The sequence below is a fragment of the Paucibacter sp. XJ19-41 genome, assembly GCF_028462495.1.
GTDB lineage: Bacteria > Pseudomonadota > Gammaproteobacteria > Burkholderiales > Burkholderiaceae_C > Roseateles_E.
The window spans coordinates 1-57,671 of sequence record NZ_JAQOWX010000019.1; the positions used below are offsets into that span (position 1 = coordinate 1).

General features: G+C 66.8%; 46 protein-coding genes and 1 pseudogene (1 of these 47 running past the window's edge). 20 read left to right on the forward strand and 27 right to left on the reverse strand.

Annotated features, from left to right (window positions below; translation table 11 throughout):
- Window positions 1–393, forward strand: a 393-nt coding sequence (locus tag PO768_RS07115; protein WP_272645503.1) for a hypothetical protein, incomplete at its 5' end; no start/stop codon positions are given.
- A 503-nt stretch (window positions 394–896) separates the two neighbouring features.
- Here the strand turns inward: PO768_RS07115 and PO768_RS07120 are convergent.
- From PO768_RS07120 to hrpA, 3 genes are all read right to left on the reverse strand, one after another.
- Window positions 897–3,323 carry a serine/threonine protein kinase gene (locus tag PO768_RS07120; RefSeq protein ID WP_272645504.1) on the reverse strand — a complete coding sequence of 809 codons (2,427 nt, stop codon included), beginning with the start codon at window positions 3,321–3,323 and terminating at the stop codon, window positions 897–899.
- A gap of 37 nt (window positions 3,324–3,360) precedes the next feature.
- Window positions 3,361–5,244, reverse strand: a complete 1,884-nt coding sequence (locus tag PO768_RS07125; RefSeq protein WP_272645505.1) for a serine/threonine protein kinase — start codon at window positions 5,242–5,244, stop codon at window positions 3,361–3,363.
- Window positions 5,245–5,360: 116 nt separating this feature from the next.
- The gene (gene hrpA, locus PO768_RS07130) at window positions 5,361–9,164 is read right to left on the reverse strand and encodes an ATP-dependent RNA helicase HrpA (protein ID WP_442953196.1); all 3,804 of its coding nucleotides are present in this window, start codon (window positions 9,162–9,164) and stop codon (window positions 5,361–5,363) included.
- A 118-nt stretch (window positions 9,165–9,282) separates the two neighbouring features.
- On the opposite strand from hrpA, the gene argA reads away from it, so the two are divergent.
- The 10 genes and pseudogenes from argA to hemH all read left to right on the forward strand — a co-directional run bounded on the left by argA (window position 9,283) and on the right by hemH (window position 21,575).
- Complete coding sequence (gene argA / locus PO768_RS07135) at window positions 9,283–10,623, forward strand: amino-acid N-acetyltransferase (protein WP_266005877.1); 1,341 nt, start codon at window positions 9,283–9,285, stop codon at window positions 10,621–10,623.
- A 41-nt stretch (window positions 10,624–10,664) separates the two neighbouring features.
- The gene (locus tag PO768_RS07140) at window positions 10,665–10,937 is read left to right on the forward strand and encodes an oxidative damage protection protein (protein ID WP_137941807.1); all 273 of its coding nucleotides are present in this window, start codon (window positions 10,665–10,667) and stop codon (window positions 10,935–10,937) included.
- 73 nt (window positions 10,938–11,010) lie between these two features.
- Entirely contained in the window at window positions 11,011–12,057 is a 1,047-nt protein-coding gene (locus tag PO768_RS07145; RefSeq protein ID WP_442953197.1) for a Fe(3+) ABC transporter substrate-binding protein, read from the forward strand.
- Between the two features lie 202 nt (window positions 12,058–12,259).
- Window positions 12,260–12,556 (forward strand): H-NS histone family protein, encoded by a 297-nt coding sequence (locus PO768_RS07150; RefSeq protein ID WP_272645506.1) that lies wholly within the window; start codon window positions 12,260–12,262, stop codon window positions 12,554–12,556.
- Between the two features lie 205 nt (window positions 12,557–12,761).
- Window positions 12,762–14,780 carry a putative bifunctional diguanylate cyclase/phosphodiesterase gene (locus PO768_RS07155; RefSeq protein WP_272645507.1) on the forward strand — a complete coding sequence of 673 codons (2,019 nt, stop codon included), beginning with the start codon at window positions 12,762–12,764 and terminating at the stop codon, window positions 14,778–14,780.
- Window positions 14,781–14,790: 10 nt separating this feature from the next.
- Window positions 14,791–16,449 (forward strand): annotated as a pseudogene (gene dnaG, locus PO768_RS07160) (DNA primase); the annotation flags it as partial.
- 50 nt (window positions 16,450–16,499) lie between these two features.
- A complete protein-coding gene (locus PO768_RS07165; protein ID WP_272645509.1) occupies window positions 16,500–16,832 on the forward strand; it encodes a hypothetical protein in 333 nt (110 codons plus the stop codon).
- A gap of 320 nt (window positions 16,833–17,152) precedes the next feature.
- Window positions 17,153–19,345: an RNA polymerase sigma factor RpoD gene (gene rpoD, locus PO768_RS07170; RefSeq protein WP_137941803.1), complete on the forward strand. Its 2,193-nt coding sequence runs from the start codon at window positions 17,153–17,155 to the stop codon at window positions 19,343–19,345.
- Window positions 19,346–19,502: 157 nt separating this feature from the next.
- A complete protein-coding gene (locus PO768_RS07175; RefSeq protein WP_137941802.1) occupies window positions 19,503–20,471 on the forward strand; it encodes an adenylate/guanylate cyclase domain-containing protein in 969 nt (322 codons plus the stop codon).
- Window positions 20,472–20,483: 12 nt separating this feature from the next.
- Complete coding sequence (gene hemH, locus PO768_RS07180; protein WP_272645510.1) at window positions 20,484–21,575, forward strand: ferrochelatase; 1,092 nt, start codon at window positions 20,484–20,486, stop codon at window positions 21,573–21,575.
- On the opposite strand, the gene PO768_RS07185 is transcribed toward hemH, so the two are convergent.
- From PO768_RS07185 to PO768_RS07200, 4 genes are all read right to left on the reverse strand, one after another.
- Complete coding sequence (locus PO768_RS07185; RefSeq protein WP_272645511.1) at window positions 21,528–24,302, reverse strand: PEP-CTERM sorting domain-containing protein; 2,775 nt, start codon at window positions 24,300–24,302, stop codon at window positions 21,528–21,530. The genes hemH and PO768_RS07185 overlap by 48 nt on opposite strands.
- A gap of 100 nt (window positions 24,303–24,402) precedes the next feature.
- A complete protein-coding gene (locus PO768_RS07190) occupies window positions 24,403–25,890 on the reverse strand; it encodes a tripartite tricarboxylate transporter permease (protein ID WP_272645512.1) in 1,488 nt (495 codons plus the stop codon).
- A 10-nt stretch (window positions 25,891–25,900) separates the two neighbouring features.
- Entirely contained in the window at window positions 25,901–26,416 is a 516-nt protein-coding gene (locus PO768_RS07195; protein ID WP_272645513.1) for a tripartite tricarboxylate transporter TctB family protein, read from the reverse strand.
- Between the two features lie 68 nt (window positions 26,417–26,484).
- The gene (locus PO768_RS07200; RefSeq protein ID WP_137941797.1) at window positions 26,485–27,444 is read right to left on the reverse strand and encodes a Bug family tripartite tricarboxylate transporter substrate binding protein; all 960 of its coding nucleotides are present in this window, start codon (window positions 27,442–27,444) and stop codon (window positions 26,485–26,487) included.
- Window positions 27,445–27,548: 104 nt separating this feature from the next.
- Here PO768_RS07200 and PO768_RS07205 point away from each other — a divergent pair, with 104 nt between their 5' ends.
- From PO768_RS07205 to dnaJ, 6 genes are all read left to right on the forward strand, one after another.
- Window positions 27,549–28,223, forward strand: coding sequence for a response regulator transcription factor (locus tag PO768_RS07205; protein WP_272645514.1), 675 nt, complete (start codon window positions 27,549–27,551; stop codon window positions 28,221–28,223).
- Window positions 28,220–29,632 carry a sensor histidine kinase gene (locus PO768_RS07210; protein WP_272645515.1) on the forward strand — a complete coding sequence of 471 codons (1,413 nt, stop codon included), beginning with the start codon at window positions 28,220–28,222 and terminating at the stop codon, window positions 29,630–29,632. The genes PO768_RS07205 and PO768_RS07210 overlap by 4 nt, the downstream gene beginning before the upstream one ends.
- A gap of 29 nt (window positions 29,633–29,661) precedes the next feature.
- Window positions 29,662–30,093: an RNA-binding S4 domain-containing protein gene (locus PO768_RS07215; RefSeq protein ID WP_137941794.1), complete on the forward strand. Its 432-nt coding sequence runs from the start codon at window positions 29,662–29,664 to the stop codon at window positions 30,091–30,093.
- A 90-nt stretch (window positions 30,094–30,183) separates the two neighbouring features.
- Complete coding sequence (gene grpE, locus PO768_RS07220; protein WP_272645516.1) at window positions 30,184–30,699, forward strand: nucleotide exchange factor GrpE; 516 nt, start codon at window positions 30,184–30,186, stop codon at window positions 30,697–30,699.
- Between the two features lie 117 nt (window positions 30,700–30,816).
- Window positions 30,817–32,766, forward strand: coding sequence for a molecular chaperone DnaK (dnaK, locus tag PO768_RS07225; RefSeq protein ID WP_137941792.1), 1,950 nt, complete (start codon window positions 30,817–30,819; stop codon window positions 32,764–32,766).
- A gap of 112 nt (window positions 32,767–32,878) precedes the next feature.
- Window positions 32,879–34,021 (forward strand): molecular chaperone DnaJ, encoded by a 1,143-nt coding sequence (gene dnaJ, locus PO768_RS07230; RefSeq protein ID WP_137941791.1) that lies wholly within the window; start codon window positions 32,879–32,881, stop codon window positions 34,019–34,021.
- On the opposite strand, the gene PO768_RS07235 is transcribed toward dnaJ, so the two are convergent.
- The 9 genes from PO768_RS07235 to PO768_RS07275 all read right to left on the reverse strand — a co-directional run bounded on the left by PO768_RS07235 (window position 34,022) and on the right by PO768_RS07275 (window position 42,819).
- Complete coding sequence (locus PO768_RS07235; protein WP_272645517.1) at window positions 34,022–35,125, reverse strand: PA0069 family radical SAM protein; 1,104 nt, start codon at window positions 35,123–35,125, stop codon at window positions 34,022–34,024. It lies immediately after the preceding gene.
- Between the two features lie 43 nt (window positions 35,126–35,168).
- On the reverse strand, window positions 35,169–36,590 hold the full coding sequence (dnaB, locus tag PO768_RS07240) for a replicative DNA helicase (protein WP_262969532.1): 1,422 nt from the start codon (window positions 36,588–36,590) through the stop codon (window positions 35,169–35,171).
- 158 nt (window positions 36,591–36,748) lie between these two features.
- Entirely contained in the window at window positions 36,749–37,201 is a 453-nt protein-coding gene (rplI, locus tag PO768_RS07245; RefSeq protein WP_272645518.1) for a 50S ribosomal protein L9, read from the reverse strand.
- A 13-nt stretch (window positions 37,202–37,214) separates the two neighbouring features.
- Window positions 37,215–37,505 carry a 30S ribosomal protein S18 gene (gene rpsR, locus PO768_RS07250; protein WP_137941787.1) on the reverse strand — a complete coding sequence of 97 codons (291 nt, stop codon included), beginning with the start codon at window positions 37,503–37,505 and terminating at the stop codon, window positions 37,215–37,217.
- A 17-nt stretch (window positions 37,506–37,522) separates the two neighbouring features.
- Window positions 37,523–37,837, reverse strand: coding sequence for a primosomal replication protein N (gene priB, locus PO768_RS07255; protein ID WP_272645519.1), 315 nt, complete (start codon window positions 37,835–37,837; stop codon window positions 37,523–37,525).
- Window positions 37,838–37,876: 39 nt separating this feature from the next.
- Window positions 37,877–38,242 carry a 30S ribosomal protein S6 gene (rpsF, locus tag PO768_RS07260; RefSeq protein ID WP_137941786.1) on the reverse strand — a complete coding sequence of 122 codons (366 nt, stop codon included), beginning with the start codon at window positions 38,240–38,242 and terminating at the stop codon, window positions 37,877–37,879.
- A gap of 183 nt (window positions 38,243–38,425) precedes the next feature.
- Window positions 38,426–40,522, reverse strand: a complete 2,097-nt coding sequence (locus PO768_RS07265) for a sodium:solute symporter family protein (RefSeq protein ID WP_272645520.1) — start codon at window positions 40,520–40,522, stop codon at window positions 38,426–38,428.
- A gap of 103 nt (window positions 40,523–40,625) precedes the next feature.
- Window positions 40,626–41,747 carry a fatty acid desaturase family protein gene (locus PO768_RS07270; RefSeq protein ID WP_137941784.1) on the reverse strand — a complete coding sequence of 374 codons (1,122 nt, stop codon included), beginning with the start codon at window positions 41,745–41,747 and terminating at the stop codon, window positions 40,626–40,628.
- A gap of 7 nt (window positions 41,748–41,754) precedes the next feature.
- Window positions 41,755–42,819: a ferredoxin reductase gene (locus PO768_RS07275; RefSeq protein WP_272645521.1), complete on the reverse strand. Its 1,065-nt coding sequence runs from the start codon at window positions 42,817–42,819 to the stop codon at window positions 41,755–41,757.
- A gap of 165 nt (window positions 42,820–42,984) precedes the next feature.
- On the opposite strand from PO768_RS07275, the gene fabR reads away from it, so the two are divergent.
- On the forward strand, window positions 42,985–43,662 hold the full coding sequence (gene fabR / locus PO768_RS07280) for an HTH-type transcriptional repressor FabR (protein ID WP_272645522.1): 678 nt from the start codon (window positions 42,985–42,987) through the stop codon (window positions 43,660–43,662).
- A 61-nt stretch (window positions 43,663–43,723) separates the two neighbouring features.
- Here fabR and ppsA read toward each other — a convergent pair whose 3' ends face one another.
- Window positions 43,724–46,132 (reverse strand): phosphoenolpyruvate synthase, encoded by a 2,409-nt coding sequence (gene ppsA / locus PO768_RS07285; protein WP_272645523.1) that lies wholly within the window; start codon window positions 46,130–46,132, stop codon window positions 43,724–43,726.
- A gap of 199 nt (window positions 46,133–46,331) precedes the next feature.
- Here ppsA and ppsR point away from each other — a divergent pair, with 199 nt between their 5' ends.
- Entirely contained in the window at window positions 46,332–47,153 is an 822-nt protein-coding gene (gene ppsR / locus PO768_RS07290; protein ID WP_137941780.1) for a posphoenolpyruvate synthetase regulatory kinase/phosphorylase PpsR, read from the forward strand.
- Complete coding sequence (locus PO768_RS07295) at window positions 47,153–48,031, forward strand: EamA family transporter (protein WP_272645524.1); 879 nt, start codon at window positions 47,153–47,155, stop codon at window positions 48,029–48,031. The genes ppsR and PO768_RS07295 overlap by 1 nt, the downstream gene beginning before the upstream one ends.
- Here the strand turns inward: PO768_RS07295 and PO768_RS07300 are convergent.
- The 10 genes in view from PO768_RS07300 to PO768_RS07345 are tightly spaced (at most 36 nt apart) and all read right to left on the reverse strand, a layout consistent with a single transcriptional unit that may run on beyond the window.
- Window positions 48,020–48,802: a TrmH family RNA methyltransferase gene (locus tag PO768_RS07300; protein ID WP_272645525.1), complete on the reverse strand. Its 783-nt coding sequence runs from the start codon at window positions 48,800–48,802 to the stop codon at window positions 48,020–48,022. The genes PO768_RS07295 and PO768_RS07300 overlap by 12 nt on opposite strands.
- On the reverse strand, window positions 48,799–49,413 hold the full coding sequence (gene rnhB / locus PO768_RS07305; protein ID WP_272645526.1) for a ribonuclease HII: 615 nt from the start codon (window positions 49,411–49,413) through the stop codon (window positions 48,799–48,801). Before rnhB ends, PO768_RS07300 begins: the two co-directional genes overlap by 4 nt.
- Window positions 49,406–50,545: a lipid-A-disaccharide synthase gene (lpxB, locus tag PO768_RS07310; RefSeq protein WP_272645527.1), complete on the reverse strand. Its 1,140-nt coding sequence runs from the start codon at window positions 50,543–50,545 to the stop codon at window positions 49,406–49,408. Before lpxB ends, rnhB begins: the two co-directional genes overlap by 8 nt.
- A gap of 4 nt (window positions 50,546–50,549) precedes the next feature.
- Window positions 50,550–51,338 carry an acyl-ACP--UDP-N-acetylglucosamine O-acyltransferase gene (gene lpxA, locus PO768_RS07315; protein WP_262969543.1) on the reverse strand — a complete coding sequence of 263 codons (789 nt, stop codon included), beginning with the start codon at window positions 51,336–51,338 and terminating at the stop codon, window positions 50,550–50,552.
- Between the two features lie 20 nt (window positions 51,339–51,358).
- Window positions 51,359–51,799, reverse strand: a complete 441-nt coding sequence (gene fabZ, locus PO768_RS07320) for a 3-hydroxyacyl-ACP dehydratase FabZ (RefSeq protein ID WP_137941774.1) — start codon at window positions 51,797–51,799, stop codon at window positions 51,359–51,361.
- 8 nt (window positions 51,800–51,807) lie between these two features.
- Complete coding sequence (gene lpxD / locus PO768_RS07325; protein ID WP_272645528.1) at window positions 51,808–52,854, reverse strand: UDP-3-O-(3-hydroxymyristoyl)glucosamine N-acyltransferase; 1,047 nt, start codon at window positions 52,852–52,854, stop codon at window positions 51,808–51,810.
- On the reverse strand, window positions 52,851–53,360 hold the full coding sequence (locus tag PO768_RS07330; RefSeq protein WP_272645529.1) for an OmpH family outer membrane protein: 510 nt from the start codon (window positions 53,358–53,360) through the stop codon (window positions 52,851–52,853). The genes lpxD and PO768_RS07330 overlap by 4 nt, the downstream gene beginning before the upstream one ends.
- The gene (bamA, locus tag PO768_RS07335; RefSeq protein ID WP_137941771.1) at window positions 53,360–55,636 is read right to left on the reverse strand and encodes an outer membrane protein assembly factor BamA; all 2,277 of its coding nucleotides are present in this window, start codon (window positions 55,634–55,636) and stop codon (window positions 53,360–53,362) included. Before bamA ends, PO768_RS07330 begins: the two co-directional genes overlap by 1 nt.
- 36 nt (window positions 55,637–55,672) lie before the next feature.
- Window positions 55,673–57,052, reverse strand: coding sequence for an RIP metalloprotease RseP (gene rseP, locus PO768_RS07340; protein ID WP_272645530.1), 1,380 nt, complete (start codon window positions 57,050–57,052; stop codon window positions 55,673–55,675).
- Window positions 57,049–57,671, reverse strand: the 3' portion of a protein-coding gene (locus PO768_RS07345; protein ID WP_272645531.1) for a 1-deoxy-D-xylulose-5-phosphate reductoisomerase. The gene runs 574 nt beyond the window's last position; 623 of the gene's 1,197 nt are visible here — the last part of the coding sequence; its start codon lies off the right edge, out of view; its stop codon occupies window positions 57,049–57,051. Before PO768_RS07345 ends, rseP begins: the two co-directional genes overlap by 4 nt.

Below are 57,671 nucleotides of genomic sequence, written 5' to 3' on the forward strand. Positions count from 1 at the left end.
GCTGAGTACCCCGCGCATCTCAGCCTCTCCGGGCTGTGGACTTACACCACGCGCCGGGACATCACCATCCATCCCGCCCCGCACACCACTATTGAAGGCACGATAGTAGGAAATGATGGCAGCTTTGCAAAAAGCTTGTCGCATGCGGTTTTGCCGCCCCATTTCGCCTGGCGCGAGGTGCGGCGCAGTCGGATCGATTTCGATGTGAAAGTCGCAGTATTCGATCGCGGTCTCCAAGTCCTGACCCGCGCCCCAAAGGTCCGCAAGCCGTTGGCTACCCGAAACGCAGAACTCATACTCCATTCCTATCTCCCCGCAAGCAAGCACCAGCCTGCCGCAGGCATCCTACTTGCTGTCAAAAGCATTGCCACATCGGCAAGCAGCCGACATTGATGAGACGATACGCCCATGATCGTCACGAAATGCGCTGGTTAAGTGCATGCGAGAGTGGGGGGGGGTAACTTTGGATATCAGCGATGAATCAGTGTCAATGCGGATGCGGGGAAGGCTCGGCGAGAGAATTCTTGCCCGGACATGACCAGAAACTTCGAACTGCACTGGAGAGGCGAGTCGGAGGAGTTCTGCGGCTCCGAGCCTTGGTCGAGGCCGGCGAGGCATACATCGCAAGTGGTGACGAAGCAGCATTTGCGAGAGCCACGCGAGCAGTATTCCAAAGGCCGGATGGTGTTTGAGACGACTGCAGTACTTCGCTAGATCGAGCGAGCCAACGGTCCTCCTACCTGCATGGCGTATGGCCATGCGAGACATTGATGCTGCACTCGCCGGAATTCAACAGCAAGGAACCCGCATGAACACTAGGTTTCTGAGCGTGGTCTGAAGAGTGAGGCTCTTCAATACTCCCCTCATTGCCACGTTACGCCCCACCTCTCCGGCGCTCAGCTGGCCTGCTTGAAGGCCATCACGGCCTGGTTGCGCAGCGTGCGCAGCAGGGACAGCTCCTTCTCGCCGAGATTGATGCCGCCGGGCCGGGCCTTGTCGGCATAGATCATCGCGAACGGCGCGCCCTTGACCGCCATCGGCAGGATCAGGAAGCTGGCCGCCTTCGGTGCGCCGAGGAACCAGGGCGGCAGGCGCTCGGCGATCTTGGGCACCGAGGCGTCGGCGATCAGTGTGTCGACGCCCTTCTGGCAGACCGCCGAGAACAGATCGGCCGTGACCCCGGGCGTGCTGCGCAGCGGCACGCGGAACAGCGGCGCCACCGCCTCGACCCCCTCGCCCAGGCCGAAGCGGCCGGTCAGGGTTTCGGTCTTCGGGTCACGCAGGCAGAACACCACGCGCCGGAAACCGAGGCTGCGGTAGATGGTCTCCAGAATCATGCGCAGCACTTCGTTGAGCTTGAAGTTCTCGACCATCGCATTGGTGATGTCCTGGATGCCGGCGGCCAGGGTCTCGCTGGCCTGCTCGCGCGAGACCTCGGCGTCGCTGCGCTGCAGGGTCGGCTCGGCCAGCAAGGTGGCCTGCAGCTCGTGCGGCGACAGGCTGTCATCGACGGTAGGGGTCAGCGGCGCCAGCAGACGCTGGGCCGGCGAGTTCTTGGCCAGGCTGATGCCCATGGCCTGGGCCAGCTGGGCCAGGCGCTGGCGGGCCTGATCGGCGGCCGCATCGAAGGCCTCGACCGGCACGCCCAAGGCGCGCGAGTAGCGCTGCGCCATCGCCTTGAGCTTGGCATGGGTCTCGGCCGGCTCGGTCTGCAGGATCGCGTCGGACATCTCGTTGGCCGCCCGCGCCAGCCAGCGCTGGCGCTCGGCCGGGTTGTCCTGCAGCCGCGTCGGCACATCGCCGTCGGGGCGGCGCATGCTGCGCTGCAGGCTGTCCGGCAGCCCCCATTGCTTGGCCACGCCCAGGCCCAGCTGCTCATAGCTCAGGCCCAGCACCTGGGCCGAGGCCAGCGCCTCGCTGACCGGCGCGGCGGGCCCGGCCGTGTCGCCACCGGCGCGGCGCTCGGGCCGCGTGATGCGGCGCACCTGCTGGGCCTCCTCGGGAAAGTAGAACTCGGTCAGCAAACGGCCCAGATTCTGGAACATCGCGGCGAGAAAGCTCTCCTCGTTCTCGCGCTGCACCAAGCACAGCTCGCGGGCCAGCGAGCCGGCCATCAGCGAGCGCAGGAACTCCTCGCGCAAGAGCTGGGCATGGGCCTTGTTCTCCATGCGCTCGAGCAGGATCAGCGACAGCGCCAGATTGCGGATGCCGGCAAAGCCGATCAGCGCGGCGGCACGCGAGACCGTCGAGATGCTGCCGCCGCCGGCATGGCTGAACTGGGCGGTATTGACCAGGCGCAGCAGCTTGTGGGTCAGCGCCACGTCCTTCAGGATCTCATTGGAGAGGCTGGTGATGCTCTCGTTCTCGGACAGGGTCAGGCGCTGGATGCGACCGACCGAATCGGACATGGCCGGGAAATCGGTCTTGTGGCGCATGCGACGCAGCAGGAACTCCAGCGCCGCCGTGTCGCCCGCTTCGCTGCTGGGCGCCACCGCCGGGTGCAGCCATTCGTTGAGCGCATCGTGAAAGGCCTTGGCCGTGGGCCAGCGCCGCGTCGCATCGCGCGCCAGGCCGCGCAGCACGATGGCGCGCAGCGCATCGTCGACCTCGGCATTGAGCCCCGGCGGCAGGGCCAGGTCTTGCTCGATGACGCGGCGCACCGCGCGCCAGGGATCAGGGTCGGCGTTCAGGCGCTGGCCCGACAGCAGCTCACCCAGCATCACCGCGGCCGCGAACACATCCATCTGCGGGCTCGGCGCCTCGCCGCGCGCGGCCTCGGGCGAGATATAGCCGGGTGTGCCGACGATGCCTTGCGGCTTGCCGGCGTCCGTCAGGCGGGCGGCGATGCCGAAGTCCATCACCCGCGCCCGGCCCTTGGCGTCGAGCAGGATGTTGGAGGGCTTCAGATCGCGGTGCACGACGCCGGCGGCATGGGCGGCCTGCAGGCCGTCGAGCACGCCCAGCATCAGCTCGACCGCGTCACGGGGGCGCAGCGCCGGGCCGCTGCGCAGGCGCTCGCTGAGCGTCGGGCCGGCCACATACTCGAACACCAGATAGGCCTGGCCGCCCTGCATATCGGCCTCGAACACCGGCACGATATTCGGATGCGTCAGGCGGCTGACGGCGCGGGCCTCGTGCAGCCAGGCCTCGACATTGGCCGGCGTGGCGCCGGCCAGCAAGACCTTCAGCGCCACCTCGCGGTCCAGCCGCGGGTCATGCGCCAGCCAGACCGTCGCCTGCGCGCCCTGCCCGAGCCGGCGCAAAGGGCGAAAGCGCCCCAGCGCAGGCGGCATCTGCGGTGCGGTGGGTGTGGAGGGAAGCATGGGGACCTTGTTCTAGGAATCGTGGCGAGCGGGCGAATCAGCCGCTTGGCGCGATGGGCGGCTGGGCGACCGGGTCGTCGCTTTCGGTCTTGCCTCGCAGGCGCGAGCGCAGCGGCGAGGCCTGGGGCTGCGCTGCGGCCGGCACGGCGTGGTCGGGATGATCGGGATGATCGGGGTGGGCTGTTGCGGGGGTCGCGGCTGCGGCCGGATTCAGCGCCTCGTAGACCTCGCGCAGGCCCAGGCCAAGCGCCCGCGCATAGCGCCGGGTGGCCGTCTCGACGCCGGCCTGGCGCTTTTCTTCGGGCAGGGCCAGCGCATCGACGATTTCATTGGCCAGGCTGCAGGTCAGGCGCAGCAATTCGGCATCGCTGCCGCCACCACGCACCGGCGCCTCCATGGCCTGGCGCCGCATCATGTGCAGCAGCTCGTCGCCCAGGCTCCAGTAGCGCGCCACCGCCGTGCCCAGCGCTTCGAGATCGCAGCCCAGCACCGCATAGGCGGCGGACTGCTCGCTCATGCCGACCGGCTTGGGGTTGTCGGCGGTCGGCTCGGACGGGCGCATCAGCTGGCGGATCTGCTGGGCGTCGTCGGGAAAGTGGTACTGCAGCAGCAGACGGCCGAGGTTCTGCATCACGGTGATCAGATAGACCACCTCGGCGTCGTAGCCGGCCGGGCGCAGCGCCTGCGCTACCTGGCCGGCGCGCTGCACCCGAACCATCAGACTGCGCAAGGTCGCGGCATTGGCTTCGGACAGCGGGCCGGGCCAGGGTTTGAGCGCGCGGGCCGCCTGCTGCACGCCGTTCAGGCCCAGCATCGCGATGGCACGCTGCATATTCAGGATGGCGCCGCCGCCGGCCGCTATGCCTTGCTGCTTCAGCGCGTTGTTGACACGGCGCAGCATCTCCAGGCTCAGCGCCATGTCCTGCAGCACCAGGCCGGAGAGCTCGCTGGCGTGCTGGCCTTCCATGCTGGACGATTGGGCGATGCGCTGCAAGCGCAGCGATGCGATAGGCAGGTGGCCAACGCGCTGCAGCTTGTCCATCAGCTGAGCGATTGCGCCGCCCTGGTCATTGGCCGCGCTGCGCCAGCCTTCCAACGCGCGCCAGAAGCTGCGCGCCAGATGGTAGCGGTGGCCGGCCTGGCGGTCGGTGGCGCGGTTGACGATGGCGCGCAGCGGTTCGGCAATCGGGTGCGGCGTCTCCCAGCCCAGGCGCAGCAACTCATGGCCTTGCGGCTGCATGCGCTGCATCACCAGCAGCAGATCGCTCTCGTCGAGCACCGGCCGGGCGGTCAGCATGCGGTGCATCAGCAGGCCAACGCACAGCACATCGTCCTGGGCCGCCTCGCGCACCGCGCGCCGCGTCACGGTATTGAAGTCCACAGTGGCCGGAAACACCTCCTGCGCCACCTCCAGGCCCAGCACCCGCACGTGGCCTAGGCTGTCGATCAGCATCGTCGAGGCCTGCACATCGCGGTGCGCATGGCCGGCCTCATGGGCGAAGGCCAGCCCTTCGAGGTACTGGCAGGTCCAGGCCGCCACATCCAGCGGCAGGGGCGCGTTCTGGCGTGCCAGCCGCTCATTCAGGGTCTCGCCCAGCGCGCGGTCATAGGCGATGAAAGGCCAGTGCTCGACCTGGCCGACCTCGACCACATGGGCCAGGTTCGGATGCTGGATGCGGGCGCCGGCATTGGCGGTCTTCAGCCAGTGGGCCAGTGCCTCGGGGCTGTTGGGCGCCAGCCGCGGCATGCAGATCAGCATCTCCTGCTGGCTGCGGGTGTCCAGCACCAACCACAGCATGCTGCGCGTGCTCTTGTTCAGCAGCGCGCGGAGTTCAAAACGACCAAAGCGCCGCACAGCGGCGGCGGTCTTGGCGCCAGCACCGGCGTCTGGCGGGCTGGCAGTCGGTTCAGCATTCGGCACGATGCGTGCGGACCTTGGAGTTTGATGAAACAAAGTGTGATTTGACCCAGATTGTGCGCCTGGCGATGCGGCAATAAAGCCTCGATTCACGGGGCATTCGGCGCGGGCACGACAACTCAGGTGCTCAGCTGGGCCCAGACCTTGTCAAGCCGCTTGACGCTGACCGGCTGCGGCGTGCGCAACTCCTGCGCAAACAGGCTGACGCGCAACTCCTCCAGCTGCCAGCGGAAATCCACCAGCCGGGCATCCGTCGTGCCCTTGAGCTCGGCCAGGCGGCGCAGGAAACGCTGCTCCAGCGGCTTCAGCTCGGCCAGCAGCTTGGCGTCGCGCGCCGTGTCGGCGCGCAGCTTGTCCAGCCGGGCGGTGATGGCCTTCAGATAGCGCGGCAGGTGCTGCAGCTGGGCCCAGGGCGTGGCGGTGACGAAGTGCTTGGGGCACAGGCGCTGCAGCTGGGCCGTGATGTCCTCGCCCACCTCCTTGGGCGCACGCGCGTCCTTGAGCTTGCGGCTCGCGGCCGCCAGCTCGATCAGCACCACCCCGGTCTGACGCGCCACCTCCTGCGCGATCAGGTTGAGCCGCGCGCGGCCCTCCTCGATGCGGGCCTTGAAGGCGAACTCGTCGGCCGGCAGCGGATCGGCCAGGAAGGCGCGGTCCAGCGCGACGCCGATAATCTGGTCTCGCAGCTCCTCGGCCGTGCCCAGGCTCATGAACAGCACCGACATCTTCTGCAGATCCGGGATGTTCTTCTCCAGATACTTCAGCGGCTCCTTCAGCTGCAGCGCCACCAGGCGGCGCAGGCCCAGGCGGTGCTTGGCGGCGGCGACATCGGGCTCGTCGAACACCTCGATCTCGACATGGCTGACCCGGTCGATCAGGGCCGGGAAGCCGATCAGGGTCTGGGCGCCGCGCTTGACCTCCATCAACTCGGGCAGTTCGCCAAAGGTCCAGCCGGTATAGCTCTTGCTCGCCTCGCGCACCGGCGCCGGCTTGACGATCTCGGCCCGCAGCCCCCCGGAAGCGACCGGCGTCGGCTCGGCGGCCGGCGAAGCATGCGCCGCAGGCAGCTTCAGCGCCGCCAGGGCCTGGAAGGCGCTGCGCGCCTGGCCGCCCAGCTCAGCTTTCAGCGCCGCCAGATTGCGGCCCTGGCCCAGCTGGCGGCCGTGCTCGTCGACAATGCGGAAGTTCATGAACAGGTGGGCTTGCAGCTGTTCGAGCTTGAAGTCGTTGCGCTGCACCGCGATCTGGCTGCGCTCCTTGACGGCCTTCAGCAGCACCTCGACCAGGCTGCCCTGGGCGAAGGGGTTGAGCTCGATGAACTCGGCGACGAAGTCCGGCAGCGGCACCAGGCGCGAGCGCGGCCGCTGGTGCAGGCTCTTCAGCAAGGCCGTGACCTTGGCGCCCAGCATGCCGGGCACCAGCCATTCGCAGCGTTCCTCGTTGACCTGGTTCAGCGCATAGATGGGCACGGTGACGGTGAGGCCGTCGCGCGCATCGCCGGGTTCGTGCAGATAGGTGGCGGCGCAGTCGACCCCGCCCAGGCGGATGGTCTTCGGAAAAGCGCTTCCCGTGATGCCTGCCGCCTCGTGGCGCATCAGCTCCTCACGGCTGAGCTGCAGGAGTTTCGGATTGGCCTTGGACTCGTGGCGGTACCAGCGCTCCAGCGTGGCGCCCGAGCACACCTCGGCCGGCAGCTGGGCGTCGTAGAAGGCGTAGATCAGCTCGTCGTCGACCAGCACGTCCTGGCGCCGCGATTTGTGCTCCAGCTCCTCGACCTTGGCGATCTGCTTCTGGTTGTGGGCCAGGAAGGGCAGACGGGTCTCCCATTCGCCGTTGACCAGGGCCTCGCGGATGAAGATCTCCCTCGCGGCGGCCGCATCGACCTTGCCGAAGTTCACGCGCCGGTTGCTGTAGATGACGATGCCGTACAGCGTCGCGCGCTCCAGCGCGATCACCTCGGCCGCCTTCTTCTCCCAGTGCGGTTCCATCAACTGGGTCTTGATCAGTGGCCCGGCGATGGCCGGCAGCCACGGCGGCTCGATCGCGGCGATGCCGCGGCCGAACAGCCGGGTCGTGTCCACCAGCTCGGCCGCGACAATCCAGCGGCCCGGCTTCTTGCTCAGATGCGCACCGGGGTGGCGCCAGAACTTGATGCCGCGCGCGCCCAGATACCACTCATCCTCGTCGCTCTTCAGGCCGATATTTCCCAAGAGGCCGGCCAGCATCGACAGATGCACCTGCTCATAGGTGGCCGGGCTGCCGTTCATGCGCCAGCCATGCTCGGCGACCACGGTGTGCAGCTGCGAATAGATGTCGCGCCATTCGCGCACCCGGCGCGGGCTGACGAAGTTCTCACGCAGCAGCGCTTCGTAGCGGCGGTGGCTGAGCTTGTGTTCCCCGGAGCCGCCCTTGCTCTCTTCCAGCCATTTCCACAGCTTCAAGTAGCCCAGGAACTCTGACTTCTCGTCATCGAACTTTTTGTGCTTCTCATCGGCCGCCTGCTGCGCCTCCATCGGCCGGTCGCGCACGTCCTGGCCGCTGAGCGCGCTGGCGATGATCAAGACCTCGCTGAGCGCCTCGCGGTTCCTGGCCTCCAGAATCATCCGGCCGACCCGCGGGTCCAGCGGCAGCTTGGCCAGCTCCCAACCCATAGGCGTCAGCTCGTTCAAATCATCGACCGCACCCAGCTCGCCCAGCAGCTGGTAGCCATCGGCCACGGCCTTGCGCGGCGGCGGCTCGATGAATGGGAACTCGTCGACCTGGCCCAGATGCAAGGCCTTCATGCGCAGGATCACGCCGGCCAGCGAGCTGCGCAGGATCTCCGGATCGGTGAACCTGGGCCGGGCGAGAAAGTCCTTCTCGTCGTAGAGGCGGATGCAGATGCCGTTGGAGACGCGGCCGCAGCGGCCGGCACGCTGGTTGGCGCTGGACTGGCTGATCGGCTCGATCTGCAGCTGCTCGACCTTGTTGCGGTAGCCGTAGCGCTTGACCCGGGAGAGGCCCGGATCGATCACATAGCGGATACCGGGCACCGTCAGCGAGGTCTCGGCCACATTGGTCGCCAGCACGATGCGGCGCTGGCCGTGCGGCTCGAAGACCTTGTCCTGCTCCTGCTGCGACAGCCGCGCGAACAGCGGCAGCACCTCGACACCAGGCGGGTGATGCTTGCGCAGCGCCTCGGCCGCCTCGCGGATTTCGCGCTCGCCGGGCAGGAAGACCAGGACATCGCCCCCGCCCTCGCGCCAGAGTTCATCGACGGCGTCGACGATGGCGTTGTTGACGTCGTACTCGCGCGATTCCTCGAAGGGCCGGTAGCGCTGCTCGACCGGGACCAGCCGGCCCGAGACCATCAGCACCGGCGCCGGCCCCTTGGCAGACTCGAAATGCTTGGCGAAGCGGTCGGCATCGATGGTTGCCGATGTGACGATGACCTTCAGGTCCGGCCGGCGCGGCAGCACCTCGCGCAGATAGCCGAGCAGGAAATCGATGTTCAGCGAGCGCTCGTGGGCCTCGTCGATGATGATGGTGTCGTAGGCCTTCAGCAGCGGATCGGTCTGCGTCTCGGCCAGCAGGATGCCGTCGGTCATCAGCTTGACGCTGGCGCCCGGCTGCAGCCGGTCCTGGAAGCGCACCTTGTAGCCGACGATCTCGCCCAGCGGGGTCTTCAGCTCCTCGGCGATGCGCTTGGCCACGCTGGACGCAGCGATGCGCCGCGGCTGCGTGTGGCCGATCAGCTTGCCGGTATTGGCCCGGCCACGGCCCAGCGCCAGCGCGATCTTGGGCAGCTGGGTGGTCTTGCCCGAGCCTGTCTCGCCACAAACGATGATGACCTGGTGCTCGGCAAGCGCGCGCGCGATGTCCTCGCGCCGGCTCGAGACCGGCAGCGATTCGGGGAAGCTGATGGGCGGCAGCGGGTTGGCCACGATGGGCTGAGCGGCTGCGCGAGGGGGACGGGGAGGCTTGGCGTTCACGAGGCGCGGATTATCGTTGAGTGCTGCGGCACAATCGCGGCTGCGTTCCCACCCCTGCCCCGCCGCCTCAATGAGTCTTGTCTTTCCCCACACCTTCGTGCCCTGGTTCCGCTCGGTCGCGCCCTATATTCATGCCTACCGCGGCGAGACCTTTGTGGTCGGGATGCCGGGCGAGCTGGTGGCGGCGGGCAAGCTGAACGCCTTTGTGCAGGACCTGTCCATCCTGCATGCGATGGGCATCAAGATCGTGCTGGTGCACGGCTTCCGGCCCCAGGTCAACGAGCAGCTGGCCGCCAAGGGCCAGACGCCGAAGTTCCACCAGGGCGTGCGCGTCACCGACGCGGTGGCGCTGGACTGCGCCCAGGAAGCGGCCGGCCAGCTGCGCTTCGAGATCGAGGCCGCGTTCTCGCAAGGTCTGCCGAACACGCCGATGGCCAATGCGACGGTGCGGGTGGTGTCGGGCAATTTCCTGACCGCGCGGCCGGTGGGCATCGTCGATGGCGTCGATTTCCAGCACAGCGGCCTGGTGCGCAAGGTCGATGCGGCGGCGATCCAGCGCGCCATCGACAGCGGCGCCATCGTGCTGCTGTCGCCCTTCGGTTTCTCGCCGACCGGCGAAGCCTTCAATCTGACGATGGAGGAGGTGGCGACCAGCGCCGCGATCGCGCTGCAGGCCGACAAGCTGCTGTTCATGACCGAGGTGGCCGGCGTGCGCGAGAACCCGGACGACCCGGACAGCGCCATCGACACCGAGCTGGCCCTGGCCGACGCCAAGCGCATGCTGGCCAGCCTGCCGCGCCCGACCCAGCCCACCGATGTGGCCTTCTATCTGCAGCATTGCGTCAAGGCCTGCCAGGCCGGCGTCGAGCGCAGCCACATCCTGCCGTTGGCGGTGGACGGCGCGCTCTTGCAGGAGGTCTACACCCATGACGGCATCGGCACCATGGTGGTGGACGAGAAGCTGGAAAGCCTGCGCGAGGCCAGCCCGGACGATGTCGGCGGCATCGTCGCGCTGATCGAACCCTTCGAGCGCGACGGCACCCTGGTCAAGCGCGACCGCAACGAGATCGAGCGCGATATCGAGGCCTACACGGTGATCGAGCATGACGGCGTGATCTTCGGCTGCGCCGCGCTCTACCCCTATGTCGAGGCACGCACCGCCGAGATGGCGGCGCTGACGGTCTCCAGCGAGGTGCAGGGCCAGGGCGACGGCGACCGCATCCTCAAGCGCATCGAGCAGCGCGCCAAGGCGCAAGGCCTGAGCAGCATCTTCGTGCTGACCACACGCACGATGCACTGGTTCATCAAGCGCGGCTTTTCGCCCGTCGAACCCGAGTGGCTGCCCGAAGAGCGCAAACGCAAATACAACTGGGACCGGCGCTCGCAAGTGCTGGTCAAGAAGCTGGCCTGAATCCGGGCCTCCCCTCCACACTCAAGCAAACAGAGGTTGTTATGGCACGCATGGTGCAATGTGTTTATCTGAAGAAAGAAGGCGAAGGCCTGGATTTCGCGCCCTACCCCGGCGAACTGGGCAAGCGCATCTATCAAAACGTCTGCAAGGAGGCCTGGGCGGCGTGGATGAAGCATCAGACGATGCTGGTCAACGAGAACCGCCTGAACCTGGCCGATCTGCGCGCCCGCCAATACCTGGCCCGGCAGATGGAGCAATTCTTCTTCGGCGCCGGCGCCGAAGCGGTGGCGGGCTATGTGCCGCCGACGACCTGAGATTGAGCTCAAACAAGAATTATTCTTGTTCACGGGGTAAACTCCGGGCCACCTTACTTGGCTTGGAGACCCCATGCGAATTTCCCGTCTCGTCAAATCCGCCCTCGCCGCCGGCCTGCTGACTGGCCTGGCCACGGCCGCGCTGGCTCAGGAGCAGGTGCTGAATCTGTATTCGGCCCGTCACTACCAGACCGACGAAGCGCTGTACGCGAATTTCACGAAAGCCACCGGCATCCGCATCAACCGCGTCGACACCGATGATGCCGGTCTGATCGCCCGCCTGAAAAGCGAGGGCAGCTCCAGCCCCGCCGACGTGATCCTGCTGGTCGACGCCGCACGCCTGTGGCTGGCCGAAACCGACGGCCTGTTCGCACCGGTCAAGTCGGCCGTGCTGGAGCAGCGCATTCCCGCCCATCTGCGCGCCAAGGACAGCGGCCAGGGTTCGGCCTGGTTTGGCTTGTCGACCCGCGCCCGCGTGATCGTCTACAACAAGATCAACGTCAAGAAAGAGGACGTCGATACCTACGAGGAATTGGCCGACCCGAAGAACAAGGGCAAGGTCTGCCTGCGCAGCGGCTCGCACCCCTATAACCTGTCCTTGTTCGGTGCGATGTATGAGCATATGGGAGCGGAACGCACCGAGGCCTGGCTGAAGGGCGTGGTCGACAATATGGCGCGCGCCCCCAAGGGTGGCGATACCGACCAGATCAAGGCAGCCGCCAGCGGCGAATGCCAGATCGCCGTGACCAACAGCTATTACCTGGCCCGCATGATGCGTTCGAGCAAGCCGGAAGACCGCGCGGTGGTCGAGCGCCTGGGCGTGGTTTTTCCCAATCAGCAGAGCTGGGGCACCCATATGAATATCGCCGGCGGTGCGATGGCCAAGCATGCGAAGAATCGCGACAACGCGGTCAAGTTCCTCGAGTACCTGAGTTCGCCGGAAGCGCAAATCTATTTCGCCAACGGCAATAACGAATGGCCGGTGGTGGTCGGTGTGCGCCCGGCCAATCCGGCACTCGAGGCGATGGGTGAATTCAAGAGCGAAACCATCCCGGTTTCCTCGGTGGGCGCGAATCTGCCCAAGGTGCAGCAGCTGCTGGACAAGATCGGCTTCAAGTAAAGCGCGCCGGGGTCGCCGCCCGCACGGGTTTGTGGCGGCCCCGCGTCAATATGTCGGCACCACGACAACAGCCCATTTCAACGAATATTGCGAGCGGCGCTGCATCTGCGCATAATAGGTCGCTAGAGAGTTTTGCGGGCCCATGCCTATAATCGGCGCGTCCCCCATGCTTGAACTTGAAACCTAGCGAGGATTTGCAAAGATGGCATCACTCAAAGACCTGTTGGCTCAACGGGCCGCACTCGACGAACAAATCGCCCAAACCAAGGATCGCGAACGCGCCGATGCCGTTGCCAAGGTCAAGAGTTTGATGTCTGAATATGGCCTGACGGTTGCCGATCTGAGCGTGCGAGTACCGAAGGCGGGCAAGACCTCCAAGGTGGCGGTCAAATATCGCAACCAGGCCACCGGGGAAACCTGGAGCGGCCGTGGTCTGCAGCCCAAGTGGCTGAAGGCGGCGATCGGCGGCGGCGCCAAGCTGGAAGATTTCAACGTCTGAGCCCCAGCGGCACGGCCGAGAATCTCGGCCCGCAATACCCAAGGCTGCCTTCCGGCAGCCTTTTTTGTTTTGAGGCGGGGTTTTCGAGCCATCTATTTGCGGGGGCAAACTCAAGGCCGCCGGGTCGCCGCACTGCTAGCATCTCGCGGCCCTTGCCCGGGGGTTTGCACCCGCGGCCAGAATCACTACCTCCCCGCAGGCGCCCATGCCCCAGTCGCCTCCCATTGCTGTTGCCGAAGCTTCGCCCCGCTGGTGGCAGGGCCGCGTGCCATGCGCGGCCGGTGCGGCACTGAGCATCGTGTTGCTGCTCAGCCTGCCGATGCCGTCGCGGGCCAGCGATTGGCTGCTGGGGTTGGGCCTCGCGGCCTTGGCGGTCTGTTTGTTGCTCGGCACCCTGACCGGCCTGCGGCGACGCGAAACTCGGCGCTGGCGGGCGGCGCTGGCGGCGATAGCGGTCGAACGTGCCGAGTGGCAACGCAGCGCGGAGGAGCGCCAGCGCATGAGCGTCAGCCTGTTCCAGCATCTGCACGAGGGCCTGCTGGTCACCGATGCCGAGCATCGGGTGCTGGATGCCAACCCCAGCTACTGCCGGCTGATGGACCTGTCGCGCGAGGCCCTGTGCGGCCAGATCGCCGCGCCGCTGACGTTCGAGAGCCTGCGCCGCAGCGGCCACGACCCGCAGGCCTTGCGCCAGGCGCTGCTCGGCGATGGCCACTGGCAAGGCCTGTTGCAATGCCGACGCGGCAATGGCGAGAGCTGCCACCTGCAGATCACGGTGTCGACGATTCCGGAACCGGCCGGCCCGGTGCGCTTTCATGTCGTCACGGTGTCCGACCAGACCGAGCAGCTTCGCCAGCAAGAGCTGCTGGCGCGCCAGGCCCGGTTCGACGGGCTGACCGGCCTGCCGAATCAGAACGAGTTCAAGCAGCGCATCGAGCTGGCGCTGCAGAGCAGCCGCCGCGAGGGCTTTCTGCTGTGTCTGTGCTGCCTGGATCTGGACCAGTTCAAAAACTTCAACGAGCGGCTGGGCGCGGACGGTGGGGACCAGCTGCTGAGACAGGTCGCGGCGCGGCTGCAGGCCGCCTTGCGCAGCGGCCGCGAATGGTCGGACGAGGTCGCCCGCCTGGGCGGCGATGAATTCGGCCTGCTGCTGCGCTGCCGCAGCGTGGAGGAGGCGCAGCTGGCGGTCGAGCGAGTCTTGAACGTGCTTCGCGCGCCCTACCATCTGGACGGCCACCGGCAACCCCTGGAGCTCAGCGCCAGCCTCGGCGCGACGGTCTTCCCCCAGGACCACTCGGACGGTGAAACCCTGCAGCGCCATGCCGCCCATGCGCTCTACCGCGTCAAGCGCTCGGGGCGCAATGGTTACCAGTTCTTCGATACCGAGAAACGCCTGCGCAGCGATGCCCGGGTGCTGGCCCTGGGCCGCATGCAGCAGGCACTGGACGGCAACGAGCTGCAGCTCTACTACCAACCCAAGGTCGATATGCGGGCCGGCACGGTGCTGGGCGTCGAGGCCTTGCTGCGCTGGCAGCATCCGGAGCGCGGCCTGCTCGGGCCGGCTCATTTCCTGCCGGTGGTCGAGCAGACCGGCCTGGCGGTCCAGGTCGGCGACTGGGTGATCGAGCAGGCGCTGAAGCAATCCAGCCAGTGGCTGGCCGGCGGCCTGAATCTGCGCGTCAGCGTCAACGTCGCGGCCCGCCATCTGCAGGCAGACGACTTCGCCCAGCGCCTGAAGGAATTGCTGGCCCGGCACCGCGAGCCGCTGGCCGAGCACCTGGTGCTGGAGGTCCTGGAGTCGACCGCACTGGCCGATATCGATGCCACTCAGGCCTTGATCCGGCGCTGCCGCGCCTTTGGCGTGCGTTTCGCGCTGGACGATTTCGGCACCGGCTATTCCAACCTGACCTATCTGAAGCACCTGCCGGTCGACACCCTGAAGATCGACCGCTCCTTCGTGCAGAACATGCTGATCGACGATCAGGACAAGGCCCTGGTCGAGGGCGTGATCGGGCTGGCGCGCACCTTCGGCTACAGCGTGGTGGCCGAAGGGGTCGAAACCGCCTCGCATGCGCGTTCGCTGCTGGCGATGGGCTGCGACCACGGCCAGGGCAATGGCATCGCGCTGCCGATGCCGGCCGAGCAGGTGGCGGACTGGGTGGCGCGCTTCGAGCAGAGCCCGGTGCTGGCCGGACGGCAGGAACCGGTGCCAGGGCTGCACTAGACTCTCGCCGGTGATACCACCCGGCTTTATTCAGGACCTGCTCTCCCGCGTCGACATCGTCGAGGTGGTGGGGCGCCATGTCGAGCTCAAGAAGGCCGGCATCAACCACAAGGGGCTGTGCCCCTTCCACGGCGAGAAGTCGCCCAGCTTCACCGTCAGCCCGACGCGCCAGACCTACCACTGCTTTGGCTGCGGCGTGCATGGCAATGCCATCGGTTTTCTGATGGAACACACCGGCGCCGGTTTTGTCGAGGCGGTGCAGGACCTGGCCCAGCAGACCGGCATGCAGGTGCCCGAGGACGAGCGCTCGCCCGAGGAGCGCGAGCGCGCTGCGGCACAGAAAGTCCGCCAGGCCACCCTGACCGAGGTGCTGGCGCGGGCCAGCGATCATTACCGCGCCCAGCTGAAGAAGAGCCCGCGCGCTGTTGCCTATCTGAAGGGCCGCGGCCTGACCGGCCAGATCGCCGCCCAGTTCGCGCTGGGCTATGCGCCCGAGGGCTGGCGTGCGCTGGCCAGCGCCTTCCCCAGCTATGACGACCCGCTGCTGGCCGAGTCCGGCATGGTGATCACATCCGGAGAAGAAGGCGGCGAGCAGAAGCGCTACGACCGTTTCCGCGACCGCGTGATGTTCCCGATCCGCAATGTGCAGGGCGAGACCATAGGCTTCGGCGGCCGCATCCTCGACAAGGGCGAGCCCAAGTACCTGAACTCGCCGGAAACCCCGGTCTTCAGCAAGGGCCGCGAGCTCTACGGCCTGTTCGAGGCCCGCACCGGACTGCGCCAGCGCGGCTATGCGCTGGTGGTCGAGGGCTATATGGATGTGGTGGCGCTGGCCCAGCATGGCTTCAACAATGCGGTCGCCACGCTGGGCACGGCCTGCACGGCAGAGCATGTGCAAAAGCTTTTCCGCTTCACCGAATCGGTGGTGTTCAGCTTCGACGGCGACGCCGCCGGCCGGCGCGCCGCCGGCCGCGCGCTGGAGGCCGCCCTGCCCCACGCCACCGACACCCGCTCGGTCAAGTTCCTGTTCCTGCCCACTGAGCATGACCCCGACTCCTATGTGCGCGATCTCGGCGCCGAGGCCTTCGAGCAGTGTGTGGCCGAGGCGGTGCCGCTGTCACGCCAGCTGCTGGAGACGGCGGCCGAAGGCTGCGACCTGGGCAGCGCCGAAGGCCGTGCCCGATTGCTGGCCAATGCCAAGCCGCTGTGGAATGCCCTGCCCCAAGGCCTGTTGAAGCGTCAGCTGCTGGGTGATCTGGCGCGCCGGGCACAGCTTCCGGATCAGGAGCTGATGGGCTTGTGGCAAGCCGGTGGCGGCAGCCCAGGCCCGCGCCGCAGCGAGCGCGTCTTCGATGGCCCGCCCGACGACGCCCCCCCGCCAGACTACGAGCAGCCGGCCAGCCCAGCCAAGCCGGCTCGGCGCGAGTGGAAAAAGGACTGGAAGCCGTCGGGCAAGGGCGATTGGAAGCGCCGTGGCGAGCCGGTCGACGAAACGATGGGCACGCCGCGGCGCCAGCCGATCTCGCCGACGGATCACGCGCTGCGCATGCTGCTGCTCAGCAGCGACTGGTGGGAGCGGCTGAGCCTGGATCAGCAACAGCTGCTGCATGAGTTGCCGGGCCGCCAAGGAGAGCTGGTCAGCTGGCTGGAGCGATTCCTGGTCAACCATGNGACTGGTGGGAGCGGCTGAGCCTGGATCAGCAACAGCTGCTGCATGAGTTGCCGGGCCGCCAAGGAGAGCTGGTCAGCTGGCTGGAGCGATTCCTGGTCAACCATGGCGCGGTTCCCTGGTCGGTGCTGGAGGCGACGCTGCAGGCGGAGGATGGCCCGCTGGACCAGGCCCGGCGGCTCACCAGCAGCCTGTATGGCGAGGAAGAGCCGCAGTTCGAGGATTTGCAGCATGTGCTGCGCCAGCTCCAGATCGACGCGCTCTCCAAGCAGATACAGGCCTTGATTGCCAGCAACCCGCAGGGCGAACAGCTGCGCGAGATTGCCCGCCTGCGCCAGGAAATCGATCAGCTCAAGAAGGCCATGCTGGTCAGCTCCGGTTGAAGCCCGGCAGATGTTCCGCCGATTTAGCCTATAATTAAGGGTTTTCGCGCGCGTCAAGAGTGACGGCAGCCACTTCCGGTCCCGGCCACCCATCGAAAATGGGCACCCATCGAGGTATCAAGGCCACCTTTACCGCCAAGAGCTGCAATCTCAAACGTTCACGCCAGCTTGCACGCGCCACGGTCCGCCCCCATCTTGCTCTCAAGGCAGGATGGCCGAACCGCCTGAATGCCGCCTGGGCCACGCTTTGCTTGAATGCAATGTACGGGGCCCCAGGCGGCCGCTGCATTGCTCCGCCCAACACCGACCCGAGGATTTGCATGACTGCCAAGAAGACCGCGACCAAGGCTAGCGCCACCGAGGCTGACGACATCAAGAAGCCCGCTGCCAAGGCAGCCAAGGCCGTGAAAGCCACGGCCGCCGCTGGCGCGGACGACAAGCCCAAGCGCGGTCGCAAGCCCAAGGCCGCCACCGAGACCAAGAAGGCCGCTGCAGCCGAGGTCGAGGAGGTTGATCTGTCCGACCTCGAGGCCGATCTTGAGGGCGAGCCCGAGGCCGAAGTCGAAGAGGCCGGCGAGGACAAGCCCAAAGCCAAGCCGCTGCGCATGAAGGTCAGCCGCGCCAAGGAGCGCGCGCTGATGCGGGAGTTCGGCCTGGACGAGACCGCGCTGACCGAGGAAGAAGTCGCCAAGCGTCGCCATGAGCTGAAGACCCTGATCAAGATGGGCAAGACGCGTGGTTTCCTGACCCATCAGGAAATCAACGACCACCTGCCCGAGAAGCTGGTCAGCGAGGAAATCCTCGAGGCCATCATCTCCATGCTCAATGACATGGGCATTGCGGTCTACGAGCAGGCCCCCGACGCCGCCACGCTGCTGATCTCCGGCAACACCACCAGCACCGCCACCGAAGAAGAAGCCGAAGAAGCCGCCGAGGCGGCGCTGTCGACGGTGGACTCCGAATTCGGCCGCACGACCGACCCGGTGCGCATGTATATGCGCGAGATGGGCACGGTCGAGCTGTTGACCCGTGAAGGCGAAATCGAAATCGCCAAGCGCATCGAAGGCGGCCTGCAGGCCATGATGCTGGCGATCTCGGCCTCGCCGACCACGATCGCCCACATCCTGGAGTTCTCCACCAAGATCCGCGCCGGCGAGATGACCATCTCCGAGGTGGTGGACGGCTTCGTCGCCGCCGACGAGGCCGACGACTATGTGGCCGAGGAAGACTTCGACGAGTTCGACGAGGAAGACGATGACGACGGCAATGGCGGCTCCAAGGCCCTGACCAAGAAGCTCGAGGAGCTGAAGAACGCCGCCCTGGTCAAGCTCGACTCGCTGTCGAGCAACTTCGACAAGATGCGCAAGGCCTTCGAGAAGGACGGCTACAAGTCGGCCTCCTACAACAAGGCCCAGCTGGCCATCAGCCAGGAGCTGATGACCATCCGCTTCACGGTCAAGACCATCGAGAAGCTGTGCGATCTGCTGCGCTCGCAGGTCGATGATGTGCGCCGCTACGAGCGCGAACTGCGCAAGATCGTGGTGGACAAGTGCGGCATGCCGCAGGAGCACTTCATCAAGACCTTCCCGCCCAATGCGCTGAACCTGCAGTGGGCCGAGAAGGAAGTGGCCGCCGGCAAGCCCTACTCCACCATCCTGGCGCGCAATCTGCCGCCGGTACAGGAGTTGCAGCAAAAGTTGATCGACATCCAGGCCCGGGCCGTCGTGCCCATCGAGGACCTGAAGGACATCAACAAGAAGATGAACGAGGGCGAGAAGGCCTCGCGCGACGCCAAGAAGGAAATGATCGAGGCCAATCTGCGCCTGGTGATCTCGATCGCGAAGAAGTACACCAACCGCGGCCTGCAGTTCCTGGACCTGATCCAGGAAGGCAATATCGGCCTGATGAAGGCGGTGGACAAGTTCGAATACCGCCGCGGCTACAAGTTCTCGACCTACGCGACCTGGTGGATCCGCCAGGCCATCACCCGCTCGATCGCCGACCAGGCCCGCACGATCCGCATCCCGGTGCACATGATCGAGACGATCAACAAGATGAACCGCATCTCGCGCCAGCATCTGCAGGAATTCGGCTTCGAGCCGGATGCGCCGACCCTGGCCGAGAAGATGGAGATCCCCGAGGACAAGATCCGCAAGATCATGAAGATCGCCAAGGAGCCGATCTCGATGGAAACCCCCATCGGCGACGACGACGACTCCCACCTGGGCGACTTCATCGAGGACACCAACAACACCGCACCGATCGAGGCTGCGATGCAGGCCGGTCTGCGCGATGTGGTGAAGGACATCCTCGACTCGCTGACCCCGCGCGAGGCCAAGGTGCTGCGCATGCGCTTCGGCATCGAGATGAGCACGGACCACACGCTGGAAGAAGTCGGCAAGCAGTTCGACGTCACCCGCGAGCGCATCCGGCAGATCGAGGCCAAGGCCATCCGCAAGCTCAAGCACCCGAGCCGCTCGGACAAGCTGCGCACCTACCTCGACAACCTCTGAGGCAATCCCCGCCACAGCAGCCAAGGCCGGAGTCACCCTCCGGCCTTTTTTTGCGCTCCTCGCACCGCTTGGGGATTTCTCGGCGTTTATGCGGCGATCAAGCGCAACAGGGCGCGGCTACACTGAGAATTAATTCACAGCTCCCCCGCCAGCACACATGACCCATATCCGGGAACGCACCGTTTTGTTTGCCGACTTGCGCGGCAGCACGGCGCTTTTCGAGACCCTGGGCAATGCCGAGGCGACCTCGGTGGTCACCCACACGGTCAGCCTGATCGGGCAGGCGGTCGACGAGTGCGGCGGCAATCTGATCAAGACGCTGGGAGACGGCCTGATGGCGGTCTTCGACTCGCCGCGCAATGGCGTCAAGTCGGCAATGCGCATGCACGAGCTGCTGGAGCGCGTGGTCTCGCGCGGCAAGCAGCACGGCGCGTCGCCAGGCCTGCGGGCGCTGCGCATGCAGGTGGCGCTGGCGCGCGGCGAGGTGGTGGAGATGAGCGGCGACTGCTTCGGCGATGCCGTCAATGTCGCGGCCCGGCTGCTCGACCATGCGGGCGACAACGAGACCCTGATCACCGCCGAGGTCCTGTCCGGCCTGCCCAGCGCACAGAAGCTGCGCTTTCGCAGCCTCGACCTGATCGCGGTGCGCGGCCGCGCCGAGCCGGTCCATGTCCATGTGCTGGACCAGCCGACCCAGGGCGATATGGCGGCCACCCAGTTCGGCGAGGTCATCCATGCCTCGACCGAGCCCGACGGCATCCGCCTGATCTGGCTGGACCTGGACCGCGTCTTCGACATCGACAGCATGCCCGTCATCCTCGGCCGCAGCGTGCAGGCCACCTACTGCATCACCGACGGCCGGGTCTCGCGCTCGCATGCGCGCATCGACTGGCATGGCGGCTCCTTCTCTCTCACCGACCTCAGCTACAACGGCACCTTCGTGCGCTTCGGCAGCGCCGGCGAGACCCTGAGCCTGCGCCGCGGCAGCTGCACCCTGCACGGCAGCGGCGTGATCGGCCTGGGCAGCCCGCCGGTCGACGCGCTTTCCCCCTCGGTACGTTTCGAGATCCTGCACTTCGCCGACACCGAACCCCTGGCCAGCGGCGGCCGGCGTTCGATCGGCTGACCCCCCTTCTCCATGCCCTATCGAGCCGAAGCGAGCTTCAGCCATGGCAGCGCGGCCAAGACCGCGCTGCTGTTCTGCAATCTGGGCACCCCCGATGCTCCCACCGCAGCGGCCACGCGGCGCTATCTCGCGCAGTTCCTCAGCGACCCGCGCGTGGTCGAGATCCCCAAGCTGGTCTGGCAGCTGATACTGCACGGCATCATCCTGCGGGTGCGCCCGGCCAAGTCGGCGGCCAAGTACGCCACCGTCTGGATGCCCGAGGGCTCGCCGCTGAAGGTCTGGACCGAGCGCCAGGCCAAGCTGCTGCAGGGCTATCTCGGCGAGCGCGGCCACCGCATCAGCGTTCGCTACGCGATGCGCTACGGCGCGCCGGCGATTGCCGATGTGCTCAGCGAACTGCGCAGCGAGGGCGTGAGCCGCGTGCTGGTGCTGCCAGCCTATCCGCAGTATTGCGCGGCGACCACGGCCAGCGTGATCGACGATGTGGCGCGCTGGTCGCTGCAAACCCGTCATCTGCCCGAGCTGCGCTTCATCAACCGCTACCACGACGACCCCGGCTATATCCAGGCCCTGGCCGCCAGCGTCAAAGCCCATTGGGCCGCCAACGGCCGGCCCGAGCTGCTGATGATGAGCTTTCACGGCATGCCGGCCCGCACCCTGGCCCTGGGCGACCCATACCACTGCGAATGCCTGAAGACCGGTCGTCTGCTGGCCGAGGCGCTGGGCCTGAGCCAGGAGCAGTACCTGGTCACCTTCCAGAGCCGGTTCGGCAAGGCCCGATGGCTGGAGCCTTATACCGAGCCGACCCTGAAGGCGCGTGCCGCAGCCGGACTCAAGAAGGTGGACCTGATCTGCCCGGGTTTCAGTGCCGATTGCCTGGAGACGCTGGAAGAAATCGCCCAAGAGGCAAGAGATGCCTTCCTGAGCGCCGGCGGCCACGACTTCGCCTACATCCCCTGCCTCAACGACAGCCCGGCCGGCATGTCCATGCTGGCCGACCTGGCCGAGCGGCATCTGCAGGGCTGGCCGACCCGGCAGCCGGCCGACGCCGACGTGCTAGCCCGGCAGCGTGAGGCCGCGCTGGCGGCGGGTGCCAAGGACTAGGCCCAGCAGCCCCAGCAGCAGCATGACCCAGGTCTGCGGCTCGGGCACCGGCTGCGCGCTGAAGGCAGCCCCGTCGGCCGTGCTGAAGCTGAAGTTGCTGATCACATAGGCATCGGCCTGGGCGCTGAACTGCACGCCCGCAAAGCTCTGATCGGCCAGCGCCACCATGCCGCCGGCGCCATCGCTGCGGCCGAGGAAGGTGTCGATGTCGAAGCGGCCGCTGCTCTGGAAGGCGGCGGGATTGGTCGCGCCGAGAAAGCGGAATTCGACCGCCATCGCACCCAGCGTCACCGCACCGCCGAACACCACCACATCGGTCAGGTAGCCGCCCGTGCCGTCATCCTCGACCTCGAGAATCATGCGGCTGCCGGACATCGCGCTGAAGTCGCCGTTCAGATTCAGCGTGCCCGGCGAGTTGCCGGGGCAGAAGATGCCGTGGTTGACGACATTGCCGCTGATGCTGCCGGTGCCGCACAGAAAGCCCTTGCTGCCGATCACGATGTCCTGGGCCGTCAGCGTGCTGTCGATCAGCACCATGGTGGCGGTGCCGCCGTCGGCATCGCCGGTGGCGGTCTTGTTTCGCCCTACTCCGACCCAGCCGGCCGTGACGCTGGAGCCCTCGGAGACGATCAAGGTGCCATCGCTGCCGGCGAAGCGGCCGAGATAGAGATTGCCGCCCGCATTGTCCAGCTCGCTGGCGCCGCGCATGCGCATGAAGCCGCTGCCTTCGCGGCCTATGGTCACGGCACCCAGGCCGGGCTGGGCCTCGACAACAATGCGGGAAGCGCCCGCCAGGGCCAGGCTGCCCTCGCCGCCGGGGAAGGCCCCGCTGCCGCCCAGGCTCAGACCCGCGCCGGCGCTGCCCATATTGCTCAGCGTCACCAGGCTGCCCTTGTCGACCGAGGCCACGCCGATGCCGGCGCCGGTGCCGACGGTCAGGAAGCCACCGGACAGATTGCCGGCGGTCTGCTGCCCCGACAATAGCAATTGCCCGCCATCGAGCTTCAGCACACCGACCCCGCCGCTGCGCCCCACACCCAGCCCGATCGCGCTGACCAGAGCCTGGTTGTTGATGCTCAGCTGGCCGCTGCTCTGCGGGCCGATGCCGACGCCGATGAAAGTGTCCGTGCCGCTCAGCCGGATCTCCGAGCCGGCGCCGCTGACCGTGGCGATGCCGTGGCCACCCGGCGTGTTGTCATTGAAGCCGCCGATGATCAGCGAGGTGCTGCGGCGGTCAGCCGGGGTCGAGACCGCCCCGCCCTGCAGCAGCAGCTTGCCGCCATCGCTGATATTCAGGGTGCCGCTGCCGTCGCGCCCCACCCGCATCACCGGATTCGGCGCCTCGCCCGGCCCGCCGCCGGGCAGCACCGAGATCGATTCCATCAGCAGCAGCGAGCCCGGCCCGTGGATGTTCAGCGTGCCGGCCGAATTGGCATCGCGACCCAGATTCAGGGTCAGGCCCGGCAGGCCCTGCGCGGCCAGTAGATGGATGCGGCCGCCCGCCCCCACCGTGACCTGGCCATAGCCGCCGTTGCGGCCGATGTCCAGGCCGGCAAGCGCCGCCGAGCCATTGGCGGCCGCCGAGGCCTTGCCGTCGACCAGCAGCTCGGAGCCTGCCCCCTGGACGCTCAACTGGCCCAGCGCCCCATCACGGCCGACACCGACATAGAACATGCCGCTGGCCCGGCCACCCGCCTCGATGACAAGGTTGCCGCTGCCGGAAGCGCCGCTGCGGCCGATGTTCAACACGCCCGCATCGCCGGTGAACAGGATGTTGGAGCCGGCGCCGCTGACGATCATGTCGCTGCGCCCGCCACCGGTGCTCAGCCCGACCGAGCTGAACAGGCCGTCGCGCCCCTCGACCAGCAACTGGCCGCCGTTGCGGATGGCCACCGAGGCCCAGGCGTTGCGATGCGTGCCCAGCGCGAAGAAGCCCCCGGTGTTCTCCAGGGTGCCGCCGCTGATGCGCCAGACCGAGCCGGCGCCGTCGATCAGCGCGTCGGCAAAGCTGCGCTCGCTGCCCAGCGGGCTGCTGCCGCCCGGCCCCACGCCCAGCGTGGCGCTGTCGGTCAGCAGCGATGCACCGTCCAGCACCTTGACCGTGCCACTGCTGCTGGCGCCCGGCGTGCCGAAGGTGAAGTTGTCGATCGGCGGTCGGAACACCGCCAACCCGCCGACGATGAAGCCGCGCAGAAACGAGGCCGAAGAGCCCACACCGGTGACCGTGAAACGGCCGGTGGAGCCGGCGGCATTGCCGATGAAACTGTTGCAGAAGTGGTTCACACCCAGGCAGGCGTTGGCGTTGGCACGGCCGTCCAGCACGGCACCGCCGGAGATGGTCATCGCGCCCAGGCCCCAGGCACCGACCTCGAAGCGGTTGAGCACGCTGTCGGAAAAACCGTCGCCGGTCAGCTCGATACGGCTGCCTGCTCCGTCCAAATAGGCCCAGCCGCTGCCGTCCCCGTTGCCGCCAGGACCCAGCAGCAGACTGCCGGTGCGCAGCAGGCTGCCACCGCCGACATCGAGGCGGCCGTAGGCACTGCTGCCCACATAAAGCCCGTTATTGCCCAGATCCGTGTCACCGGGGCCTATGGGCAGATTGAGCGGGCCGGTGGAGACGGTTCCGAGGGTCGTGATGTCGGCCCGAAGCGGCGCCTGCACCCCCAGGACCAGGAGGGCTGCGACCGCCAGGGGCCGCAGGGTGGAGGGAACACGGCAATGCTGCATGACCGGACCTCAGGCGCCGTGAAGCGACGCTCACGGCAGCCGAGTATCCGCTCGGGCGGCCACAATGCATCCCTCAATCGTTCGAGGCCTGAAGCCGGAATCAGGGACGGCGGCTCCAGCGCAGCAGTCGCGGCAGCACCAGGATCAGGGCCACCAGGATCAGCAGGCCCAGCGACATCGGCCGCTCCCAGAACACGCTCCAGCTGCCGCCGCCGATCGACACCGCATTGCGCATCTGCGCCTCGGCCAGCGGGCCCAGAATCATGCCCACCACCACCGGCGCGGTCGGGAAATCGAAGCGCCGCATCACCACGCCCAGCAGGCCGATGGCCAGCATCAGGTAGAGGTCGAACGCGCTCTGGCGCATGCCGTAGACGCCCACCGTCGCGAAGATCAGGATGCCGGCATAGAGCTGGGGCTTGGGAATCTTCAGCAGCTTCACCCACAGCCCCACCATCGGCAGGTTCAGCACCAGCAGCATCACATTGCCGATGTAGAGCGAGGCGATCAGGGCCCAGACCAGGGTGGACGAGGTCTGGAACAGCTGCGGGCCGGCCTGGATGCCGTAGTTCTGCAGCGCCGACAACAGGATGGCGGCGGTCACCGAGGTCGGAATGCCCAGCGTCAGCAGCGGCACCAGGGTGGCGGTCACGGCCGAGTTGTTGGCCGCCTCGGGGCCGGCCACGCCTTCGATCGCGCCGCTCGTGCCGAACTCGTCCTTGTGCTTGGACAGCTTGCGCTCGGTCGCATAGCTCAGAAAGGTCGGGATCTCCGAGCCGCCGGCCGGGATGGTGCCGAAGGGAAAGCCGATGAAGGTGCCGCGCAGCCAGGCCGGCCAGGAGCGGCGCCATTCGCTGCGGGTCATATGCACCGAGCTCATCTTGTTGAGCTCCTGGGTGCTGCGGCCCTCGTAGAGCGCGTTATAGAGCGTCTCGCCGACCGCGAACAGACCCACTGCGACCAGCACCACCTCGATGCCATCCATGAACTCGGGAATGCCCATGGTGTAGCGCACCTGGGCGGTGATCTGGTCCAGCCCGATCAGGCCCATCGCCAGGCCGATGAAGAGCGCCGTCATGCCGCGCAAGGTGCTCTTGCCCAGCACCGCGCTGACGGTGGTGAAAGCCAAGAGCATCAGGCAGAAATACTCCGGCGGGCCGAGCTGCACGGCAAAGTCGGCCAGCACCGGCGCGAACAGCGTGACCAGCACGGTGGCGATGGTGCCCGCGACGAAGGAGCCGATCGCGGCGGTCGCCAGCGCCGCGCCGGCGCGGCCGCTCTTGGCCATCTTGAAGCCCTCCAGCGCCGTCACCATCGTGCCGGTTTCGCCAGGGGTGTTCAGCAGGATGGAGGTGGTCGAGCCGCCATACATCGCGCCGTAGTAGATGCCGGCGAAGAAGATCATCGAGGCCGTCGGCTCGACCTGCGAGGTGATCGGCAGCAGCATCGCCACCGTCACCGCCGGGCCCAGGCCCGGCAGCACGCCGATGGCCGTGCCTAGCGCGCAGCCGACAAAAGCCCACAGCAGATTGATCGGTGTGCCGGCGGTCGCAAAGCCGCCCAGCAGGTTGTTCCAGAGATCGAGCATGGTCTTGTCCTCAGAGCCAGCCGCTGGCCGTCAGGCCAGGCAGATTGATGGCCAGCAGCTTGGTGAAGAGCCAGAACACCGGTGCAGCGATCAGCACGCCGGTCACCCCATCGACCAGAACCTGGCGCGCACCGCCGCCGGCCCTGCCCTCGGACATGCGCATGCCGCGCACCGCCAGCATGAAGCACAGCGTGCAGGCGAGGATGAAGCCCAGGGTGGTGATCAGGCTGGCATTGGCGATCACACCGGCCACCACCCAGGCGGCCGCGCGCCAGTCGCCACGCTCGGCGCCCGAGGGCTCGTCCATCTGGCGGTAGCCGCCACTTTGCGCTTCCCAGATCAGCCAGGCGCCGCAGATCAGCAGCACCACCGCGACCACCCAAGGCAAGGCGTTCGGGCCGACGCCCGCGTAGCCGGCGTCCGAGGAGATGAAGGTCGCGCCATAGGCCATCACGGCGCCGACCAGCAATGCGCCGGCGCCGACCAGGCTTTGATGCAGGGACTTGTGTTGGGCTGAGTCAGCCATCGGCCACTCCATGTAAAACGGGGGCCGGCCGCAGGCAGCCAGCCCCTCGCAGACAGCGGTCAGACCGCTCAGATCATGCCGGACTTGACCATGGTGGCGCGCAGGCTGGCGAACTCACGGTCGACGAAGTCCTCGAACTCCTTGCCGGCCATCACGGCAGGGGTCCAGCCGTTCTTCTCCAGCGCCTCGGCCCAGGCCTTGCTCTTGGTCGCCTTGATGACCATATCGGTCAGGGCCTTGCGCTGCTCGGGCGTGATGCCCGGAGGCGCATAGACGCCGCGCCAGTTGCCGATCTCGACGTTGTAGCCCATCTCCTTGAGCGTCGGGATGTCCAGGCCCTTGAGCCGGGTGGCCGAGGTCACCGCGATCGCGCGCATCTTGCCGCTTTCGATGTACTGCTGGAATTCGCTGTAACCGCTGCCACCCACCGTGACATTGCCGCCTAGGATGGCGGCCGTGGCTTCGCCGCCGCCACGGAAGGGCACGTAGTTGATCTTGGCCGCATCGACGCCGGCTTCGCGCGCCAGCATGGCCGCCGCGATGTGCTCGGTGGCGCCGCGCGAACCGCCGCCCCACTTGACGCTGGCCGGGTCCTTCTTCATCTGCTCGACCACGTCCTTCATGGTCTTCAGCGGCGAGCTGGCCGGCAGCACGAAGACGTTGTACTCGCTGGTCAGGCGCGCGATCGGCGTCGCCTGGGTCAGGCTGACCGGCGGCTTGCCGGTGATCAGGCCGCCCAGCATCACCGCACCCATCACCATCAGCGAGTTCGGATCGCCCTTGCTGGCGTTGACGAACTGGGCCAGGCCGATGGCGCCGGCCGCGCCGCCCTTGTTCTCGAAGGTGACCGAGGAGGCCACGCCGGCGTCCTGCAAGGCCTTGCCCAGCGCGCGGCCGGTGCTGTCCCAGCCGCCACCCGGGTTGGCCGGCACCATGATCTTCAGATTGGCAGCAGCGCGGGCCGACAGCGGCAGCGCGCCGGCGGCGGCCAGGGCGGCCAGGGACTTCAGAAAGACGTCACGACGCATGGTTTTGTCTCCTATTGTGGTTTGAGTGAACAGTAGCGATCCTCGCTGTCAAGGCTGTCAGTCCGCTGTCGCGGGACCTAGGGAAAATGCTAGGCTCGCGCCCCATGAAACTGCTTCTGGTAGAGGACGACCCGGCAATGCAGCTGAGCCTGACGCGCAGCTTCGAGCGCCGCGGCCTGCAGGTGCAGGCGGTCGGCGACGGGCTCAAGGCGCTGGAACGCTGGGCGCAGTGGCGGCCCGATGTCGTGGTGCTGGACCTCAGCCTGCCTGGGCTGGACGGACTGGACGTGCTGGCCCGCGCGCGCGCCGACAGCCTGAAGACGCCGGTGCTGATCCTGACTGCCCGCGGCACGGTCGGCGACCGCATCTTGGGCCTGAATGTCGGCGCCGACGACTACCTGCCCAAGCCTTTCGACCTGGACGAGCTGATGGCCCGCATCCAGGCCCTGGGCCGGCGCAGCGGGGTCAGCCCGGCGCCGCAGCGCCAGACCGCCTTCTGCGGCATGCAGCTGGACGGGGACAGCGGCGCGGTCTATTTCGAGGACCAGGTGCTGGAGCTGACGCCACGCGAGAGCGCGCTGCTGCGCGCGCTGCTGGCGCGGCCGGGCCATGCGATCGCCAAAGAGCGGCTGTTCGAGCTGGTCTTCCCGGGTGAGCTGGACGTGCAGCTGGAGGCCATCGAGGTGGTGGCCTACCGGCTGCGCAAGCGCATCGCCCATACCGGCGCGCAGCTGGTGACGCTGCGCGGCCTGGGCTATCTGCTGAAGGCCGGCGCATGAGGCGGCCCCACCGGCCCTCCTCGCTGCGGCGGCGTCTGACCCTGGGCATTTTGCTGCCGGTGGTCGCGCTGATCGCCTTCAACAGCTGGAGCCTCTACCAGCAGGCCTTGCGCGCCGCCGACACCGCCTACGACCGCACCCTGCTGGCCTCGGCCAAATCGATCGGCGAGCTGCTGGAAGTCACCTCGGATGGCAGCCGCGCCCAGCTGCGTGCCACCGTGCTTTATTCGGCGTTGGAGCCCTTCGAGGCCGACAACCGCAGCCGCATCTTCTACCGCGTCAGCGGCTTCGACGGCGAGATGGTGTCCGGCTTCGAGGACCTGCCGGCCTGGCACGGCAAGCTGCCGGCCAAGAGCCCTTACGCCGCGCTCGTCTCCTTCTACGACGACCACTACCGCGGCGAGCCGATCCGCGTCGCGGTGCTGCTGCAGCCGGTGGCCGGCATCGCCGGCCAGGGCATGGCGACCATCCAGGTGGCCGAGACGCTGGAGCTGCGCCACACCCTGGCCCAGCAGATCCTGACCGAGACCCTGTGGCGCCAGGCCCTGCTGGTGCTGGTGATCGTGATCGTCGTCGTGCTGGTGGTGCAGCGCGCCACGCTGCCGGTGCGCCGGCTCTCGGCCCAGCTGCGCGAGCGCACCGAGGGTGATCTGTCGCCGGTCGATGCGCCCGACGCGCCGCGTGAGTGGCAGCCGCTGGTCGATGCGACCAACCAGGTGGTGGCGCGGCTGAAGGCCTTGCTGGAGCACCAGAAGCGCTTTGTGCGCGACGCCTCGCACCAGCTGAAGACCCCGCTGGCGGTGCTGAAGACCCAGGTGCAGAGCGCCCGCCAGGGCGATGTCGAGCCGCTGCAGGCGCTGGCCGAGATCGACACCACGGTGGCGCGCGCCACCCAGGTGGCCAACCAGCTGCTGGCGCTGGCCAAGCTCGAGCAGCTGCGCCACCAGGTCGAGGCCATGCCGGTGCAGGACTGGGCCGAGGTGACGCGGGCGGTGGCGCTGGATGTGGCGCCGCTGATCGCCGAGCAGCAGCTGGACTTCGATATCGAGACCCAGGCCGCGCCGATACGCAGCCATGAGTGGGCCCTGCGCGAGCTGACCCGCAACCTGATCCACAACGCCATCCACCACACGCCGGTCGGCGGGCGCCTGCATATCCGGCTGCTGGTCGACGCCCGGGTCGCGGTGCTGACGGTGGCCGATTCCGGCCCCGGTCTGAGCGCGGCCCAGCAGACCCAGCTCTTCCTGCCCTTCGCGGCCGGCGATCCGCGCAAGGGCTCGGGCCTGGGGCTGGCGATCTGCCATGAGATCGTGCAGTCGCTGGCCGGCAGCATCGAGCTGAACAACCGGCTCGATGGGCAGGAAGTCAGCGGCCTGGACGCCCGCGTGCGGCTGCCGCTGGCCGGCTGAGCGGCGCCGCGGCTGGATAAAATCGCACGATGAAACAACAGGAACAGGCCGCTGCCGGCCTGCGTTTGGACAAATGGCTGTGGGCGGCGCGCTTTTTCAAGACCCGCGCGCTGGCGGTCGAGGAGATCGGCAAGGGCCGGGTCCAGATCAATGGCCAGGCCGCCAAGGCCTCGCGCGAGCTGAAGCTGGGTGACCGCGTGCGGCTGCGCCAGGGCGTGGTCGAGCGCGAGGTCTGGGTGCGCGGGCTCAGCCACATCCGTGGCCCGGCGCCACAGGCCCAGGCCCTCTATGAAGAAACGCCGGAAAGCCTGCTGCTGCGCGAGCGCGCGGCCGAGGCGCGCCGGCTCGCGCCGGAGCCGGCCCAGACCATTGTCCAGGGCCGGCCGACCAAGCTGGACCGGCGCCGTCTGGCCGACTGGGACCGCTGGTCGGCCACGGCCGAGGACCCCGATCTGGACTGATTCGGGTTTCTCCGGGCATCCCGGCGACAATCCCCCTCTTGAAATCCAGGACAAAGCGCCCATTTGGGCGCGATTGCTTCTCTTGCCACCATGACTACCGACAACGCCCCCACCCCCCAAGAAGTCCCGGTCGAGCAGGCCGAGGCCCCCAGCCCCGAGGCCAAGCTGGCCGAACTGGAAGCCCGTCTGGCCGAGATGTCGGACGCCTATCTGCGCGCCAAGGCCGAGGTCGAGAACATCCGCCGCCGCTCGGAAGACGAGATGACCAAGGCGCGCAAGTTCGCCGTCGAAGGCTTTGCCGAAGCCATGCTGCCGGTGATGGACAGCAGGGAAGCGGCCATCGCGATGCCCGCGGCCAAGGTCGAGACCGTGCTCGAAGGCGTGCACGCCACCCGCCGCCAGCTGGCCGCCGCGCTGGAACGCAACAAGGTCATCGAGATCAACCCGGCCCCCGGCAGCAAGTTCGACCCGCACCAGCACCAGGCCATCTCGATGGTGCCGGCCGAGCAGGAAGCCAACACGGTCGTGATGGTGCTGCAAAAAGGCTACTCGATTGCCGAGCGCGTGCTGCGCCCGGCGCTGATCACGGTCGCCGCGCCCAAGTAATTCACAGGCCGCTGCCCCTTGAAAAGCAGCGACTTATCCACATTTCATCTTCAGTCAACGCTCAGCAGATCGCCATCGGCGGATTGAGCGGAAATCAAGCAATTTCAGGAGTCACACATGGGAAAGATCATCGGTATTGACCTGGGCACCACGAACTCGTGCGTCTCGGTCATGGAAGGCAACACGACGCGTGTGATCGAGAACGCCGAAGGCGCTCGCACCACGCCGTCCATCATTGCCTACCAGGAAGATGGCGAGATCCTGGTCGGCGCCTCGGCCAAGCGCCAGGCCGTCACCAACCCGAAGAACACCATCTACGCGGTGAAGCGACTGATCGGCCGCAAGTTCACCGAGAAGGAAGTGCAGAAGGACATCGACCTGATGCCCTACACCATCGCGGCCGCCGACAACGGCGACGCCTGGGTCGAGGTGCGCGGCAAGAAGCTGGCGCCGCCCCAGGTCTCGGCCGAGATCCTGCGCAAGATGAAGAAGACCGCCGAGGACTATCTTGGCGAGGAAGTGACCGAGGCCGTGATCACGGTGCCGGCCTACTTCAACGACGCCCAGCGCCAGGCCACCAAGGACGCCGGCCGCATCGCCGGTCTGGACGTCAAGCGCATCATCAACGAGCCCACCGCTGCGGCCCTGGCCTTCGGCCTGGACAAGCATGGCAAGGGCGACCGCAAGATCGCCGTCTATGACCTGGGCGGTGGCACCTTCGACGTGTCCATCATCGAGATCGCCGATGTCGACGGCGAGATGCAGTTCGAAGTGCTGTCCACCAACGGCGACACCTTCCTGGGCGGCGAAGACTTCGACCAGCGCATCATCGACTACATCGTCACCGAGTTCAAAAAGGAACAGGGCGTCGATCTGACCAAGGACGTGCTGGCCCTGCAGCGCCTGAAGGAAGCCGCCGAGAAGGCCAAGATCGAGCTGTCGAACTCCTCGCAGACCGATGTCAACCTGCCCTACATCACGGCCGACGCGTCGGGCCCGAAGCACCTGAACATCAAGCTGACCCGCGCCAAGCTGGAGTCGCTGGTGGAAGAGCTGATCGAGCGCACCATCGCCCCCTGCCGCACCGCGATCAAGGACGCCGGCGTGGCCGTGTCCGCGATCGACGATGTGATCTTGGTCGGTGGCATGACCCGCATGCCCAAGGTGCAGGAGAAGGTCAAGGAGTTCTTCGGCAAGGAGCCGCGCAAGGACGTCAACCCCGATGAGGCCGTGGCCGTCGGTGCCGCGATCCAGGGCCAGGTGCTGGGCGGCGAGCGCAAGGACGTGCTGCTGCTGGACGTGACGCCGCTGAGCCTGGGCATCGAGACCCTGGGCGGCGTGATGACCAAGATGATCGCGAAGAACACGACCATCCCGACCAAGTTCAGCCAGACCTTCTCGACCGCCGACGACAACCAGCCGGCCGTGACCATCAAGGTGTTCCAGGGCGAGCGCGAGCTGGCCTCGGGCAACAAGAGCCTGGGCGAGTTCAATCTGGAAGGCATTCCGCCGGCACCGCGCGGCACGCCGCAGATCGAAGTCAGCTTCGACATCGACGCCAACGGCATCCTGCATGTCGGCGCCAAGGACAAGGGCACCGGCAAGGAAAACAAGATCACCATCAAGGCGAACTCGGGCCTGTCGGAAGCCGAGATCGAAAAGATGGTCAAGGACGCCGAGGCCAACGCGGTCGAGGACAAGAAGAAGGTCGAACTGGTGCAGGCCAAGAACCAGGCCGATGGCATGGTGCACAGCGTGCAGAAGTCGCTGGCCGAGCATGGCGACAAGCTCGACGCCGCCGACAAGGAGAAGATCGAGGCTGCGATCAAGGACGTTGAAGAAGCCATCAAGGGCGACGACAAGGCCGCGATCGAAGCCAAGACCGAGACCCTGATGACGGCCAGCCAGAAGCTCGGCGAAAAGATGTACGCCGATGCCCAGGGCGCCGAAGCGGCGGCCGCTGCCGCCACCGGTGCGGCCGAGCAGCCGCAAGCGGCTTCGGCCAAGCCGGCGGCTGACGACAATGTGGTCGACGCCGAGTTCAAGGAAGTCAAGGACAGCAAGTAAGTCCAGCAGGGTGCGCCGGACCAGGGTCCGGCGCTGTCGCCGCGCCGCAGCCTCAAAAGCGCGTCGCGGCGCTGTTGTTTAAGCAATGTGATTTTTGGCTCGGAACCCGCCCATGGCAAAGCGCGACTATTACGAAATCCTCGGTGTGGCCAAGACCGCCACCGAGGACGAGATCAAGAAGGCCTACCGCAAGCTGGCCATGAAGCACCACCCCGACCGCAATCAGGGCGAGGGTGCGAAGAAGGCCGAGGAGCAGTTCAAGGAGGCCAAGGAAGCCTACGAGATGCTGTCGGACGCGCAAAAGCGCGCGGCCTATGACCAGTACGGCCATGCCGGCGTCGACCCCAACCGCGGCGGCGGCCCCGGTGCGGAAGGCTTTGGCGGCTTCGCCGAGGCCTTCGGCGACATCTTCGGCGACATCTTCGGCGGCCAGCAGGGCGGCGGCCGGCGTGCGGGCGGCGGCCAGCAGGTCTATCGCGGCAGCGATCTGTCCTACGCGATGGAGATCACGCTGGAAGAGGCCGCGCGCGGCAAGGAAACCCAGATCCGCATCCCTAGCTGGGAAGGCTGCGAGACCTGCAGCGGCTCCGGTGCCAAGCCCGGCACCAGCGCCAAGAGCTGCGGCTCCTGCAATGGCTCGGGCACGGTGCATATGCGCCAGGGCTTCTTCAGCATCCAGCAGACCTGCCCGCATTGCCACGGCACCGGCAAGATCATTCCCGACCCCTGCACGGCCTGCAACGGCCAAGGCAAGGTCAAGAAGAGCAAGACGCTAGAGGTCAAGATCCCGGCCGGCATCAACGAGGGCATGCGCATCCGCTCGGCCGGCAATGGCGAGCCGGGCGTCAATGGCGGGCCGGCCGGCGATCTCTATATCGAGATCCGCATCAAGCAGCACGAGATCTTCGAGCGTGACGGCGACGATCTGCATTGCACGATGCCGGTGGCGATCACGACGGCGGCGCTGGGCGGCAGCATCGAGGTGCCGACCCTGGGCGGTAAGGCCGAGATCGAGCTGCCCGAGGGCACGCAACATGGCAAGACCTTCCGCCTGCGCGGCAAGGGCATCAAGGGTGTGCGCTCCAGCTACCCGGGCGATCTGTACTGCCACATCAGCCTGGAGACACCGGTCAAGCTGACCGAGCACCAGCGCAAGCTGCTCAAGGAGCTGGACAAGAGCCTGCGCGACGGCGGTGAGCGCCACTCGCCCAATGCCAAGAGCTGGACCGATAGGGTCAAGGACCTGTTCAAGTAATCAGAACAGCGTCTGCTGGGCCTGGCCGTCGTCGGGCGGCCGGAACTGGCTCAGGTCCACGACGCGGCGCTCGCGCCCCAGGCCCAGGCGCTCGCAGGCCTTGCGCAGGCGCTGCTGCATCAGCTGGGCCCACAGGCCTTCGCCGGTCATGCGGGTACCGAAGCGGGCGTCGTTGTCGCGTCCGCCGCGCATATCGTGCAGCCGCGCCATCACCCGCGCGGCGCGCTCCGGGTAATGGCGCTGCAGCCATTCCTGGAACAGCGGATTAACCTCCCAGGGCAGGCGCAGCGGGATGCTGAAGGCGCTGCTCGCGCCAGCCTCGGCGGCGGCCTCCAGAATGCGTTCCAGCTCCGGTTCATTCAGAAAAGGGATCAGCGGCGAGACGCTGACCCCGACCGGCACGCCCGCCTCGGCCAGGGCCTTGATCGTGCGCAAGCGCCGCTGCGGCGCGGCGGCACGCGGCTCCATCAGCCGCGCCAGCTGGGGGTCCAGGGTGGTGATCGACAGATAGACCGAGGCCAGACCGCGCGCCGCATGCGGCGCGATCAGGTCCAGATCGCGCTCGACGCCCGATGACTTGGTGACCAGCGAAAACGGGTGGCGGCATTCGCTCAGCAGCGCGATCAGGCCGCGCGTCAGGCCCAGTCGCCGCTCCACCGGCTGGTAGGCGTCGGTGGCCGTGCCCAGCACCAGGGACAGCGGCCGGTAGCCCGGCTTGCTTAGCTCGGCGCGCAGGCGCTCCACCGCATTGACCTTGGCGATGATCTTGGTCTCGAAGTCCAGACCCGGCGAGAGGTTCAGATAGCTGTGGGTCGGCCGCGCAAAACAGTAGATGCAGCCGTGCTCACAGCCCCGGTAGGGATTGATCGATCGATCGAAGCTGATGTCGGGTGACTGGTTGCTGGAGATGATGCTGCGCGCGCGCTCCTCGATGATCTCGGTCTGCGGCGCCAGATGCTCCTCTTCGGCGCACTGGTCCAGCGTGCCCCAGCCATCATCGAAGACCTCGCGCTCGGCGCGCTCGAAACGGTGGGCGATCTGCCAGGCGCTGCCCCGCCCCTTCTGGACGGTGGCTTGACTCGGGGCGGGCTGCTTGATTGGCATACTGTTAATTTATACAGTATTCCGCCACTTGTCGAGCGCTCGCTCAGTACTCGTCGCCGCCGGGGCTCACATAGCCGGGTGCCAGGTTCTCGAACTTGGTGTGCTGGCGCGCAAAGGCCAGCTTGACCGTGCCGACCGGGCCGTTACGCTGCTTGGCGATGATGATCTCCGCGACGCCGGGCTCCTTGCATTCGTCCTTGGTGTAGTACTCGTCGCGGTAGATGAACATGATGATGTCGGCATCCTGCTCGATGGCGCCGGACTCGCGCAGATCGGACATCATCGGCCGCTTGTCGGGCCGGGTTTCGACCGAGCGGTTCAGCTGCGAGAGCGCGATCACCGGGCACTTCAGCTCCTTGGCTAGCGCCTTCAGGCCGCGCGAGATCTCGCCGATCACGGTGGCCCGGTTTTCCTCGTTGCCGCCGTTGCCGCTCATCAGCTGCAGATAGTCGATGATGATGAGGCCGAGCTGGCCGCTGATGCGGGCCTGGCGACGCGCGCGGGCGCGCACCTCGCTGGGCGACAGGCCGGGGCTTTCATCAATGTAGATGTGGGCCTTGCCGAGCTTGTCGACCGCCTCGGACAGCCGGCCCCATTCGTCGTCGGCCAGCCGGCCCAGGCGCAGGCGGCTTTGGTCGATGCGACCGACCGAGCCCACCATACGCAGCGCCAGCTGGGCCGCGCCCATTTCCATCGAGTAGATGACGACCGGCAGGCCTTCGTTGATCGCGACGTTCTCGCCGATATTGACCACGAAGGCGGTCTTGCCCATCGAGGGGCGCGCGGCCAGGATGATCAGGTCGCCGGGCTGCAGGCCGGCGGTCATATTGTCGAGGTCGTAGAAACCGGTGCGTACGCCGGTCACGTCCTCGGCGCCGTTCTCGGCCAGCTCGTTGACACGGTCGATCAAGGCAACGACCAGGTTGTCCATGCTCTGGAAGCCCTGGCCGCTGCGATTGCCTTCCTCGTTGATGCGGAAGATCTTGCCTTCGGCCTCGTCGACGATGTCCTTGACCGCCCGCCCCTGCGGATTGAGCGCCGCGCTGGCGATCTCGTCGCTGGCGCTGACCAGCTTGCGCAGCACCGCGCGCTCGCGCACGATTTCGGCATAGCGGCGCAGATTGCCGGCGCTCGGCACGCTTTGCGCCAGATCGTTCAGATAAGCCAGGCCGCCGCAGTCCTGGGCCTTGCCCAGCGAGGTCAGCTCCTCGAACACCGTCACGACGTCGGCCGGCTTGCCGGCATTGATCAGCTTGCCGATGGCGGCATAGATCTGCTTGTGCTCGTAGCGGTAGAAGTCGGCGTCGGTCAGCATATCGCCGGCGCGGTCCCAGGCCGTGTTGTCGATCAGCAGCCCCCCGAGCACGCTTTGCTCGGCTTCGACCGAGTGCGGCGGCACGCGCAGGCGGGCCACTTCGTCATCGTGACCGCTGGGAGTAGGAGCAGAGGAGAAGATCGCAGACATGGCGGTTTCAGGGCTCTGTGGATAAAGCTGTGCAAAAGCGCTGAATAGCGGATGAACAACTCATCCGCCCAGAAGGCAAAAAGCCGATGACTGACCAGTCATCGGCTTTCTCGATCAAAACAGCCTGATCGGCTGTTGACCATTAGGGCTTGGCCTGATTACTCGGCTTCGGCAACCACTTGCACGGTCACTTCCGACACCACATCGGTGTGCGGAGCGACGCTGACGGCGAACTCGCCGACGGCCTTCAGCGGGCCCAGCGGCAGACGGATCTGCGACTTGCTCACGGCGAAGCCCAGCTTGTTCAGTGCATCGGCGATGTCGGCATTGGTGACCGAGCCGAACAGACGGCCGTCCACGCCAGCCTTCTGGCTGATGCGCACGGTCTTGCCGTTCATGCTGTCGCCCAGGGCTTGGGCGGCGGCCAGCTTCTCGGCGGCGGCCTTTTCCAGTTCGGCGCGCTTGGCTTCGAATTCCTTGATCGCGGCGGCCGTGGCACGGCGTGCCTGGCGAGTCGGGATCAGGAAGTTGCGGGCGTAGCCGTCCTTGACCTTGACGACGTCGCCGAGGCTGCCGAGGTTCGCGACCTTTTCAAGCAGGATGATTTGCATGTTGGGTGTCTCCTCAGACCTTGTGCTGGTCGCTGTACGGCAGCATGGCCAGGAAGCGCGCGCGCTTGATGGCAACCGTCAGCTGACGCTGGAAGAAAGCGCGCGTGCCGGTCAGACGAGCGGGCGTGATCTTGCCGTTTTCGCCGACAAAGTCGCGCAGGGTGTCGATGTCCTTGTAGTCGATCTGCTCGACACCGGTGACGGTGAAGCGGCAGAAACGCTTGCGGCGGAACAACAGCGATTGTTGGTTGCGCTTGGGCTTCTTGTCTTTGGAGAAGCGACCTTTACCACGTGGCGGGGGCATATTAGACCTCTTTCAATTCAATCCGGATTCGAACAATGTGGCGTGGGACTTGGCGTCAGGGCGGTGATGTGGAAGATCGTTCCACGACCGTTGCGCATGGCGCTGAGGAAACCCGTGAACAGGGCATTGCCTCCGACACCAAGCGCCTGAATGCGCTTGCAGATCTCACCGATGGCCACCGCACGTATCTCCATCGAGACCTTGCGGGGCCTGCCTGCTTCCTGCACCTGGGATTCATGCTTCAAGCTGAAGTCCAGGGCCGTCTGGCCGGCCGGCGTGTATCTGATCAGTCCCAGCTCAAGCAGCTGCGCTTGCAAAACCAGTTGATTCACCGGCGTTTGCGCGGTGGGCGGCGCGAGCGTCACCCGCGCTTAGGCGTGGGCTTCTTGCTGAGGCGCCTTGCGGGCCTCTTCACGCTCGACCGACTTCATCATCACCGACGGGGTGGTCTCAGCCTTGGGCTTGACCACGGTCAGGTGACGCAGCACGGCGTCGTTGAAGCGGAAGCCGGTCTCGAGCTCAACCAAGGTTTCCTTGCTGCACTCGATGTTCAGGCACAGGTAATGGGCCTTGGCCAGCTTCTGGATCAGGTAGGCCAGTTGACGGCGGCCCCAATCTTCGACGCGATGCACAGCACCACCGCCAGCGGTGATCAGGCCCTTGTAGCGTTCCAGCATGGCCGGAACTTGTTCGCTTTGATCCGGATGGATCAGCAGAACGATCTCGTAATGACGCATAGATACTCCTTGTGGATTCCAGACCGCTGGGCTCTCGTGAACCCATCCGGCCTGAGGAAGCCGCCCCACAGCGTCAGCAATCGTGGGTACGGCAAGGGGGAAAGCCCGCGAGTATAACGCGAACTGCGATGCGGCCGCAATGCGCCATGGGCCAGAGACCTTGAAGCCCTCTTTCTCGACCGCTCAGGGTGGCATGCGCACCGCATCGACAAACTCCTGCTGGGCGCGGCGCGGCGCCGGGCTCAGCAGGCTGACGATGACGATGGCCGCCGCGCCGGCCGGCACGCCGAACACGCCGGCCGAGATCGGCTGTATGCCCCACCACAGCTCGGGCACGCCGGGCAGCTTCAGCGCCGCATGCAGCCAGGGATGGGCGGTGATCATGTAGTAGGCCGTCACTCCCAGGCCCACCAGCATGCCGGCCATCGCGCCCCAGCGGTTGGCGCGCTTCCAGAACACGCCCAGCACCAGGGCCGGCACAAAGGCGGCGCCGGCAAAGGAAAACGCCGCCGACACCAGCAGCAGGATGTCGGCCGGCTTTTGCGCCGCCACCGCCGCCGCGGCCAGCGCCGTCAGCAGCAGCAAGGTCTTGGAGATCATCACCCGCTGGGTCGCCGAGGCACGGGGGTTGATGATGCGGTGGTAGACGTCATGCGCCAGTGCGCTCGAGATCGTCAGCAGCAGGCCGTCGGCGGTGGACAGCGCGGCGGCCAGCCCGCCGGCCGCCACCATGCCCGAGACGACATAGGGCAGCCCGGCCAGCTCGGGCGTCACCAGCATCACGATATCGCTGCCGATATACATTTCGCCGAGCTGCAGGATGCCGTCGCGATTGATGTCGCTGACCGACAGCAGGCCCGGGTCCACCTTGCCCCACTGCGCGATCCAGCCCGGCAACTGGTCGAACGGTGTGCCGACCAGGGTGTTGAAGACCTCGAACTTGACCATCACCGCCAGCGCCGGCGCCGTGAAGTACAGCAGGCCGATGAAGAGCAGCGACCAGCCGACCGACTCGCGCGCCTCGCGTACCGAGGGCGTGGTGTAGCAGCGGTTCAGGATGTGCGGCAGGCCGGCCGTGCCCACCATCAGACAGAACACCAGGGCCAGGAAGTTGCGGCGCGACTCATCGAAGAGCTGCACCTGCTGGGCATCGCCGGCCGGGTCGCCGGCGAAGGCCTGGGCATGCGGCGGCATGCCGGCCAGCGGCCTGGCGCGGGCCTCGTCGGCAGCCATCAGCCGCAGCCACAGCTCGCGCGCCTCGGCCGGCGTCTTGGGCAGGGCCGCCAGCCGCTTCTCGGCCGCCTGGATCTGCGCCAGCGGCGCATCCTCGGCCTTCAGGCGGGCGACATGGCGCAAGGCCTCGGCCCGCTCGCGCGCCAGCGCCGCCGGCACATCGCGCAGCTTGCGCTCATAGGCCTGCACCCGCTCGCGCAGCACCTGGATCACCTGCTGCTCGGCCGGATCGCTCACCAGCTCGCGCTCGCGCTCGCTGATCTTCTGCACCTGGTAGCCATAGACGGCCTGCGGCACCGGCACCCCGGTCTGCTTGACCGAGAGCCAGATCACCGGCACCAAGTAAGCAATGATCAGGATGATGTACTGCGCCACCTGGGTCCAGGTGACCGCCCGCATGCCGCCGAGAAACGAACACACCAGCACCCCGCCCAGGCCGACGAAAACGCCGATCTCGAAGGTCAGGCCCGAGAGCCGCGTCGTGATCAGGCCGATGCCATAGATCTGCGCGACCACATAGATGAAGGAGACACCGATCGCCGACAGCGCCGCGATCAGCCGCACCGCATTGCTGCCGTAGCGCTCGCCCAGAAAGTCGGGCACGGTGAACTGACCGAAGCGGCGCAGATAGGGCGCCAGGCACAGGGCCACCAGGCAGAAGCCGCCGGTCCAGCCCAGCACAAAGGCCAGGCCGCTGTAGCCGGACAGGTAGAGGGTGCCCGCCATGCCGATGAAGCTGGCCGCGCTCATCCAGTCGGCCCCGGTGGCCATGCCGTTGTAGAAGGCCGGCACGCGGCGGCCGGCCACGTAGTACTCGGTCGCGTCGGTGGTGCGGCTCAGCACGCCGATACCGGCGTAGACGCCGACGGTGGCGAACAGAAAGGAAAAGCCTATCCAGCTCTTGGACAGACCCAGCCGCTCCAGCAGGGCCAGCAGCAGCACGAACAGCACAAAGCCCAGCGTGTACCAGGCATAGATGCGGTTCAGCCGCGCCTTCAATCCTGTGGCGGGCGTGGCGGTGGCGGACGGGGCGGTGGGGATGCTCACGCGCGGGCTCTTGTTTTCAAGCCGGCATCATGCGGGCGCCCGCACGCCGCGGCTATAGCGGCGAACCCGGGGCGCGCACGCCCCTCGCCCGGACGGTCAGGACTTAGGAGTTCGCGCTGGCCAGGCGGCTGGCGCGCGGGCGGCTGGGCAACGCATGGCGCAGGATGCGCCAGATCACCTGGCCGAACTGCACGGGCAGCGAGCCGGTGTTGTAGTGCACGCCATAGCGCTTGCAGATATCGCGCACCACCGGCGCCATCTCGACATAGCGGTTGGCCGGCACATCGGGGAACAGATGGTGCTCGATCTGGTGGCTCAGATTGCCGGACAGGGTGTTCAGCACAAAACCACCCGCCAGGTTCGACGAGCCGCGGATCTGGCGCCAGTACCAGTGCGCGCGGGTCTCGTTCTTCAGCACGCCCTTCGGGAAGGTTTCGACATCGGTCGTGAAGTGGCCGCAGAAGATGATGGTGTAGGTCCAGATATTGCGCAGACCGTTGGCCACCAGATTGCCGCTGGCCACCACCAGAAAGCCCGGGCCGGCCAGCAGCGGGAAGATCAGATAGTCCTTGATCAGCTGGCGGCTCATCTTCTTGAGCACCGGCACGCCGGCGCGGCGCAGCTCGGCGCGTGCGGCCTTCTTGCGCTTGCCGAACAGCTGGCCCAGGCGCAGGTCCTGGATCGCGACGCCCCACTGGAACAGCGCGGCGAAGACCAGCGCATACAGCGGCTGGAACAGCGCGGCCGGGGTCCAGCGCTGCTCGGGGAACAGGCGCAGCACGCCGTAGCCGATGTCGTCGTCCAGGCCGTGGATATTGGTGTAGGTGTGGTGGCGGAAGTTGTGGGTCTTGCGCCAGTTGTCACTGGTGCCGATGATGTCCCACTCGAACTGCTTGCCCTTCAGGTGGGGGTCGCCCATCCAGTCGTACTGACCGTGAATGACGTTGTGGCCCAGCTCCATATTGTCCATGATCTTGGACAGTGCCAGGCTCAGCGTGCCCAGCACCCAGAAGCCGATCAGCCAGGGCGTCGGCAGGAAGGCACCGATCATCAGCAGCGCGCGGCCGGCGAATTCGGTCCAGCGCACGGCCTTGAAGATATTGCGGATATAGCGCGCATCGCGCTCGCCCAGATCGGCCACGGTCTTGGCGCGCAGGGCCTCGATCTCGGCGCCGAACTTCTCCAGTTCGTCGTTGGCGAGATTGCGGGTCAGGGATTTGCTCATCTTGTTCTCAAAGATCCAGGCTGATGTCGCTGCAGGCACGGCTCACGCACAGGCGCAAGGCACTGTTGGGCTCGTGATCGCGCTCACCGGTGTCGATGTTCTGGGCCAGGCCCTCGTGCTTGGTGCAGACGCAGCTGTGGCAGATGCCCATGCGGCAACCCGAGGGCGGTCGCACGCCCTGCGCTTCCAGGGCGCTCAGCAGGCTGTCGCCCGAGCTGATCGTCAGGCTGCGGCCGCTGCGGCGCAGCTGCAAGGTGACCTGATGGGCATTGTCGACATTGATCGGCGCGGCCGGCGAAAAGGCCTCGGCCTGAAAGCTCTGCACATGCGGGCGCAGCAGCTGGCGCGCCGTCTCGACAAAACCGCCGGGGCCGCAGCCCAGCACCTGCAGCGCGCCGAGCTGGGTCAGCGGGCCCAGCAGCGCCTCTAGCTGGGCATCACCGATGCGCGTGGCCGGCGTCGTCGGGTCCTGGGTCAGTTGCAGATGCAGTTTGAAGCGCGGCTCGCGGGCCGCCAGCGCTTGCAACTCTTCGGCAAAGCACAGCTGCTCGGCCGTCTGGGCCCAGTAGATCAGGGTCAGCGAGGCCGGCATGCCATCGGCAGCCAGCGCGCGGGTCAGCCCCATCAGCGGCGTGATGCCGCTGCCGGCGGCCAGGAACAGCCAGTCGCCCTGCGGCTTGGCCGGCAGCCCCATCTCGCCATAAGCCTGGTCCAGCGGCAGCACATCGCCGACCTGGACCTGCTCGCACAGATGCTTGGACAGCAGCCCACCCGCGACCCGTTTGACGGTGATCGCGATGCGGCCGTCACGGCGGGGGATGTCGGTCAGGCTGTAGCTGCGGGTCACCAGCCGGCCCTTGATCTCGGCACCGATATTCAGATGCTGGCCGGGCCTGAAACCGCGCCAGTGGCGATTCGGCTTGAGCACCAGCGTGACGGCGTCGGAGGACTCGTCACGCCGCTCGACCACGCGCGCCAGTGGCCGCTCCCAGGTCCAGGTGCGGTTCAGGTGGCCGAGCCAGAAGTCAAAGACAGCCGGGTCGACAAGGGGTTTGGCGAGGCGGCGGAGCAATCCGACGCGCGCTGGAGCAAGAGAAGACACGAAAAAACACTCCGTTCGGCACAGCCCCAGGGGGGCCGGCAAGATTCGGGACACAGTATACGGGCATAAACACATTCGTCTATACAGATGTATATCAATCGCCCTTCGGTATGATGCGCACTCTCGCACACCACCATGACAAGCCTTCTACTCAGCCCCGCCGACACCTTGCCGGACCCCCTCGCCCCCCCGGGCCCGGGCCGCAAGGCGGTGATTTCGCGCGAGGACATCGTGCAGGCCGCGCTGAAGCTGGTCGGGCCGCACCGCAGCGTCTCGACCCTGAGCCTGCGCGAGGTGGCCCGCGAAGCCGGCATTGCGCCGAACAGCTTCTACCGCCAGTTCCGCGATATGGACGAGCTGGCCGTGACCCTGATCGACATGGCCGGCCAGTCGCTGCGCGACATCATCGGCGAGGCACGGCGACGCGCCAGCGACGGCAGCTCCGTGGTGCGCAGCGCCGTCCAGGCCTTCATGGAGCAGCTGCGCTCGGACGACCGGCTGCTGCACATCCTGCTGCGCGAGGGCACGGTCGGCTCGGACGCCTTCAAGCATGCGGTGGACCGGCAACTGCTGTTCTTCGAGGAAGAGCTGCGCGTCGACCTGATCCGCTTTGCCAAGGCCAACAACACCGGCCTCTACGAACCGGCGCTGACCGCCAAGGCCATCACCCGGCTGGTCTTCGCGATCGGCTCCACCGCGATGGACATGCCGCACGACAAGCTGCCCGAGCTGACCGAGCACCTGGTCATCATGGTGCGCATGATCGTCACCGGCACCCAGACCCTGGCGGTGGTCGGCTCGCCAGACCGCTGAGGCCGGTCCCCGGCAAGAAAAAAGCCCGCCGTCGCGGGCTTTTTTCTTTAATTCAAGCGGCTCAGCGCTTGGCCAGCCGCTGCCAGGTCTCGATCACCGAGTCCGGATTCAGCGAGATCGAGACGATGCCCTCCTGGGCCAACCAGTCGGCGAAGTCCGGATGGTCGCTGGGGCCCTGGCCGCAGATGCCGATGTACTTGCCGGTGGCGCGGCAGGCGGTGATCGCGCGCGAGATCAGGGCCTTGACGGCCGAGTCGCGCTCGTCGAAATCGCCGGCCAGCTGCTCCAGGCCCGAGTCGCGGTCCAGGCCCAGGGTCAGCTGGGTCAGGTCGTTGGAACCGATCGACATGCCGTCGAAATGCTCCAGGAAGGCCTCGGCCAAGATGGCGTTGGACGGCACCTCGCACATCATGATGATGCGCAACCCGTCCTGGCCGCCCGAGGCGGCGCGCTTGAGGCCGCGCTCGGCCAGCATCGCGACGACGCGCTCGGCCTGCTTCACGGTGCGCACAAAGGGCACCATGATCTCGACATTGCTCAGGCCCATCTCGTTGCGCACGCGCTTGAGGGCCTCGCACTCCATCGCGAAGGCGTCGGAGAACTCGCCGCTGATATAGCGCGAGGCACCGCGGAAGCCCAGCATCGGGTTCTCTTCATCGGGCTCGTAGCGCGAACCGCCGATCAGCTTGCGGTACTCATTGCTCTTGAAGTCGGAGAGACGCACGATCACCGGGCGCGGGAAGAAGGCGGCCGCGATCGTCGCGACCCCCTCGACCAGCTTGTCCACATAGAAGGCGCGCGGCGAGGCGTGGCCGCGCGCCACCGACTCGACCGCCTTCTTCAGGTCGGCATCGATGTTCGGATAGTCGAGGATGGCCTTGGGGTGGACGCCGATATTGTTGTTGATGATGAATTCCAGCCGCGCCAGGCCGACGCCGGCGCTGGGCATCTGGGCGAAGTTGAAGGCCAGCTGCGGGTTGCCGACATTCATCATGATCTTGATCGGGCAGTACGGCAGCTCGCCGCGATGCACCTCGCTGACCTCGGTCTCCAGCAGGCCGTCGTAGATGAAGCCGGTGTCGCCCTCGGAGCAGACCACGGTCACCAGCTGGCCGTCCTTGAGCTTCTCGGTCGCGTCGCCGCAGCCGACCACGGCCGGGATGCCCAGCTCGCGCGCGATGATGGCGGCGTGGCAGGTGCGGCCGCCGCGGTTGGTCACGATGGCGCTGGCGCGCTTCATCACCGGCTCCCAGTTCGGGTCGGTCATGTCGGTCACCAGCACATCGCCGGGCTGGACCCGGCCCATATCGGCAATGCTCTCGACCAGACGCACCGGGCCGGTGCCGATCTTCTGGCCGATCGCGCGGCCCTCGGCCAGCACGGCGCTCTGACCCTTGAGCTTGTAGCTCAGCTCGGCCTGACCCTCGGCCTGGCTCTTCACCGTCTCGGGCCGGGCCTGCAGGATGTAGATCTGGCCATCGACGCCATCGCGGCCCCACTCGATGTCCATCGGGCGCTGATAGTGCTGCTCGATGATCATCGCGTACTTGGCCAGCTCGATCACCTCGGTGTCGGTCAGCGAGTAGCGGTTGCGCGCCTCGGGCACGGTGTCCACGGTCTTGACCAGCTTGCCGGAGGCTGCTTTTTCTTCCGGCGTCGCAAACTCCATGCGAATCAGCTTGGAACCGAGATTGCGGCGGATGATGGGCAGCTTGCCCGCCTTCAGCGCCGGCTTGTGAACATAGAACTCGTCAGGGTTGACGGCGCCCTGCACCACCGTCTCGCCCAGGCCGTAGCTGGAGGTGATGAAGACCACGTCCTTGAAGCCGCTCTCGGTATCGATCGTGAACATCACGCCGGCCGAGCCCAGGTCGGAGCGCACCATGCGCTGCACGCCGGCCGACAGCGCGACATCGGCATGGGCAAAGCCCTTGTGCACGCGGTAGCTGATCGCGCGGTCGTTGTACAGCGACGCGAACACCTCCTTCATCTTGTGCAGCACCTCCTCGATGCCGATCACATTCAGGAAGGTCTCCTGCTGGCCGGCGAACGAGGCGTCGGGCAGGTCTTCGGCGGTGGCCGAGGAACGCACGGCGAAGGACACGCCGGGGTTGTCGGCCGTCAGCTGCGCGAAGGAGCTGCGGATGGCCTTTTCCAGCTCGGCCGGAAAGGGCTGCGCCTCCAGCCAGCCGCGGATCTCGGCGCCGGCCTCGGCCAGCGCGCGCACATCATCGGTATCCAGCGTGGACAGGCGCGCCTCGATGCGCTTGTCCAGGCCCTCGTACTTGAGGAACTCGCGGAAGGCGTGGGCCGTGGTGGCAAAGCCGCCGGGCACACGCACACCGGTGGCGGAGAGCTGCGAGATCATTTCGCCGAGGCTGGCGTTCTTGCCGCCAACGACCTCGACATCGCTCATTCTCAGATGTTCAAACGGGACGACCAGGGCGGTCGACTCAAAACGTGCAGACATGGGAAGGCTCCGTGATGTTGAAAATTCGGGGCTCCCACCGTGAGATTCACGGTCTGGACGCGCACAGCCACGGCTCCACCATTTCTGGATTCTTGTAGGAGGCGGGCGGGCTGCATGGAGAATGGGCGTCGCGGGATGTTGGCACCGATTCTACGGGCAAGCGCCACTATGATGTCCAGGCACTTAGAAGCAGCACCCTATGCCCAATCGCACCGTGTATTTCGTCTCGGATGGCACCGGCATCACCGCCGAGACCTTTGGCAACTCCATCCTGGCGCAGTTTCCGACCAAGCCGCGCCATGTGCGCCGTCCCTTTGTCGATACGGCCGAGAAGGCCTATGCGGTGGTGCGCGAGATCAACGAGACCGGCGAGCGCGAGGGCAAGCGCGCCATCGTGTTCGCGACCCTGGTCGACCGCGATGTGCTGAAGATCATGCGCGACCACTGCACCGGCCGCGTGCTGGACATGTTCGGCACCTTCATCGAGCCGCTGGAAGACGAGTTCGAGGTCAAGTCCAACCACCGGGTGGGCCGCTTCTCCGACATCGCCCGCAGCCAGGAATATCACGACCGCATCGAGGCCATCAATTTCTCGCTGGCCCATGATGACGGCCAGTCGGCCAAGAACCTCGATGTGGCCGATGTGATCCTCGTCGGCGTCTCGCGCAGCGGCAAGACACCGACCTCGCTATACCTGGCGATGCAGCACGGCGTCAAGGCCGCCAACTACCCGCTGATCCCCGAGGACTTCGAGCGCGGCAAGCTGCCCGCTTCGCTGGTAGCACACAAGAGCAAGTGCTTCGGCCTGACCATAGACCCGGAGCGGCTCTCGCAGATCCGCAACGAGCGTCGCCCCGGCAGCAAGTACGCCGACATCCTGAACTGCCGCTACGAGATCAACGAGGCCGAGAAGATGATGAAGCGCGACGGCATCGCCTGGCTGTCGTCGACGCACAAGTCCATCGAGGAAATCGCGACAACGATCCTGCGCGACATCCGGCCGGATCGGCTGATCTACTGATGCCCCTGTCCGCCTTGGCGCTGGTGCTGCTGGCGGCGGTCTTGCATGCGCTATGGAACCTGGGCGCCAAGAGGGCCAAGGGCGACCACCATTTCGTCCTGGCCAGCACCCTTGGCATCAGCGTATTGTGGGCGCCGGCTGCGCTCTATATGGGCTGGCAGGAAATGCCGCAATGGCCGCTGGAAGTCTGGCTCTGCGCGCTGGCCAGCGCGGTGCTGCATCTGGCCTACTTCAATAGCTTGTTGAAAGGCTATCGGGTCTCTGATCTGAACATCGTCTACCCGGTGGCGCGCGGCAGTGGCCCGCTGCTTTCCAGTCTCGCCGCCGTACTGCTGCTGGGCGAAAGCCTCGGCCTGCATGGCGCGCTGGGCTTGGCTGCCATCGTGGCCGGCATCGTGCTGATCGCGGCCGGTCCGGAGTTGTGGCGCAGCGGCAGCAGCGCCGAAACCCGCACGCGCCGACGATTAGGCATTCTCTGGGGTGCGCTGACCGGCTTCACGATTGCCGCGTACACCGTGGTGGACGCCTATGCGATCAAGGTGCTGCTGGTCTCTCCGTTGCTGATCTCCTGGGTAGGCAATGTCTTCCGTCTCCCCTTCGCCCTGCCCGCCGTGCTGCGCGACCACGCCGGTTTCATGCCGGCGCTGAAGCGACAGTGGCCCTATGTGCTGATGATGGCGGCACTGAGCCCGACGGCCTATCTGCTGGTGCTGTACGCGATGCAACTCGCACCGCTGTCACGGGTGGCGCCGATGCGCGAGCTGTCGATGCTGGTCGCGGCCCTGCTGGGTGGGCAATTGCTCAAGGAGGATGAGCGCCACTGGCGACTGCTGGGCGCCGGCTGCATCGCCGGCGGCGTGATCGCGCTAGCCCTGTAGGCGCTGCCTCGCCGACTCGTACAGGCAGATCGCCGCCGCGCTGCCGACATTCAGCGACTCTTCGCCGCCCGGCTGCGGAATGCCCACAGTCAGCGCGCAGCGCTGCATCAGCTCGGGCTGCACGCCCTGCCCTTCATGGCCCATGACCCAGGCGCAAGGACTGGGTAGCTGCAGCTGATGCAGTTGCTGGCCGGCATGCGAGCTGGTCGCGACCAGGGGCACGCCCAGCGTGTCGAGATCGGATGGGGCCAGGCCCTCGATCAGGCGCAGGCCGAAATGCGCGCCCATGCCGGCACGCAGCACCTTGGGACTCCACAGCGCGGCCGTGCCCTTCAGGGCCAGGATCTGGCGAAAGCCCATCGCCGCCGCATTGCGCAAAATCGTGCCGACATTGCCGGCATCCTGCAGCCGGTCCAGCACCACCGAGTCCAGGCCCGGCGTCAAGACCTGGCCCTCGGCATGGGGAACCTCGAAGCCGATCTGCGCCGGCGACTCCAGGCCGCTGAGTGTCTTGAACAAAGCGTCCGGCACCACCAGCACCTTGGGCGCGGCATCGGCCAAGGCCTGCAGCGCGGGTGATTGGGCATAGCCGGTCTCGGTCACCACCGCCAGCCTCACCGCATGGCCGCGCTGCAGGCAGGCGCGCGCCAGATGGTCGCCCTCCAGCCAGACCGAGCCCAGCTTGCGGTAGGCGCCGCCGTCCTGCGAGAGTTTGCGCAGGCGCTGCAGCACCGGGTTGTCGCGTGAGGTGATGTGCAGAACTTGGCTCATGAGGATTCCAGCAGCTGTCGCACCGGGCCGAAGCTGCGCCGGTGCCAGGCGCACGCGCCATGGGCGCGCAAGGCCGCGAGATGGTCGGCGGTCGGATAGCCCTTGTGGCCGGCGAAACCATATTCGGGATGCAACTCGTGCATGGCCAGACATTGGCGGTCGCGCGTGACCTTGGCCAGGATGGAGGCCGCCGAGATCGCCTGCACCTTCGAATCGCCCTTGACGATGGCCTCGGCCGGGATCTTCAGCACCGGCAGGCGGTTGCCGTCGACCAGCACCTTGGTGGGCTTGAGCCGCAGGCCCTCGACCGCACGGCGCATCGCCAGCATCGTGGCCTGCAGAATGTTGAGCCGGTCGATCTCCTCGACGCTGGCCTCGGCGATGCAGCAGCACAGCGCCTTGGCGCGGATCTCATCGAACAGGCGCTCGCGCTTCTTCTCGGTCAGCACCTTGGAATCGGCCAGGCCCAGGATCGGGTGCAGCTCGTCGAGGATCACCGCCGCGGCCACCACCGGCCCGGCCAGCGGGCCGCGGCCGGCCTCGTCGACGCCGGCGATCAAGCCGGGTGCGTCCCAGCTCAGGCCCAGCTGTTTCGGCATCGATTCAGGCATGGCCGATGACCTTCGCGATCGCAGCGGTGGCCAGCTGAGCCGTGTTGCGGCGCAGGGTCTCGTGCTGCTGCTGGAAGCGCGCTTGCGCCCGCGCGTAGCGCGCATCATCGTCCAGCCAGGCCAGGCCCTCGCGCGCCAGCGCCGCCGGCGTGCACTCGTCCTGCAGCAGTTCGGGCACCAGAAATTCATTGGCCAGCACATTGGGCAGGCCCACCCAGGGCTGGTAGCGCCGGCTCTTGATTCGCTGCCAGTTGAGCCAGTGCATGCGGTAGGCGATCACCATCGGGCGCTTGAACAGCGCGGCCTCCAGGGTCGCCGTGCCGCTGGCCACCAGCGTGATGTCGCAGGCGGCCAGCGCCTCGTGCGATCGGCCATCGAGCAGCAGCAGATCCAGCCCCGGCGGCAGCAGCGGCGTGATCAGCTCACGCAGCCCCGGCGCCACCGGCATCACAAAGCGCAGCCCGGGCCGCGCGCGCTGCATCAGCAGCGCGGCCTGCAGCAGCGGTGCGGCGATATAGCGGATCTCGCTCTTGCGGCTGCCCGGCAGCAGGGCCACGACAGCATCGCCCTCGCCCAGCCCCAGCGCCGCACGGCTGGCCGCCTTGGGCGGCTCCAGCGGAATCGCATCGGCGAGCGGGTGGCCGACATAGCTCGCCGCGATGCCGGCGCGCTGCAGCAGCTCGGGCTCGAAGGGGAACAGGCACAGCACATGGTCGACCGAGCGGCGGATCTTGTCGACACGCTCGCCGCGCCAGGCCCAGATCGAGGGGCAGACGAAGTGGATGGACTTGATGCCGGCGGCCTTCAGCTGCGCCTCCAGCGCGAAGTTGAAGTCGGGCGCGTCGATGCCGATGAAGGCCTGCGGCGCATCGGCCAGCAGCCGGGCGGCGAGCTGCCGGCGGATAGACAGGATCTCACGCAGATGCAGCAAGGCATCGACATAGCCGAACACCGAGAGCTTGTGGTGCGGCCACCAGGCCTCGAAGCCCTGGGCGGCCATGCGGGGGCCGCCGATGCCCTGGGCGGTGAGGTCCGGCCAGCGCTGGCGCAGCCCCGGCAGCAGCAGGCCGCCGAGCAGATCACCGGAGGCCTCGCCGGCCACCATGCCAAAGCGGGGCGCGGTGTCGTTCATCGTGTCAGCGGATGATGCCGCGCGTGGCGCCGTGCAGGAAGTCCCGCATCAGCTGCACCGTGTCCTTGGCCTCGGGATGCGAGGCCTGCAGGCCGGCCATCTCGATCTCGGCCTGGGCCACGGTCAGACCGCGGCGGTAGAGGATGCGGTACATCTGCTTGACCGCATTGATCTGCTCGGGCGTGAAGCCCCGGCGCTTCAGACCTTCCTGGTTGAAGCTGCGCGCCTCGGCCGTGTTGCCGGCCGCCATGATGAAGGGCGGCAGATCCTGGAACAGGATGGAGCCCATTGCTGTCATGCTGTGCGCGCCGATATGGACGAACTGATGCACGACGGTGAAGCCGCCCAGGATGGCCCAGTCACCGACATGCACATGGCCGGCCAGCTGCGCGTTGTTGGCGAAGATGGTCTTGTTGCCGACCTTGCAGTCATGGGCCAGATGCACATAGGCCATGATCCAGTTGTCGTCGCCCAGCGAAGTGATGCCGTCGTCCTGCGTCGTGCCGCGGTTGAAGGTGCAGAACTCGCGCACCACATTGCGGTCGCCGATGATCAGCTGCGTCGGCTCGCCGGCGTACTTCTTGTCCTGCGGCGCCGCACCGATCGAGCAGAACTGGAAGATCTGGTTGTCGCGGCCGATCGTCGTCGGCCCCTGCAGCACGCAGTGCGCCCCCACCGTCGTGCCGGCGGCGATCTTCACGCCGGCCTCGATGACGGTGTAGGGGCCTACCTGGACCGAGCTGTCCAGCTCGGCCTTGGGGTCGATCAGGGCCGTCGGGTGGATGTTGGACATGGCGCGGCGCTCCGGCGGGTTCAGCAGTCGATGCGGCGCATCGTGCACATCAGCTCGGCCTCGCAGGCCAGCTCCTCGCCGACCCAGACCTTGCCGGTGAACTTGTAGATCGAGGCCTTGGCGCGGTCCAAGGTGACGTCCAGCACCAGCTGGTCGCCCGGCTCGACCGGACGCTTGAAGCGCGCGCCGTCGATGCCGGCGAAATAGCAGACCGTCTTGTCGTCCAGCTCGGCATCCAGGCTGACCAGGGTCAGCACGGTGGCGGCCTGAGCCAGCGCTTCCAGCATCAGCACACCGGGCATCACCGGGCGGTGCGGGAAATGGCCAAGGAAGTGCGGCTCGTTGATGCTGACGTTCTTCAGCGCGCGGATGCGCTTGCCCTTCTCGATCTCCAGCACGCGATCGACCAGCAGCAGCGGATAGCGATGCGGGATCTTCTTGAGGATCTGATGGATGTCCATGGATGTCGTCATAACTTCTTTTCCAGCGCCCGCAGGCGCTCACGCAGCGCGTGCAATTGTCTCAATGTGGCGGCGTTCTTTTCCCAGCTCGCATTGTCGTCGAAGGGAAACACGCCGCTATAGGTGCCGGGCTTGGCGATCGAGCGGGTCACGACGGTGGCGGCCGAGACATGCACGCCGTCGGCCAGGCTCAGATGGCCCAGCACGATGGCGCCACCGCCCACCGTGCAATGCCTGCCGATGACGGCACTGCCGGCCACGCCGGCGCAGCCGGCCATCGCCGTGTGGGCGCCGACGCGCACGTTGTGACCGATCTGCACCAGGTTATCGAGCTTGACGCCATCTTCCAGCACCGTGTCGCCCAGCGCACCGCGGTCGATGCAGCTGTTGGCACCGATCTCGACATCGTCGCCGATGACGACCGCGCCGAGCTGCTCGATCTTTTCCCAGCGGCCCTGCCCGTCATCCGATTTTGTGGGCGCGAAGCCGAAGCCGTCGGCACCGATCACCGCGCCGCTGTGCACGATGCAGCGCGCACCGATGCGGCAATCAAAGCCCAGCGTGACGCGCGGCGCCAATCGGCTGTCGGCGCCGACGCTGGCGCCGCGCTCGAGCACGCAGTGTGCGCCGATGCGCGCGCCGGCAGCAATACGCACACCGGCCTCGATCACGGCCAACGGCCCGATGTCCACGCCCTCGCCCAGCTCGGCATCAGGATCGATCACCGCGCTCGGGTGAATGCGGGCCGGCGCGGACGGACGCACCCGCGCGGCCCACCACTGGGTCAGCCGGGCAAAGTAGAGATAGGGGTCGGGCGTGACGATGTAGGCGCCGCCGCGCTCGGCGGCGGCCTCGGCCATCGCCGGGCCCACGATCACGCAGCCGGCCTGGCTGGCCGACAGCTGCGAGCGGTAGCGCGGGTTGGCCAGAAAGGCGATGGTGGCGGCGTCCGCGCCCTCCAGCGGCCCGATGCGCGCGATGCGCAGATCGGAGGCACCAACAAGATCGCCGCCCAGGGCGGCGATCACTTCGTTCAGCGGGGCGCTGAAGCTCACTTCTGCGAGTTGAGCGCGTCGATCACCTTCTTGGTGATGTCGATGCGGTTGCTGGCGTGCAGCGCATCCTGCACGATCAGGTCGTACTTGTCGGCATCGAAGATCTGCTTGATGACCTTGTTGGCCCGCTCGACCAGCACCGACAGCTCTTCGTTCTTGCGCTGGGTCAGGTCTTCCTGCCACTCGCGGCGCTTGCGCTGCAGGTCGCGATCGGCCTCGACCAGATCGCGCTGGCGGCGGGTCTTCTCGGCCTCGCCCAGCGTCGGGGCATCCTTCTCCAGCTTGTCGGCGGCGCCGCGCAGCTTGGTTTCCAGATCCTTCAGCTCTTTTTCGCGCTTGCCGAACTCGGCCTCCAGCTTGAGCTGTGCTGCCTTGGCCAGATTGGCCTCACGCATCACGCGCTCGCTGTTGACGTAGCCGATCTTCACTTCTTGCGCCTGCGCCGACAGCGTCGATGCACACACCATGGCGGCCAAGGCCACCGATTTCAACAGCTTGCTCTTCATCAGAATGCAGTCCCGATCTGGAATTGGAATTTCTCGATTCTATCCGTGGGCTTCTTGCGCACCGGCGAACCATAGCTCATCTTCAACGGCCCCATGGGAGAAAGCCAGCTCAAACCGATACCGGCCGAGGCCCGTACCGAGTCGCCGGTGATCTTCTCACCATCGCGCCACACATTGCCGGCATCCATGAAGCCGAACAAGCGGAAGGTCTTGTCATTGCCAGCCCCTGGAACGGGCACATAGAGCTCGGCGTTGACATTGATACGGCGGCTGCCGCCCGAATAGGAGCCGGTCACGTCGACCGGGCCGAGCGAATTCGCCTCGAAGACCCGCACCGAACCCAGGCCGCCGGCATAGAAGTTCTTGAAGATCGGGTAGGGGCGACCGCCGATGCCCTTGCCCCAGCCCAGCTCGCTGTTCAGGCCCAGCGTGAACTTGTTGCCCAGCGGGATGTAGTGCTGGTACTGAAGATTGGCACGCATATAGCGCGAATCGCCGACCGCGCTGAGCTCCAGATTGACGCGCTGGTATTTGCCCGAGGTCGGCGACAGGATGCTGTCGCGGTCGTCGCGCTGCCAGCCGATCGTGAACGGGATCGCCATGCTGGACGAGCCGAACTGATGGCGGAACAGGAAGTAGCTATTGGGCAGGCCGGCCGAGGTGGTGATGCGGGTCAGCTCGTAGCCAAGGCCGAAGAACACCGTGTCGACCTCGGAGAAGGGCACGCCGAAGCGCACGGCGGCACCGTGGCTGACCAGCTCGTACTCCTCGCCCAGCGTGTTGATCGGCTTGGTCGTGCGGTAGAACAGATCGATCGCACGCGACACGCCGTCGACCGTGAAATACGGGTCCACCGTGCTGAGCACCAGCGCACGGCCGGTCTTGGCGGTGTTGACCTCGATGCCCAGGTAATTGCCCGAGCCGAACACATTGTCCTGCTTGATCGAGCCCGACAGCGACAGGCTGTTCGCGCTGGAGTAGCCGGCGCCGACCATGATGTTGCCGGTCGGGCGCTCTTCGACCGTCAGCGTCACATCAACCTGGTCGGGCGCACCGGGCACCTCGGTGGTGTCGATCTCGACTTCCTTGAAATAGCCCAGGCGCTCGACGCGGTCGCGCGAGGCCTTGATGCGGCGGCCGTCGTACCAGGCCGACTCGAACTGGCGGAACTCGCGGCGTATCACCTCGTCGCGGGTGCGCGTGTTGCCGGAGATGATGACGCGGCGCACATAGACGCGGCGCTGCGGCTCGGCCACAAAGGTCACGACCACCTGGCCGGTGGCGCGGTCGATCTCGGGCCGGCTCTCGACGCGCGCAAAGGCGTAGCCATACGTGCCGTAAAGATCGGTAAAGAGCCGGGTCGTCTGGGCCACGGCCTCGCCGCGATAGGGCTCGCCGGGCTTCAGCGCGATCAGGCTCTTGAAGTCTTCCTCGCGGCCGAGGAACTCGCCTTCGAGCTTGACCTCGGTCACCGTGTAGGGCTGGCCCTCGTTGACGGTGATCGCGATATTGATGCTCTGCTTGTCCGGCGAGATCGTCACCTGGGTCGAGGTGACGGCGAACTCCAGATAGCCGCGATTCAGATAGTAGGAGCGCAGCGTCTCCAGATCGGCGTTGAGCTTGGCGCGCGAGTAGCGGTCGGTCTTGGTATACCAGGTCAGCCAGCCGCTGGTGGTCTGCTCGAGCAGGCCGGTCAAGGTGCTCTCCGAGAACACCTTGGAGCCGAGAATGCGGATCTCGCCGATCTTGGCCGGTTCGCCCTCGGTCACGGCAAAGCTGACGTTGACGCGGTTGCGCTCCAGCGGCGTGATGGTGGTGCTGACCTCGGCGCCATACAGGCTGCGGGTCAGGTATTGCCGCTTCAACTCCTGCTCGGCGCGGTCGGCCAGGGCCTTGTCGAAGGGCTTGCCTTCGCCGATGCCCACGTCCTTCAGCGACTTGGTCAGCGCCTCGGTGTCGAACTCCTTCAGACCGATGAAGCTGACATTGGCGATGATGGGCCGCTCCTCGATCACGACCACGGCCGAGTCGCCATCGATCTGGATGCGCACATCCTTGAACAGGCCGGTCGCGAACAGCGCGCGCAGCGCAGCCACGCCCTTCTCGTCGTTATAGGTGTCACCGATGCGGAAGGGCAGCGATGCGAACACGGTGCCGGGGTCGGTGCGCTGCAGACCCTCGACGCGGATGTCCTTCAGCACAAAAGGATCGACGGCCCAGGCGGCGCCCGACTGCAGCGCGGCGGCCAACGCCAAAGCCAGGATTGACGGGCGCATCAGCGCAGACTTGCAATGAGATGAGGACATGTGAGATCAGTGCAGGCCCAGCAGGCGGGCCATGTCATTGGAAAGGGCCAGAGTCATCATCAGCAGCATGACCAACACGCCAGCGCGTTGCAGCTGCCGGAGCCACCATTCCGAAACGGGGCGGCCGCTCAAACCCTCGAAAAGATAATACATCAGGTGTCCGCCATCGAGCATCGGCAGCGGCAGCAGGTTCAGCACGCCCAGGCTGACGCTGACCAGCGCGAGAAAGCTCAGGTACTGGGTCAGGCCCAGCTTGGCGGACTGGCCCGCATAGTCGGCAATCGTGATCGGCCCGCTGAGGTTCTTCAGCGAGGCCTCGCCGATCAGCATGCGGCCGAAGGTCGTCAGGGTCAGCGCCGAGACGTCCCAGGTGCGCTTGGCACCCAGCCACAGCGAGTCCAGCGGCCCATGGCTGACCGTCACCAACTCGGGCGCCGAACCCAGCATGGCCTCGATACGGCCCAGGCGCTGGCCGGCGTCGTTGACGATGCGCGGCCGCACCTCCAGCATCAAGACCTGACCCGCGCGCTCGACCTGCCACTGCATCGCGGGCGCTCGCTCGCCCTCGACGCCCTGGGCGCTGGCGCGTATCAGCTCGCGCAGCGCGGCCGCATCACCGGCCGGCCGGCCATCGACGCTGAGCACCCGGTCGCCGCGCCGCAGCCCGGCCTGCTCGCCGGCACCGCCGGCCACCAGCTCGCCCAGCACCGGCTCGCTGAAGGCACCGCCCAGGCCCACCTCGCGCATCAACTGCGCATCGAGTTCGCGGCCACGCAAGGCCTCGGTATCGAGCACCAGCACGCGCCGGCCATGGCCTTGCGCATCGCTGACGCTCAGATGCAGCTTGCCGCCATCGGACAGCACCTGGGTCAGCTGCCAGCGCAGCTCGGGCAGCGACTGCAGCTCGGTCCAGTCCTGGCCATCGCGCGAGGTCGCCTGCACCCAGTCACCGACGCGCATGCCGGCGCGCTCGGCCAGGCTGCCGGCCAGCGGCGCGCCCAGCACGGGCTTGGGCTCTTCGACACCCATCAGATTGACCGCCGCGAACAGGGCGATCGCCAGCAGGAAGTTCGCCACCGGGCCGGCCGCAACGATGGCGGCGCGTTGGCGCAGCGGCTTGTTGTTGAAGGCCTTGGCGCGCTCGTGCGGCGCCACCGGGCCTTCGCGCTCGTCGAGCATGCGCACATAGCCGCCCAGCGGCAGGGCCGACAAGGTGAACTCGGTGGCATCGGGCCCGTTCTGGCGCCGCCAGATCACGCGGCCGAAGCCCACCGAAAAGCGCAGTACCTTGACGCCGCAGGCCTTGGCCACGCGGTAGTGCCCCCATTCGTGCACGACGATCAGCACGCCCAGGGTCAGCAGAAAAGCCAGGATCGTGACCATCACGCGGCCAGGCCCTGCATCAGCGCCCGGGCATGACGGCGGGCACGCTGGTCCAGCGCCAGTAGGCCCTCGACGCTGGCACATTCACCGGCCTCGGGATGCAGCTCCTCAAGGCTGCGCTGGTTGATCTGGTGGATCTGGTCGAAGCGCAGGCGCCGCTCCAGGAAGGCGGCAACCGCCTCCTCGTTGGCGGCGTTCAGCACTGCGGTCGCACCCTCGGCGGCGCGCAAGGCCTGCCAGGACAGGTGCAGGCCGGGGAAGCGGATCGCATCGGCCTCCTCGAAGGTCAGCGAGGGTCCGCCGACCAGGTCCAGGGTCTTGGCACCGGTCGCGATGCGCTCCGGGAAGGCCAGGCCGTAGGCAATCGGCACCCGCATATCGGGCGTGCCGAGCTGGGCCAGCACCGACTGGTCGCGGCACACCACCATCGAATGGATGATGCTTTGCGGATGGATCACGACCTTGATCTGCTCGGGCCTCAGGCCGAACAGCCAGCGTGCCTCGATCACCTCCAGCGCCTTGTTCATCATGGTCGCCGAATCGACCGAGATCTTGCGACCCATCACCCAGTTCGGATGAGCGCAGGCCTCGTCCGGCGTGACCGCCGCGAGGCTGGCCGGAT

Bases quoted from the DNA above. Each gene is read 5' to 3' on its own strand.
- PO768_RS07120 (WP_272645504.1), bottom strand. From the start codon at position 3,323: ATGCTTCCCTCCACACCCACCGCACCGCAGATGCCGCCTGCGCTGGGG.
- argA (WP_266005877.1), top strand. From the start codon at position 9,283: ATGAGTCTTGTCTTTCCCCACACCTTCGTGCCCTGGTTCCGCTCGGTC.
- PO768_RS07140 (WP_137941807.1), top strand. From the start codon at position 10,665: ATGGCACGCATGGTGCAATGTGTTTATCTGAAGAAAGAAGGCGAAGGC.
- PO768_RS07145 (WP_442953197.1), top strand. From the start codon at position 11,011: ATGCGAATTTCCCGTCTCGTCAAATCCGCCCTCGCCGCCGGCCTGCTG.
- PO768_RS07150 (WP_272645506.1), top strand. From the start codon at position 12,260: ATGGCATCACTCAAAGACCTGTTGGCTCAACGGGCCGCACTCGACGAA.
- PO768_RS07155 (WP_272645507.1), top strand. From the start codon at position 12,762: ATGCCCCAGTCGCCTCCCATTGCTGTTGCCGAAGCTTCGCCCCGCTGG.
- rpoD (WP_137941803.1), top strand. From the start codon at position 17,153: ATGACTGCCAAGAAGACCGCGACCAAGGCTAGCGCCACCGAGGCTGAC.
- PO768_RS07175 (WP_137941802.1), top strand. From the start codon at position 19,503: ATGACCCATATCCGGGAACGCACCGTTTTGTTTGCCGACTTGCGCGGC.
- hemH (WP_272645510.1), top strand. From the start codon at position 20,484: ATGCCCTATCGAGCCGAAGCGAGCTTCAGCCATGGCAGCGCGGCCAAG.
- PO768_RS07185 (WP_272645511.1), bottom strand. From the start codon at position 24,302: ATGCAGCATTGCCGTGTTCCCTCCACCCTGCGGCCCCTGGCGGTCGCA.
- PO768_RS07190 (WP_272645512.1), bottom strand. From the start codon at position 25,890: ATGCTCGATCTCTGGAACAACCTGCTGGGCGGCTTTGCGACCGCCGGC.
- PO768_RS07195 (WP_272645513.1), bottom strand. From the start codon at position 26,416: ATGGCTGACTCAGCCCAACACAAGTCCCTGCATCAAAGCCTGGTCGGC.
- PO768_RS07200 (WP_137941797.1), bottom strand. From the start codon at position 27,444: ATGCGTCGTGACGTCTTTCTGAAGTCCCTGGCCGCCCTGGCCGCCGCC.
- PO768_RS07205 (WP_272645514.1), top strand. From the start codon at position 27,549: ATGAAACTGCTTCTGGTAGAGGACGACCCGGCAATGCAGCTGAGCCTG.
- PO768_RS07210 (WP_272645515.1), top strand. From the start codon at position 28,220: ATGAGGCGGCCCCACCGGCCCTCCTCGCTGCGGCGGCGTCTGACCCTG.
- PO768_RS07215 (WP_137941794.1), top strand. From the start codon at position 29,662: ATGAAACAACAGGAACAGGCCGCTGCCGGCCTGCGTTTGGACAAATGG.
- grpE (WP_272645516.1), top strand. From the start codon at position 30,184: ATGACTACCGACAACGCCCCCACCCCCCAAGAAGTCCCGGTCGAGCAG.
- dnaK (WP_137941792.1), top strand. From the start codon at position 30,817: ATGGGAAAGATCATCGGTATTGACCTGGGCACCACGAACTCGTGCGTC.
- dnaJ (WP_137941791.1), top strand. From the start codon at position 32,879: ATGGCAAAGCGCGACTATTACGAAATCCTCGGTGTGGCCAAGACCGCC.
- PO768_RS07235 (WP_272645517.1), bottom strand. From the start codon at position 35,125: ATGCCAATCAAGCAGCCCGCCCCGAGTCAAGCCACCGTCCAGAAGGGG.
- dnaB (WP_262969532.1), bottom strand. From the start codon at position 36,590: ATGTCTGCGATCTTCTCCTCTGCTCCTACTCCCAGCGGTCACGATGAC.
- rplI (WP_272645518.1), bottom strand. From the start codon at position 37,201: ATGCAAATCATCCTGCTTGAAAAGGTCGCGAACCTCGGCAGCCTCGGC.
- rpsR (WP_137941787.1), bottom strand. From the start codon at position 37,505: ATGCCCCCGCCACGTGGTAAAGGTCGCTTCTCCAAAGACAAGAAGCCC.
- rpsF (WP_137941786.1), bottom strand. From the start codon at position 38,242: ATGCGTCATTACGAGATCGTTCTGCTGATCCATCCGGATCAAAGCGAA.
- PO768_RS07270 (WP_137941784.1), bottom strand. From the start codon at position 41,747: ATGAGCAAATCCCTGACCCGCAATCTCGCCAACGACGAACTGGAGAAG.
- fabR (WP_272645522.1), top strand. From the start codon at position 42,985: ATGACAAGCCTTCTACTCAGCCCCGCCGACACCTTGCCGGACCCCCTC.
- ppsA (WP_272645523.1), bottom strand. From the start codon at position 46,132: ATGTCTGCACGTTTTGAGTCGACCGCCCTGGTCGTCCCGTTTGAACAT.
- ppsR (WP_137941780.1), top strand. From the start codon at position 46,332: ATGCCCAATCGCACCGTGTATTTCGTCTCGGATGGCACCGGCATCACC.
- PO768_RS07295 (WP_272645524.1), top strand. From the start codon at position 47,153: ATGCCCCTGTCCGCCTTGGCGCTGGTGCTGCTGGCGGCGGTCTTGCAT.
- PO768_RS07300 (WP_272645525.1), bottom strand. From the start codon at position 48,802: ATGAGCCAAGTTCTGCACATCACCTCACGCGACAACCCGGTGCTGCAG.
- rnhB (WP_272645526.1), bottom strand. From the start codon at position 49,413: ATGCCTGAATCGATGCCGAAACAGCTGGGCCTGAGCTGGGACGCACCC.
- lpxB (WP_272645527.1), bottom strand. From the start codon at position 50,545: ATGAACGACACCGCGCCCCGCTTTGGCATGGTGGCCGGCGAGGCCTCC.
- lpxA (WP_262969543.1), bottom strand. From the start codon at position 51,338: ATGTCCAACATCCACCCGACGGCCCTGATCGACCCCAAGGCCGAGCTG.
- fabZ (WP_137941774.1), bottom strand. From the start codon at position 51,799: ATGGACATCCATCAGATCCTCAAGAAGATCCCGCATCGCTATCCGCTG.
- PO768_RS07330 (WP_272645529.1), bottom strand. From the start codon at position 53,360: ATGAAGAGCAAGCTGTTGAAATCGGTGGCCTTGGCCGCCATGGTGTGT.
- bamA (WP_137941771.1), bottom strand. From the start codon at position 55,636: ATGCGCCCGTCAATCCTGGCTTTGGCGTTGGCCGCCGCGCTGCAGTCG.